The organism is Pseudarthrobacter cellobiosi (genome assembly GCF_023913755.1).
In the GTDB taxonomy this organism is placed as follows: domain Bacteria; phylum Actinomycetota; class Actinomycetes; order Actinomycetales; family Micrococcaceae; genus Arthrobacter; species Arthrobacter cellobiosi.
The window spans coordinates 227,349-283,667 of sequence record NZ_JAMXBJ010000049.1; the positions used below are offsets into that span (position 1 = coordinate 227,349).

A 56,319-nucleotide genomic window follows, 5' to 3' on the forward strand; every position below is an offset into this window, starting at 1 on the left:
GTCCTGTCGTCCACGCAGACCACCATCCTGCCTACGGCCCGCGGCACACTGTCGATGGGTGTGCACGGCGCGCTGCCGCCGAAGTTCGGCGAAGTCCATACCCGCAACCAGACCCCCGGATTCTCCACCCAGGTCATGGGCGCAGCGGCCGTGGTGTACTACGTGGCCATGAGCTTCCTCAGCGAAAACCTGCTCTCCGATTCCATCAGCGCCATCAGCCTGTTTATCGCGTTCTACTACGCGCTGACGGGCTTCGCGTGCTTCTGGTATTTCCGGGGCACTTTCAGGGAATCGGCCCGCAACCTCTGGTTCCGTGGCATCCTTCCGCTGCTCGGGGCACTGATTCTGACGGCGGCGTTCTTCATTTCCGCTGTCCAGATGTGGGATCCGGCGTACGGTGACACGCAGATCTTCGGTGTCGGCGGGGCGTTTGTCAGCGGCGTGGTACTCCTGGCCTTGGGCGTTGTCCTGGCCGTTGTCTGCCGGTTCCTGCCGTCAACGCGGGAGTACTTCACCGGGAAGCCGGCGTCGGGGGCTGCCACACCGACGTCGGCCTAAGATACTCAGATGAGCGACGCTGAAGTCACCGCCGAAGTGCCCCCTACACCGGACCCGTCCGACGTCCTGGCCCTTAATGCGCTGCTGAGCGCTGACGAGCGGGCACTCCAGCAGCGGATCCGAGACTTCACCGACCAGCGGATCAAACCAAACATCGCCCGCTGGTATGACGACGCCGTCTTTCCGCTGGAGCTCGCTCCCGAACTTGGCGAGCTGGGCGTCCTGGGGATGCACTTGGAAGGCTATGGCTGCCCCGGCCGCTCCGCCGTCGAATACGGTCTGGCCGCCATGGAACTTGAGGCCGGCGATTCCGGGATCCGGACCTTCGTCTCGGTGCAGGGGTCCCTGGCCATGACGGCGATCCACAAGTGGGGTTCGGAGGACCAGAAGCAGGAGTGGCTCCCCCGGATGGCCGCCGGTGAAGTGATCGGCTGCTTCGCCCTGACCGAACCCACAGCGGGCTCCGACCCGTCCTCCATGACCACTTTCGCCCGCCGGGACGGTTCCGGGGACAGCGCCGGCTGGGTCCTTGACGGTGCCAAGCGTTGGATCGGGCTGGCGTCCGTGGCTGGCGTGATGGTGGTGTGGGCCAAAACCGACGACGGCGTCCGCGGTTTCCTGGTGCCGGCCGGAACGCCGGGTGTGACCGCCACTCCCATTGCCCAGAAGCTGTCCATGCGCGCTTCCATCCAGTGCGATGTGGTGTTCGACGGCGTCCGGCTGGGACCGGAGGCCATGCTGCCAGCGGCGCTGGGCCTGCGCGGGCCGTTTACGTGCCTGAACGAGGCCCGCTACGGGATCGTCTGGGGTGCCATGGGCGCCGCGCGTGATTCCTACGAAGCGGCCCTGGCCTATTCCCAGGACCGGCTGCAGTTCGCCAAGCCGCTGGCCGGGTACCAGCTGACGCAGGAAAAGCTCGTGAACATGCTGCTGGAGATCCAGAAGGGCACCATGCTGGCCTTCTACCTGGGGCGCCTCAAAGACGAAAGGAAGCTGCGGCCCGAGCAGATCTCGCTTGGCAAGCTGAACAACGTGCGCGAGGCCATCAAGATCGCCCGGGAAGCCCGCTCCATCCTCGGCGGCAACGGCATCACGCTGGACTATTCGCCGCTCCGGCACGCAGCCAACCTGGAGTCAGTCCGCACCTACGAGGGCACCGATGAGGTCCACATGCTCGTCCTTGGTCAACACATCACCGGTCTCGGCGCGTTCCGGTAAGCCCGCCCGCCCCTCCCCAACTGAGTAGCAGTAAGTGTCGTTTTGAGGGCTCATAACGACAGTTAGTGCTACTCAGTTGGGGCTCGTTCGACCCGATGGAGCTGGCCGGGGGTCATATACGCGTTGGTTATTCGGGCAGGATGACCAGCTCAAGGTAGCCACGCAGGCACCCTGCCATATCGACGCTGTCGGGCGACAACAGCCACTGCGTCTGGATGCCGTCCCACAGGGCAATCAATGATGCCGCGGCGGCTTCCGGTTGCACACCGGGACGCAGCCGGCCTTCCTCGGCGAGCTGCGTGAACCGCCGGGTGTAGCTCCGCCGCAGCCGTTCAAATCGTTCCGTGAAGAATTCACGCCCCGGATGGCCGTCCGTGACGGATTCCGCGCACAGCACGGTGTACAACTCAATGACGCCCGGGATCTCTTCGTTGAAGCGTGCCTGGCGGATCACCGCGTCAACGAGCGCTTCCTCAGGATCGGGAGGTGTGGTGCCATCGCCGGTATTCGAGTCGCGCCAGTTGAGCACGGCCAGAAGCAGATCGCTTTTCGACGGGAAGTAATGCAAGAGGCTCGTCTGGCTCATTCCGACGAGGTCGGCGACATCCTGCAGGGAGCCCCCGCGGTACCCGCGGGCCGCAAACACGGCGTGCGCGGCACCAAGGATCGCGTGACGGCGTTCCGTCGACTTCGCGTATGGTCCCCGCCGGGACGGCCGGCCCGCCTCGTTTGTGGTCATGGCAAGCCAGTGTACAGGCGGATATGCGGGATAAATTCAAAACTCGAGTGACTACTCGAATTTTATGTTAGCCTTTCTCGTATCGGTCCCCCACGTGTCGGACCTCACAGTCTTGCCATGGTGGTCCTGCAGCGCTTCTGGCGCGGCGGGCTTACAGAAGGAGCAGTCAAGTAATGTCCCAGTCCACAGCATCCGGGCGCACCGCCGATGTTTCCTACATCATCGACCGCGGACCGGGTTCGGGCAGGCGGACAGCCGGCCGCTCCTGGCTGCACAGCAATGCTCCCACCCAGTCACTCAACGGCAATTGGCGCTTCAGGCTCCTGGCCGGCGCACCCGGGACCCCCGGGGGCCGCGGCGCCCTGCCCGCCGGTGAGGCTGTGGAAGGCATCGCCGAGGAGGCTTTCGATGACTCGGCATGGGACGAGATCGCCGTCCCGGCCCACTGGGTACTGGAAGGCGCCGGTCGCTATGGGCGGCCGATCTACACGAATGTCCGCTTTCCCTTCCCCACCGATGCCCCCAACGTCCCCGATGAGAATCCCACCGGCGACTACCGTCGCACGTTCGACGTCCCGGAGACATGGTCCGAAGCCGAGCGGATCCTGCTGCGGTTCGACGGCGTCGAATCGCGATACAAGGTATGGGTCAACGGGGTGCCGATCGGCGTCGGGGTCGGTAGCCGGCTGGCTCAGGAGTTCGACGTAACGGACGCGGTGCGTCCGGGATCGAACGTGCTGGCCGTGCGCGTGCACCAGTGGTCGGCATCGAGCTACCTTGAGGACCAGGACCAGTGGTGGCTGCCTGGCATCTTCCGCGACGTGACGCTGCAGGCACGGCCGGCGGGCGGCATCGACGACGTCTGGCTGCGCACCTCGTTCAGCGGCTCCGGTGATTCCGGCGCCGGCACCATTGACCCTGAAATCACGGCAGACGGTGACGCCTTTCCGGTGACGCTGTCCGTGCCGGAGCTGGGCGTGGACGTCACGTGGACCTCCGCGGCGGACGTTGCCCCGGTGGCGATCGACGCCGTCGAACCGTGGTCTGCCGAGATCCCGCGGCTGTATGACGCAACGGTGAGCAGCGCTGCCGAAACGCTCTCCCTTCGTCTCGGTTTCCGCACGGTGGAAATCGTGGGGGACCGCTTTCTGGTGAACGGCCGGCGGGTGGTGTTCCACGGCATGAACCGGCATGAGACCCATCCCGACCGGGGCCGCGTCTTCGACGAAGAATCTGCCCGCGCCGATCTGGCCCTTATGAAGCAGTTCAACGTCAATGCGATCCGCACCAGCCACTATCCGCCCCATCCCCGGTTGCTGGACCTGGCCGATGAAATGGGGTTCTGGGTGGTGCTTGAGTGCGACCTCGAAACGCACGGATTCCATGCCCAGCAATGGGCCGGCAATCCCAGCGACGATCCCGCCTGGCGCGAAGCCTTCGTGGACCGCATCGAGCGCACCATCGAGCGCGACAAGAACCACCCCTCCATTGTTATGTGGTCGCTCGGTAACGAGGCCGGCACGGGCGCCAACCTCGCCGCAATGGCCGCGTGGGCCCATGCCCGCGACACCGGACGCCCGGTCCACTATGAGGGCGACTACAGCGGCGCCTACACGGACGTGTATTCGCGGATGTACTCCTCCGTTCCCGAGACCGAGGCGATCGGACGGGACGACTCCGGCTCGCTGCTGCTCGGCTGTTCGGCCGCCGAGTCGGCACGCCAGCGGACCAAACCCTTCATCCTGTGCGAATACGTTCACGCGATGGGCAACGGCCCCGGCGCCATCGACCAGTATGAGGACCTCGTTGACCGCTACCCCCGACTGCACGGTGGGTTCGTCTGGGAATGGCGGGACCACGGCATCCGCACACGTACGGAGGACGGAACCGAATTCTTCGCCTACGGCGGCGATTTCAACGAGGTCATCCACGACGGCAACTTCGTGATGGACGGAATGGTCCTCTCCGATTCGACGCCGAGCCCGGGACTGTTCGAATACAAGCAGATCGTGGCGCCGATCCGTTTGCGCTTCGGCACCGAGGTGCCCGTGGGAACAACGTACGACGGCGGTGCCCGGCGGTTCATCACGGTCACCAATCTGCGGCACTCGGCGGACACGTCCGACGTTGTGTTCCAGTGGCGGACTGAAGTGGACGGCATCCGCAGCGACTCGGGCGAACTGGCAGTGGCCGGCACGTCGGGCAAGGCTCTTGCGGCAGGCGAATCGGCGCAGCTGGAGCTGCCCACGCTCGCCGTCCCCAGCAACGGAGAGCACTGGCTCACCGTTGAAGCTGTTCTTCGCAAAGACACCGATTGGGCTCCCGCCGGACACGTGATTTCAGCCGCCCAGCTGGATCTCACGCCGCCTGCGGCACCGGTTCAGGCGCCGCGCCCGCTGGCTTCAGTCGGCCGTTCCGGCTCCTTGGGGGCCGAGTCTGCGGGTGCCGAATCCTCGGGAACCGGAACGGTAACCCTCGGACCCGCGGTCTTCGAGGAGGGCCGGCTCGTGTCGCTGGGCGGCCTGTCCGTAGCCGGTCCCCGCTTGGAGCTCTGGCGCGCACCGACGGATAACGACGGCGGAGCGGGCCACGGCAGTTACGATCTGGGCGACCCCTGGCTGAACAACGGAAACGGTGAGCCCGCCCCGCCGTCGGCCGCGGTCTGGCGCAAAGCGGGCCTGGACCGCCTGACGGCCCGGGTGGAAATGATCTCGGCGAACGATTCAGGCGTGGCGGTCCGGACACGGTATGCGCCGGCCGATAGCGCAGACTCGGTGACGGTCGAAGAGCAGTGGCAGCTCGCGGACGGGGAGCTGTGGCTGCGCCTGGACATCGTCCCCAGCGCGGGCTGGAACATGATCTGGCCCCGCATCGGGGTCAGGTTCGATTTGCCCGGCTCCGTCGACGGCGCCTCCTGGTTCGGCGCCGGACCCCGGGAATCGTATCCGGACAGCATGCACGCGGCACTGATCGGGCGGTATTCGGCGGCCATCGAAGACCTCACGATGCCGTATGCGAAGCCCCAGGAGAGCGGGCACCGCAGTGCCGTACGTTCACTCGACCTGAACAATGCGGGTGCGCCCTGGCTGAAGATCGACACGGTGGCGGATGCCCGCGGGCGCCGGCCCGGTTTCACCTTGGCCCGTCACACCGCACAGGAGGTCAGCGCCGCGGCCCATCCCCACGAGTTGCCTCCGAGCGAGCACAGCTACCTCTACCTGGACGCTGCCCAGCATGGTTTGGGCTCACGGGCCTGCGGCCCGGACGTCTGGCCGGACTTCGCCCTTCGTCCGGAGGCCCGCACACTGACGCTACGCATCGGGACGGCCGGGTAGCCACCGAGAACGGGGAAAGGCAAGGGCCGGGCACGCACACTCTGCGAGCCCGGCCCTTGCATTTGCCTCACCGCGGCCCGGAAGTCGGGCGATCCGGCGGTCCAGCTCAAGCCGCCACGGCCACCGGCTCCTTCTGGCCTGCGTCCTTGCGGATGGTCGCGCTGATCACGGCGGCGATGGTGCACATGGCCGCCGCGCCGAACCAGGCGTAGGTGTACTGGCCGGTGGCGTCCCGGATGGCTCCGGCGCCGAGGGCAGCAGCGGCCGCGCCCAGTTGGTGCGCCGCGAACACCCAGCCGAACACCACGCTGCCGTCCGCGCCGAACGTTTTCCGGCAGATTGCCGCGGTGGGCGGTACAGTCGCCACCCAGTCGAGGCCGTAGATCACCACAAAAACGATCATGCTCGGCTGGACGGTGGCGCTCAGGAGCAGCGGCAGCACCAGCAGGCCGATCCCCCGGAACTGGTAATACACGGCCAGCAGGATTTTGGGGTTGTACCGGTCGGTCAGCCAGCCGGAAGCGATGGTGCCCAGGATGTCGAAGATCCCGACGACGGCGAGCAGCCCGGCCGCGGTGGTTTCGGGCATGCCGTGGTCGTGGGCGGAGGGGATGAAGTGGGTGCCGATCAGCCCGTTCGTGGTTGCCCCGCAGATCGCGAAGCCCGCCACTAGCGCCCAGAATGTCCGCACTTTGCTGGCCTGTTTGAGCACCTGGAGGGCGCGCACTGCGGCGTTGCTGCTCCGTCCGCTTTCGACGGGGTCCGCTGCCGCAGCAGGGGACCCAACCGTTCCCTCCTCAGGTGCCGTTTCACCGTAAGGCAAGGCGCCGACGTCGGCCGGTGAGTTCTTGAGGAACTTCAGCACCAGCGGAACCACCGCGAGGGCGCCGGCGGCGATCAGCAGCGATGCCTGCCGCCAGCCCGGGTCCTGGGCCAGCATGGCGATGAACGGCAGGAACACCAGTTGGCCCGCGGCGCTGCCGGCGGTCAGGATGCCGATCACCAGGCCCTGGCTCTTGGAGAACCAGGTGTTGGCGATGGTGGCGGCGAAGACGAGTGCCATGGAGCCCGTGCCGAGGCCGATGAGCAGGCCCCAGGTCAGGAGAATCTGCCAGGACTCGGTGACCAGAACCGTAAGCGCGCTGCCGGCGCCGATCATCACCAAGGCGGTGGCGGTTACGGCGCGAATCCCGAACCGTTCCATCAGGGCCGCGGCGAAGGGGGCGGTCAGGCCGAACAGCACCAGGTTGATGCTGACGGCTGCGGACAGAACGGTGGTGGACCAGCCGAACTCCTGCTGCAGCGGCACCATGAGGACACCCGGGGCAGCACGGAATCCGGCGGCTCCCACAAGGGCCAGGAAGGCGACAGCCGCGACGGTCCAGGCGGGGTGCAGGAGTCGGCGGCGGGTGGTTTCGGTGGCGCTCATGCGGCGGTGGCCAGTTGCACGGGCGCGTCCGTCCGGGTGAGGCTGTGCCAGCTGGTGTTCGCGGCCGTGAGCCGTTCCCCGCAGCCGGTGCACGTGTCCGCGGAGCTGGTCCGCTGGCCGCAGCCGGAATGGATCACGAACATGTGGGCCTGGTCAGAGGGTGCCGGGAGGTGCTTTTCCGCCCACATGACCACGGCGTTCAGCACCGGGAGGACGTCCTCACCCTTAGGAGTCAGGACGTACTCCTGGCGGGGGCGGCCGCCGTCGTCGTACGCCTTCTTCCCGAGCAGCCCGGACTCCACGAGACCCGCCAGACGCCTGGTGAGCACCGAGTCCGCGACAGCGAGCCGGGACTTCATGGCGTCGAAGCGCCCGTTGCCGAAAAAGACCTCGCGGAGCACCAGCATGCTCCAGGGGTCACCCAATATGTCGAGACCGCGTGCCATGCTGCAGTTGCGCTGGGACCAGTCGGAGCGGAGTACCATAAAGGCACCCTAGCTAACTTTCTTGAAGAAAGCCAGGGTGCCTCTGGTTGGCGAGCGCGGTGTTACTGGAGCGCGGCGCTACTTGAGGAAGGTGAAGGCCCGCTCCAGGTCGGCGATGAGGTCTTCCACGTCCTCGATGCCGCAGGAGAGCCGGATCAGGTTGACCGGAACAGCAAGTTCCGTGCCCTTGACCGATGCGTGGGTCATCTCGGACGGGTAGTTCATCAGCGATTCGATGCCGCCCAGGGACTCCGCCAGCGTGAACACCGACGTGTTTTCCGCGACCGTGCGGGCCGCCGCCTCGCCGCCCTTGAACTGGACGGACACCATGCCGCCGAACTTCTTCATCTGCTTCTTCGCCAGCTCATGGCCGGGATGGGAGGGCAGGCCGGGGTACAGGACGGCCTCCACCTCGGGGCGCTCAAGCAGCCATTCGGCCACGGCCTGGCCGTTGTCGCTGTGCCGGTCCATGCGCACGCCGAGGGTTTTCAGGCCGCGGGTGGTGAGGAACGCGTCCATGGGGCCGGACACCGCTCCCACCGCGAACTGGACAAAGCCGATCTTCTCGGCAAGCTCCGCGTCGTTGACCACGATGGCGCCGCCCACCACATCGGAGTGTCCGCCGATGTACTTGGTGGTGGAGTGAACCACGACGTCGGCACCCAAGGCGAGGGGGGTCTGCAGGTAGGGCGACGCGAAGGTGTTGTCCACCACGAGGAGGGCCCCGGCGTCGTGCGCTACCGCGGCGAGGGCCTCAATATCGGTGATCTTCATCAGCGGGTTGGAGGGCGTCTCCACCCAGACGAAGCGGGTTTTGTTCGCGGCCACGGCTTTGCGGACCGCGTCCAGGTCCGCCATGTCCACGGGGGTGTTGCCGATCCCCCAGTCGCCGAGCACGCGGTTGATCAGCCGGTACGTGCCGCCGTAGGCGTCGTTGCCGAGCACAATGTGGTCGCCGGGCCTAGTCAGCGCCCGGATCAGGGAGTCCTCCGCCGCGAGGCCGGAGCTGAAGGAGTACGCGTGGCTTCCGCCTTCGAGCGCCGCGAGCTGCTCCTGCAGGGCGTCACGGGTGGGGTTGGTGCCGCGGCCGTATTCGTAGCCGTCGCGGAGCCCACCGATACCGTCCTGGGCGTATGTGGAGCTGAAGTGCACCGGCGGGACCACAGCGCCGGTGCGTGGTTCGAAGGCCTGGCCGGCGTGGACGGCGCGCGTGTTGAAACCCTGGTTTTCAGAAACAGACATGGAGTTCCTTTAGCTAGTTGCTGAGGTAGGCGAGGAGGTCGTGGCGGGTGAGGATTCCCACCGGGGCGCCGACGAACGTCACCATCACGGTGTCCACGTCGGAGAGCAGCTCGCGGGCTGCGGAGATGGTTTCCAGCGAGCCGATGACCGGCAGCCTGGGGCCCATATGCTCGGAGATCTTGTCCGTCAGCTTGGCCTCGCCGCGGAACAGCTTGGAGGTCAGGGTGCGTTCGTCCACGGCGCCGAGGACCTCGCCCATCACCACCGGCGGTTCCTGCGAGAGGACCGGGATGTGGCTGACGCCGAACTCGTTCATGATGTTGATGACGTCGCGGACGGTCTCGTTGGGGTGGATGTGCACCAGGTCCGGCAGCTCGCCGGTCTTGGACTTGATGACCTCGCCCACGGACGCTTCCTCGCCGCCGGAGAGGAAACCGTAGGAACGCATCCACTGGTCGTTGAAGATCTTGGCCAGGTAGCCGCGGCCGGAGTCCGGGAGGATGACCACCACCACGGCGCTTTCCGGGAGGTCGCGGGCGGTCTGCAGCGCAGCCACCACCGCCATGCCGGACGAGCCGCCCACCAGCAGCCCTTCCTCGCGGGCCAGCCGCCGGGTCATGGCGAAGGAATCGGCGTCGGAGACGGCAATGACATCGTCCGGGACGGATTTGTCGTAGTTGGCCGGCCACATGTCCTCGCCCACGCCCTCGACGAAATACGGGCGCCCGGTACCCCCGGAGTAGACCGAACCTTCGGGGTCCGCCCCGATGATCCTGACCCGGCCGCCGTCGGCCTCCGCACGGTCCGCCGAGATCTCCTTGAGGAAACGGCCGGTGCCCGTGATGGTGCCGCCGGTGCCGGCGCCGATCACGCAGTGCGTGACCCGGCCGTCCGTGTCCTGCCAGATCTCCGGCCCCGTGGTCTCGTAGTGGCTGCCGGGGGCGGCCGGGTTGGAGAACTGGTCGGGCTTGTAGGCGCCCGGAACTTCCGTGACCAATCGATCCGAGACGCTGTAGTAGCTCTGCGGGCTGTCTGGGGCCACGGACGTGGGCGTGACCACGACTTCGGCGCCGTATGCCTGAAGCACGGCGCGCTTGTCCTCGCCCACCTTATCCGGCACCACGAAGATGCATTTGTAGCCCTTTTGCTGGGCGACGAGCGCCAGGCCCACGCCGGTGTTGCCCGACGTCGGCTCCACGATGGTCCCGCCGGGCAGGAGCTTGCCCGTCCGTTCGGCCTCTTCGATCATTTTCACCGCGATGCGGTCCTTGATGGAGCCGCCGGGATTGATGTATTCCAGCTTGACCAGGACAGTTGCTTTGAGGCCTTCCGTCACGTGGTTGAGCTTGATGAGCGGCGTGTTACCGATGAGGTCCAGGACGGACTGCGCGTACTTCATAGGTACAAAGTTACCGCCTGCCGCCGCAGGTCCTGCCCGGGGCTCAGCTCCCTGCCGAGGAATCTGTCTGCCAGAGGCCCATGGTGTTGCCTTCGGTGTCCTTGAAATAGGCGTAATAGCCCATTCCCGGAATGGCGTCCTTGGCCTGGGCGACAGTACCTCCAGCGGATTCGACCTGCGCCAGTGCGGCGTCCACGTCCTCCACATCGATGGTGATGACGGGGGTCTTGAGGTTGTCCGCGCGGGGGAACAGGGCCCCGTTGATGGCCCCTGGCGCGCTTGGCATGCCCGTCTGTTCGTCCGACGGCGTGGTGATGGCGATCGTGTAGTCCATCTCCTGCATGGGGGTCAGGGTCCAGCCAAACGCGCTTTGGTAAAAGGTGTTGGCGCGTTCCTTGTTATCGGCGGGGATTTCGAAGTGCACAACTCCAGCCACAGCATGCTCCTTTGAATGCGAGGGGAAGACGCGGAGTCCCCGCGCCACACGATGGAGTCTAGTCCTGGCAACTTCGGTCTGAAAGGGCTCCGGACGCTGCGTTGCCAGCCCGCCGTGGGACCATGAATACATGACCATCCTTGACGCTCCGGCCCGGCTTGCCGCCGCCGCGGATGCGTCCCTGCGCTGGCATCCGGACGGCCCGTACAGCCTGCAGCAGACGCTGGGAACGCTCCTGCGGGGTACCGGAGATCCGTCGTTTTCGTTCCGGCCTGACGGGTTATGGACTGCGTTTACGACGCCGGATGGCCCGGTCACGCTGCGCCTCACCGCTGCTGCGGATGGGGCTGTTGATGCCCTGGCCTGGGGTCCCGGTTCCGCCGCCGGACTCGCCGGGGTGCCCCGGCTGCTGGGCGCCGAGGACGACTGGTCGGCGTTTGACGAGCCGGCCTTCCAAGCCACGCTCCCCCGGCTGGTCCGTGACGCCCGACGCCGGAACCTCGCTCTAAGGCTGCCCTCCACCGGGCGGGTGGTTGATTGCCTCGTGCCCACTATCCTCGAGCAGAAGGTCACCGTTATTGAGGCCCGCCGCGGCTACCGGTACCTGATGTACCGGTTCGGCTCGCCGGCTCCGGCGGCCGGATGCGAGGCGCCGGAAGGGCTCCGCCTCCAGCCCACCCCTGAGCAGTGGCTGCGCATCCCCTCGTGGGAATGGCACCAGGCCGGCGTGGGACCCCAGCGTTCGGCGACCGTTATGCGGGCGCTGCGATCCGCCGTCGCGCTTGAACGGCTGGCCGCCCTTCCGTCCGCGGAGGCGGCAGCAAAGCTGCAGGTGATTCCCGGAATCGGGGTGTGGACCGCGGCCGAAGTAGTGCAGCGGACCCACGGCTGCCCGGACTCCATCGCGGTGGGCGACTACCACCTCGCCGCCTATGTGGGCGCCGCGCTCACCGGCCGCCGGACCGACGACGCCGGCATGCTGGCCTTGCTTGAGCCGTGGACCGGGCACCGGCAGCGGGTGGTCCGGATGATCGGCCTGAGCGGCTTCCGCAAACCGACGTTCGGGCCGCGGATGACCATCCAGGACCACCGCCGGCACTGACCGCCGGTGGGTTCTAGCGCTCAGGGCCGCAAGTGTCCGTTCACGCGGGACTTACGTCGTCCGTTTTCGTGGCTTTCTTACCGTGGACTCGGGCCGCGGATGGGTATAGCGTGGCGCCATGGAGCCCCCACCAGAGCCCCGGACTTCCGAATTCTCTGGAGTCACCCATGATCCACACTGACAAGCTGACCAAAACTTTCGTCGTCAAGAAGGAAACGGTAGAAGCCGTCAAGGGGGTCGACATCGATGTTGCCCCGGGCGAGCTCGTGGCATTCCTTGGGCCGAACGGCGCGGGCAAATCCACCACCCTCCGCATGCTCACCACGCTGCTCCGGCCCACTTCCGGCACGGCAATCGTCGCAGGCGTGGACGTTTCGGCAGACCCGGCCGGAGTGCGGGCGCGGATCGGCTACATCGGCCAGGGCAACGGCGGCGGCCACAGCTTCCGGGTCATCGACGAGCTGATCATGCAGGGCCGGTTCTACGGTATGAACTCCACGGATGCTGCCGCCCGGGCCCAGGAGCTGCTGAAATCCCTGGACCTGGCCGACCTCGCCAAACGCGCCGTCGTCAAGCTGTCCGGCGGGCAGCGGCGGCGGATGGACGTGGCCCTGGGCCTGATGCACTCGCCGCGGCTGCTGTTCCTGGATGAACCGTCCACCGGCATGGACCCGCAGAACCGGGCCAACCTGTGGGAGCACATCATGCGGATGCGCGCCGAGCACGGCACCACCATCGTCCTGACCACGCACTACATGGACGAGGCCGATTCGATGTCCAAGCGTGTGATCGTGATCGACCACGGCCAGATCATCGCCGATGACACTGCAGCCCGGCTGAAGGCCAACCTGGCCGGTGACCTGCTCGCCGTCGAGGTTGCGGCGGACTCCGCCGCGGGTGTGCGCGGGCTGCTGGGGCGCGCCGCCGCGGGCGGTGAGGTCAACGAAAACTCGTACGACGGCGTGGTCCGCTTCCGCCTGCGGCTCACCGAAGGCGCACGGCTGGCGCCGGTGCTGCTGCAACAAATGAACGACGCCGGCGCTCCCGCCCAGTCCCTGGAGCTGAAACCGCCAACCCTGGACGACGTGTTCCTGGAACTGACCGGCCGCAACCTGCGGGAAGGAGCAGACCGCTGATGGCTGTGCAAAGCAGCACCGAGATCCTGGAAAAGCCGGGCCTCCTCCAGATCCTGCATGACACCAAATACGTGTTCTGGCGTGAGATGCTGCTGCCCCTGCGGGACCCGTTCTCGCTGGTTTTCTCGCTGCTCCAGCCGCTCGTCTTCCTGGGCCTTTTCGGGCCGTTGCTCGGCGCGGCGTTGGGCGCACCGGCATTCAGCGGCCAGTCCACGCTCCAGTGGTTCCTGCCCGGCGTCGTGGTCATGATTGCCCTGTTCGGCACGTCCATGACTGGCTCCAACCTGCAGTACGAGCTGATGACCGGTTCGTATGAGCGAATCCTCGCCACGCCGTTGTCCCGCTCGTCGCTGATGATCGGGCGGGCGCTGAAGGAATGGGCGCCGCTGGTAGTGCAGGGACTGCTGATCGCCCTGGTCTGCATCCCGTTCGGCTTCGTCTTCTACCCGCTGCACGTGCTGTTCGGCCTGGTCATCCTGGGCATTTTCGGCATCGGGCTCGGCGCCCTCTCCTACGCGCTGGCCCTGGTATCGCAGAACAAGGAGTGGATCTTCTGGGGTGTGCAGCAGACATTGCTCTTCCCGCTGATGATCCTGTCCGGCATCATGCTGCCTATCGAAGCCGGCCCCGACTGGATGAAGACCGCCAGCCTCTTCAACCCCCTGACCTACCTGGTCAACGCCGAGCGGGAACTGTTCGCCGGCAGCGTCGGGACCGACACGCTCCTGGGCCTCTTCGCCGCAGCGGTGACGGCCGCCGTCGGGCTTGTAGTGGGTGTGCGGGCCATCAACCGCAACATCAATTAGAGCCCATGCGGGCAGCGTAAGCAGCGGCTTCAGCACGGTTGCGAAGGCCGAGCTTCTCCAGCACGCTGCTTACGTGGTGGGCCACCGTTTTGTGGCTGATGAACAGCTGCACCGCAATTTCAGGATTTGAATAGCCCTCCACCAGCAGCCCCAGGATTTCATGCTCTCGCCGGGTGAGAATGCCTGCCTCGCGGGGAACGGACCGGCCCCCGGCGCCCCACGATCGCAACAGTGCCGCTGCCGTATCGGCATCATGGGACGCCCCCAGCTTGTCCAGCACTGACAGTGCAGCGCGGGCTTCGGAGATGGCGAGCGTGGGCTGGCCTTGGGCTAAAAGACGCGCAAGTTCCAGTCGCGTGCGCGCGGCTTCCAGCGGAAGTTCCAAGTGGCCGAACCATTTGAGGGCGTCTTCAAAGTAACCCGTGGCAGGCTCCAGCCGGCCCTCGGCGGCAGCAACCCGGCCTCTGGCCAGGGCGGCATGCGCGGACACCAAGCGTATTCCTCCGGCGCTGGCGTCAAGGTCGCCAAGGTGCTCGGCGACCACTGCAGCAGCGGCAGGATTGCCTGCTGCCAACTGTGCCTCCACCAGCAGGCTGCGTGCGCTCGCTGTCTCCAGGGAGGTCCGGTGCCCGCCGGCGTGCGGTGGAGGAACGACGTCGCCGGTACCCTCAATTTCCGAACGAAGCCAGCGCTCTGCCAGGGCCACGGCCGCGGCCGGTTCGTTTCTTCCCAGGGCCAGTCCTGCCGCCACCAGGCTGGTCTCGACCGGAGCGCCGATCCTCTCAATCAAGGCCTTGGCCTCGTCGAAGTGACCTTGGCGCACACGGAGCTCGGCGAGGCTCGCGACGGCCCGGTGGTACATACCGGGGAAGACGTCCTTTGTACTCGCCACCGCATGCCGCAGCTCGTCCTCGGCTTCGGCCCAATGACCCGTCAGCAGGAGCACTCGCCCGTGGACCATGCGGCACTGAGCGTAAAGGTATGGACAGCCGTAGGCCCTCATGTAGTCATCTGCCGCCAGCGACCACTGGGTAGCTCGCCCGAGGTCGCTGAGCAGGTCGCAGACGGTCAGCATCGAGCAACTCGCCATGACCACTGTGTAGAACGTCGTTCCATCGCCACCCAGGGCGCTGGCCATGGCCTCGTCCACGCAGCGAAGCCCGGCCTGGACCTCCCCACCCTTGACCAGGACGACCCCGCGCTCCGCAAGCGCACAGACTGCCAAGTCGGGGTCGCCCAATTCATGCGACATGGCCAGCGCCCGCTCGATCAGGTCGCGACAGTGATGGGCATCCGTAGCCAGCAGCGCCGCACAGTAATCAACCCAGGCCCGGGACAGTCCGTCGTCGGGCCCGGCCATGCTCTCCGCCCGGGCAAGCCAGCCCCGCGCCGCAGCCTCGTTGCCGAGGGACATCCCGTAGACAAGGCACAGCCATACAGCGGAATCGATGGCTTCCGGAACATTGCCCGCACGGCGGCTGGCAGCGTAGGCGCGCTCACGGCAGCGGACGCTTTCACCAAGGTCGCCGAGAAAAAAGAGGGCGTCGCCCAAGCCTGCGAGCGCGCCCGGCGATCCGGTGCCCGAGAGGACCTCCTCAAACGCGGCGCGCGCATCCACCCACCGCCCCGCTTCCAGTGCCGCGTAGCCTCTCGCTGTCACTTCCTCCAGCGCCACGCTTCAATTAGAGCACTTGACACTGCCGTTCTCTAGGGACGGAACTACGGGCGCGGGCCGCCCCGGATCCGCCTGGTGAGCTCCGCCGGCATAGGCCACAAAATGGGTCAGTTGACCCATCCGCCTGGCCTTGGAGCCGGGCAGTCTGAAGTTGTCTCGAATAACGGACAACAGGACCAATAAAGGAGCAAACGATGAGTGCAGACGCAATTGCCAAGTCAGTAGACGCCATGAACTCTCATGATGCGAAGGCCTTCGCCGCAACCTATGCCGCGGACGCGGTTGTCCACGACCCGCTCTACCCGCAGCCGTTGAAGGGGCGGGACGCCGTTGAGCAGGACATGGTGGAACTCCTGCGGGCCTTCCCGGACGTCAGTCTCACCGTGGGGCCCCTGTTCCAGGACGGCGAGACGTTCGCAGCCGAGTACACCCTGCGCGGGACGCATCAGGGACCGTTGGCATCGCCCGGCGGCGAGATTGCCGCCACCGGAAAATCCTTCATCAATAACGCGGCTGTCTTCTCGACGTTCAATGCTGACGGGGAAGTCACGGAGGAACGCCGCTACTACGATGTAGCCGGCATCATGGCGCAGCTTGGGGTGACCCCGGCAACCTGAGCCGCGGAGCGGGGGCTTAACTGTCCGTTCGCGCTCAACGAGGGGGCTCAGACAGCGCGAACGGACACTTGCGGCCCCGATTGTGGGACGCCGCGCGTCAGAGCCCCAAGCGGGCCACTGCCTCCTCGCGCATCTCCACCTTGCGGATCTTCCCGGAAACGGTCATCGGGAAGCTTTCGCGGACGTCCACGTAGCGCGGGATCTTGTAGTGGGCCAGCTTCCCGCGGCAGAAGTCCGCAATTGAAGCAGCGTCCAGGGGCTCCGCGTCCGGCTTGAGGATAATGCAGGCCATGAGCTCCTCGCCGTACCTGGCATCGGGCACACCGATCACCTGCACATCCTGGATGGCCGGGTGGCTGTACAGGAACTCCTCGATCTCGCGCGGGTAGATGTTTTCGCCGCCGCGGATCACCAGGTCCTTGATCCGGCCTTCGATCACTACGTAGCCCTCGTCGTCCATCCGGGCGAGGTCGCCGGTGTGCATCCAGCGGTCGGCGTCGATGGCTTCCGTGGTCTTGTCCGGCTGGTCCCAGTACCCGGCCATGACGGCGTAGCCCCGGGTGCACAGCTCGCCGATCTCGCCGCGCTCCAGCACCTCGCCGGTGCCAGGGTCCACGATCTGGCTTTCCAGCCTCGGCATGGTGCGGCCCACGGTCTCGGTGCGATGCTGCAGCGTGTCACCGTTCCGGGTCATGGTGGACACCGGGGAGGTCTCGGTCATGCCGTAGCAGATGGCCACGTCCACCATGTGCATCTCCGAGATCACCCGGTTCATCACATCGATGGGGCACACCGATCCTGCCATGACGCCGGTGCGGAGAGTGGCAAGGTCGTAGGAGTCGAAGTCCGGCAGCGCCAGCTCGGCGATGAACATGGTGGGCACGCCGTACAGGGACGTCCCGCCGAAGTCCTGGACCGCTTCCAAGGCCGCCGCCGGCGTGAAACCGCGCCCGGGGATGATGGTGGCCGCACCGTGGCTGAGCGCGGCCAGGTTGCCGATCACCATCCCGAAGCAGTGGTAGAACGGCACCGGAATCACCACCCGGTCGTGCTCCGTGTAGCCCAGCAGCTCACCGATGGAGTAGCCGTTGTTCAGGATGTTGTGGTGCGTCAGCGTGGCGCCCTTGGGGAAGCCAGTGGTCCCGGAGGTGTACTGCAGGTTGATGGGATCGTGCGGGTCCAGTTCGGCCATCCGCGCCTTCAGGCCGGAATGGCCGACGGCGTCAGCCCGCTTCAGCAGTTCGGCGTACGTCAGCTCCCCGTCACTTTGGGGGTCACCGACGTCGAGCCCGTCCGTGCCGTAATCCGGCAGGAACACCAGTTCACGGAGGTCCGGACAGCCGGCGAGCGCCTGGCGCGCCATCCCCACGTAGTCGCTGTTCCGGTCCGACGGTGCCGTCACCAGCATCCGCATGCCGTTCTGCTTCACCACAAACTCCAGTTCGTGGCTCCGGTAGGCCGGGTTCACGTTCACCAGGATGGCACCGGCCTTGGCGGTGGCGTACTGCAGCAAGGTCCACTCGGCGCAGTTCGGGCTCCAGATGCCCACCCGGTCCCCCTTGGCCACCCCCGAGGCGAGGAGCGCACGCGCCAGGCGATCGACGTCGTCGTTCATTTTGGTGTAGCTCCAGCGGCGGGCGTCAGCGCCCGGCACCGGCGCGGCCTCGATCAGCGCGTCGTGGAAGGGGAACTGGGCCACCACCCTCTCAAAGTTCTGGCCGATGGTTTCCTCGAGGAGCGGGACGTCAGTGTCCCCGGCTGTGTAAGCGCGCATGCTGGCACGCTACCAACAGGAACGGGGCAAGAGAAGCGCAACAGGAGGGTGTCCGCGCGTAAACAGGGCGGGCCTGCATCCCGAGTCCCGGTATTGTGAAATCCATGAGTGCACCCATCGACCTGCAGGCAACGTTCATCCCCAACGACGGCGAGTTCTTCCGTGTGAAGCTCGCCCTGGAAATCGCCATCGACGAGGTGGTGAACGAACCAGGCTGCATCCGCTACGAGCTGACCGAAGCCACCGAAGAGAAGCTGGTCCTCACGGAACAGTGGGAATCCGAGGAACTGCTTGCGAAGCACTCCAAGGGCACCGCCGTCCAGGACCTGAACGAATCCCTGAGCGCGCTGCTGGCCGAGCCCGTGCAGCTGGACCGCCTCTAACCCTCGCTTTAACCATCGACTGCTCCGTAAGTGCCGTTTTGAACGTTCAAAAGGGCACTTACGGAGCAGTCGATGTTGTTAGACGGCACCAGGAGCGCTTAAGCCTCGGGGATCTGCGTGCCGTCCTGCGGACCCGAGCTCTTGCTGACGGCCGGGTTGCTGCCTGCGGCGGCTGCGGCTTCTGCCTGCGAGCGCGCCACATGGGCGTGAACCTCGTCCATATCCAGGGCCTTGACCGCATCAACAACCTGCTCCAGCTGCTGGGCGTTCAGGGCACCAGGCTGGGAGAAGACCAGAACTTTTTCACGGAAGGCCATCAGGGTGGGGATGGACGTGATGCCGGCCTCGGCGGCGAGCTGCTGCTGGGCTTCGGTGTCCACCTTCGTGAACAGGACGTCGGAGTGCTTCTCCGACACGGCGCTGTACGTGGGCCCGAACTGCTTGCACGGGCCGCACCATTCAGCCCAGAAGTCCACCAGGACAATGTCGTTGCCTTCGATGGTCGATGCGAACTGTTCACCTGTGATGTTTACGGTAGCCATGCCTTCAACGGTACGCGAGGCGCAGGCCGATGTCCCGGCGGGTGCGCCCTGTTCGCTCCCCGCGTCATCGGGAATACCCAGGCAGGACCGTGTACACCGGGCATTGCGAGGCCTACCCTTGGGGTCATCAGCCGCTGACTGCCGCACACAGGAGGGTTCATGGCCCAGGCTATCTCCACCCGGTCCCTGACCAAGAAATTCGGCAGGCGCGAGGTGCTCCACGGGGTGGATTTCAGCGTCGAGGCAGGCTCAGTGTTCGGCGTGATCGGCCCCAACGGCGCCGGCAAGACCACCACCATGCGCTGCCTGCTGGACATCATCCGCCCCACTTCCGGGGAGGTCCGGGTCCTCGGAAAGGACCCCCGGGCGGGCGGCCCGGAACTCCGCCGGCGGATCGGCTACCTTCCTGGCGAGCTGTTCCTCGAGGGCCGGGTCACGGGCCGGAAACTCCTGGCCCACTACCAGGCCATCAGCGGTCCGGTGCCCCCGGGCAGGATCGATGGCCTGGCCGAACGGCTTGGGCTGGACCTGGACCGCCACACGCGCAAGCTGTCCAAAGGCAACAAGCAGAAGCTGGGCCTCGTCCAGGCGTTTATGCACGATCCCGAGCTCCTGGTCCTCGATGAGCCCACCAGCGGCTTGGATCCGCTGGTCCAGCAGGAATTCCACGCGATGGTCCGCGAGGCGCAGCACAACGGCCAGACCATCTTCCTCAGCTCCCACGTCCTCAGCGAGGTCCAGCAAACGGCCGACACAGTGGCGATTCTCCGGGACGGCCGGATCATCGCCGTTGAGTCCGTGAGCGGGCTTCGGGAAGCTGCGGTGCGCCGGGTCCGGTTCACCGCGAACGGAATAACAGCGCACGACGCCGGCGCGCTGCTGGGTGGGGTGCCCGGCGTCGGGCATGTTGAGGTGCTGGAGTCCGGCGGCAGCATCACCCTTTCGGCGACCGTGGAGGGGGCCATCCAGCCGCTGGTCAGGGCCCTGGGCACCCTGGAGCTGGCCGACCTGGTGCTGGAGGAACCGGATCTTGAAGAGTCGGTGCTCAAGATGTACTCAAGTCCGGCAGGCACGGACCCGGCAGTGCCCGGCACGGCGAAGGCCGCGCGATGAGCACCTCGCTGCCACTGTTCCGCCGGGCCTTCTTTGATTCCTGGCGCTCCACCGTCGCATGGGCCGCTGGCCTGGCCGCCGCCACGTTCCTCTACTTGCCGCTGTACCCGTCGATCGGCGGGAGCGCGCAGATGCAGGACATGATCGATGCCCTCCCGGCCGAGATGACCAAGGCCCTGAACTACGACCAGATCGCCACCGGTCCCGGGTACACCCAGGCCACACTGTTCGGGCTGATCGGCTTCCTCCTGATGACCATCGCCTCCGTGGGATGGGGTGCGGCCGCGGTGGGCGGCGACGAGGAATCGGGGCAGCTGGAGCTGACCCTCGCGCATGGGGTGACCCGCGTCCAGGTGGTGCTGGAACGCGCGCTATCGCTGTTCCTGCGCGTGGTTCTGCTCGCGACCCTGGTCTTTGTGCTGGTCCGCCTGCTCAATGATTCGGCCCAGCTGGCCATCAGGCCGGAGAACCTCTTCGGCGCAGCAGTGCTGTTTGCCGGGCTGGCCCTGCTGAGCGGAACGGCCGCGCTCTGCGCCGGGGCCGTGTCCGGCAGGCGGACGTACGGGCTGGCCGCGGGCGCCGCCGTCGGCGTTCTTGGCTACGTCTTCAACGCCGTCGGCCGGCAGAGCGAGGACGTGGAGTGGCTGCTGGACCTGAGCCCCTACCACTGGGCTTACGGGAATTCCCCAGTGGCCAACGGTGCGGACTGGGCTGCGGCCGGGTGGCTCTGGGGAATTTCGGCGGCCCTGGTGGCAGTCGCCGCGGTGGCCGTGAACAGGCGCGACGTCGGCACGTAGCTTCCGGGTGACCGGCGCTCAGGCCTTGGGTTGCCGGGTAAGGCTGTCCCATACGTGGGGAGCCGGCGTCCGGCTGCCGGGCAGGGCGTTGGTCTCACGCCATTCGTGGATCCATTCGGGCAGCACCAGGTCCGCCGGGGGCTGGCCGAACTCGCGCAGGATCTCTTCCTGGCTGACGGGTTTGCCTTTGCTGACCAGGCGGGTGGCGATGTAGGCACGGGCGTAAATCTCGCCGTCGGCCACCATGCGCTGCTCAAAGTAGATGGCCTTGGCATCCAGGCCGATGATCTTTGTTTCGATGGTGTACTGCTGCCACAGCTGCAGCGACTTCCGGAAGGCGATAGTCTCCCCCGCCGCCACCGGGCTCCAGCCGCGCCGGCGCATTGTCTTCCATACGCCGCTGCGGACCATGAGGTCGAACCGGCCCAGGTCCATGAGGGAAAAGTACATGCCGTTGTTGACGTGCATGGCGACGTCGATGTCGGTGGGCAGGACCCGCAGCGGCAGGGACGACGCGTCCCAGATTGTCAGGGCGGAGCGGCGGGCGGACGTGAACAGCATCAGAAGGGTTCGCAGAAGCAGGTGCATCCTCCAATGTTACCCACCAGTAACTTGCTGGCAAGTCCGTAGGTCCGGCCCGCCACGTAGGATGTGGCGCATGACGCAACAACGCTACCGGGACCTCGCCGAGTGGCCCCTGATGGGGACTGCACTGGTTTTCCTGGCGGCGTATGCGTGGCAGGTGATTGGCCGCGTCGACGGCAGCGGCGCGGAATGGCTTGAGACGGTGATGTGGCTGACTTGGGGTATTTTCGCCCTTGATTACGCCACCAACCTGTGGCTGGCCACGGACCGCAGCCGCTGGTTTTTCTGGAACCTGCACGAACTCCTAATCGTGGCCCTGCCGTTCTTCCGCCCGCTGCGCCTGCTCCGGCTGGTTACGCTTCTTTCAGTGCTGCACCGAACTATCGGCGAGACCCTCAGGGGCCGGGTGGTCACGTATGTGGCCGGGTCTGCCGCGCTGCTGGTCTTTGTGGGTGCGCTGGCGGTGCTGGACGTGGAACAGTCCGCACCGGACGCCAAGATCCTGACGTTCGGCGATGCTCTCTGGTGGGCCATCACCACCATCACCACCGTGGGTTACGGCGACATGTACCCCGTGACGCCGATCGGCCGGCTGGTGGCCTCGGCGCTGATGATGAGCGGCATTGCCGTGCTGGGTGTGGTCACCGCGTCCATCGCCTCCTGGCTTGTCCAGCGTGTTGAGGAGTCCACGGAAGCTGCCGCGGAGTCCGTGGAGGAACCCTTGCGGGCAGAACTGGCCGGCCTGGTCACGGAGATCGCTGCGCTGCGGCGCGAAGTGGCCGCGCTCAAGGACCGCCCCTCGTTGTAGAAAAGTGCAGGGGTAGAAATCTGCAGCGGGCCGGGCGGCTGGACACCGAGTAGTCGCCGCCAGAACCGCGAGTAGATGCCGCCGCAGGGCCAAGTATTCGGCGGAAAAATTCAGGTAATGCCTACTGGTGCAGTGCCTGTCGCAGCTTCCTAGACTCGAAATTCCTAGGGCCAAACAAAGTTGCCGGCGCATCCTCCGAGCTGGGGTGGATGATGCCGCTTCATAGCGGAGCATCCGTATCTTCTGGGTATGCGGGCACTCCCATCATGCGCTTCCGTGCGCGGTTCCGTTCAAAGACCGGGACCGCGCAGCGCATCACACCTCGATCCGTCCTGCACGTGGAACTCGCGGCACCCGCTGCCGCCCTGTTGCCGGGCCGACCTGCGATGGGCCACCCATGTACCAGTTGACCGCAAAAACTTCCGAACCACCCCGCCGAAATTTCGAAACCGACGTCCCGCGCGTCGAACTCATGGCACCGGGGCGCAGGCCGATCAGCAACAAGCTGTGGGCAGGCATGGCCGCCGCCGCCGTGATTTCCGCCTTCGGCGTTGGCGCATTGGCCGGTCCCGTCCCCATGGCAGAGATATCCGCGCCGGCGGAGGCCATCACGACGGCGGCGGCGCCAGTTGTCCGCGTTGCCCGGCCTTTGGCCGCGGTGCCGTTGGATGCGCCCTATGTTGGATCCGTTGAGTTTGGCAGTGCGGGAGCTGGCACTGCGCAGCCGGAAGTCGCAGAAGCTGCGGTGCCTGCCGACGCTCCCCCACCACCGCCAGCGCCCGAACCTGCTCCGGCACCCGCGGGCGACCCCAACCTCTACACGGTTGTCCCCGGCGATACGGTGGGTGGGATCGCAGCCAGGTACGGCGTTGACACAAACGCGATGCTGGCCGCCAACGGGCTGGGCCTCTACAGCATCATCGTCCCGGGCCAGACGCTGAAGCTGACGGGACCCGCCGTCGAAGTTTCCGCTCCGGCCGCGGCTGCACCCGTTGCGGCTTCACCGGCCTACATCCCCGCCCCGGCGCCGGTCCAGGCCGCGCCCGCTGTCCGCACCATTTACGTGGCGGGCGCTGGCGGACAGGCCATGGTGGACGCCTGCATCGGGCCCATCCACTACACACCCAACGACGGCTACTCGCTGTTCATCACGGAGCATGACTTCTGCGGCGGGTGGGCGCGTTTCTCCGGCATCGGAGTGGGCGAGACCGTCAGCATTCCGGGCTACGGGACGTACACGGCGACAGCCAGGGGCCAGGTCCCCAACCCGGGAACCACCAACGATGTCATCGCGGTGTTCGGAGGGTTCCCCCGGGCCATCCTGCAGACCTGCATCCCCGGCACCAACCAGATGCTCCTGATCGCCCTGAACTAGGCACCGGTGCGGCCGGGTTTCGCGGTCCAGCATTTCCGAAGCTTGTTCGCGGTTCCGAACCTTCAAGGCAAGGAGCCGCGAACAAGGCCATGCGGGAGTTTGTCTGACTATGCAGACATCGGGTGGCGTTCCGAAATGTGCTCCACCAGTTCGCCCACGCGCTCCTCGGAGTAGTTGCGCGCAATGTCGCCCTGGCTGATGATGCCAACCATCTTGTGGTCGACAATGACCGGGAGCCGCCGGATCTGGTGCCGCTCCATGATTTCGATGGCGGCGTCCACACTGGCATCCGCGTCAACCCAGTAGGGCTTGCCGGTGGCCAGTTCGCCGGCCAGCATCTCGCGGGGATCACGGCCGGCAGCAACGCACCTAAGCACGATGTCGCGGTCGGTGATCATGCCCTTCAACTTGCCGTCATCGCCGCAGATCGGCAGCGATCCACAATCCAGATCCAACATCATCCGAGCGGCATCTACGAGGGACTGATGCTCCTTAATACACTGTGCATCCGTGGTCATAAATTCACGTACAACGCTCATGGTTCTCCTTCATCGATTGATGTATCGACGCAGGGCATCGGGGTCACATGCGCCGATGGTGCCAGCCTACGCCGGGGCCAACGCTGATGTCGACGACGGATTCTTGGCAGACTTCCGACGCTGCTTTTCCCCGCTCCGTGGTCAAATCCCCCTGCTACGCGGGGAACAGACCATAAGGCGGGGAAACTTGGAGCCCGCCAGGAGCTGCGGACGAGCCAGGCTGCAGGGCCCCTGGCCTCCGGGCCTGCCTCCGGGCACAAAAAAGCCTCCGGAACCTAATGGTTCCGGAGGCTTTTCCTTGGGTGGCAGATGAGGGATTCGAACCCCCGTAGGCGTTGCCAGCTGATTTACAGTCAGCCCCCTTTGGCCGCTCGGGTAATCTGCCGAACTTCAAAAGAAGATCACCCCCGGCTGCAGTGTTCAGAGCGTCCGTTTCCGGGCCGTTCCGCTTCCAGTAACCGCGGGCAAGACAACTTTACAGAACTTCTGCCGAAACATCGAATCGAGGCGGCAGCCCCCTGGAAATGCCGCCAGAAGCCCCGCAATTCCCCGGAAAATGCGGGGACTCAGGCGTCGCCGAGAATCCGTCCGGCCAGCCTTGCCTCGAACTTCACGGCCTGCTCCTCGGTGATCTGGTTCAGCTGGACCGCCCGCAGCAGGTCCTCGCTCACACCCTCTATGCGGGCCGAGGCATCCGGGACCGGGCTGAAGATGATGGAACCTGCCAGGGCTGCAGCGGCGACTGACGTGGCAGCAGTGGCGACAGCGCCCGCAGCTGCGGCGGTGGTTCGGGTGACATAACGGACGGCCTTGTGTCGCATAACTTCCCTTTCGATCTTCTTCCAACTCGTTCAACTCTCGCCTGCCCGGCTTCGTTCCCGCCGTGCGTCCGCTATGAGGGAACTGTGAATCGGGAACAGCGCCGAATCCACAACAGCGCCGCACCCCCACCAGCGCCACAGCCGGGCGATCCGTATTAGGCTGGAATGCAGAGATCCACGCCCTGCAGAGCCAATGTCAGGGCAACCACCGGCACAAGGAGAATCATGGCAGGCGAGTCAACGTTCGACGTCGTAAGCAAAGTGGACAAGCAGGAAGTGGCCAACGCGCTGAACCAGGCACAGAAGGAACTGGTCCAACGCTACGACTTCAAGGGCGTTGGCGCCGATGTCGACTTCAGCGGCGAGAAGATCCTGATGAAGGCGAACTCGGAAGAACGCGTCCTGGCTGTGCTGGACGTCCTCCAGTCAAAGCTGATCCGCCGCGGCATCTCCCTGAAGTCCCTGGACACCGGCGAGCCGTACCCATCCGGTAAGGAATTCCGCCTGGAAGCCTCCATCAAGGAAGGCATCGAGCAGGACCTGGCCAAGAAGATCAACAAGCTGATCCGCGACGAGGGTCCCAAAGGCGTCAAGTCCCAGATCCAGGGCGACGAACTCCGCGTCTCGTCCAAGTCCCGCGACGACCTGCAGTCTGTCATGGCGCTGCTGAAGGACTTCGACGAGGCGGACCTGCAGTTCGTCAACTTCCGCAGCTAGCCACCAGGCCTTCGTTTTCGCGGCGCAAAAATTCTATCGCTGGCAAAAGACGCCGCCGCTACCTGAATGCGGGTAGCGGCGGCGTTTTTGCGTGCCACGGTTGATTTTCAGTGTCGCCAAAGTGTCGCCAAATAAGGAAGTACGACGGCGGCGCCCGGGTTGGTCAGGTTGCCTCAGTTCGGTTGGACTCAGTTCAGCGGCCGGCCGGCAATCCGTTCCAGTCGGGCGATCCGCTCCTTCATCGGCGGGTGCGTGGCGAACAGCTTGGTCATCGCCCCGCCGCGGAACGGGTTGGCGATCATCAGGTGCGAGGTGTTGACCAGCTTCTGCTCCTGCGGCAGCGGCGCGATCCTGACCCCCTGCTCAATCTTGCGCAGGGCTGAGGCGAGCGCCAGCGGATCGCCCGTGAGCTGCGAACCGTCCTCGTCGGCGTCGTACTCCCTGGTCCTGGAGATGGCCAGCTGGATGAGCGAGGCGGCAAACGGCGCCAAAAGCGCCATCGCCAGCATGGCCAGCGGGTTGGAGTTGCGCCGGTCTCCGCCGAAGAAAAGCAGCATCTGGCCCACGGATGTGATGACGCCGGCCACTGCGGCTGCCACCGAGGACGTGAGGATGTCCCGGTTGTACACGTGCATCAGCTCGTGCCCCAGGACCCCGCGCAGCTCGCGGGCGTCCAGCAGCTGCAGGATCCCTTCGGTGCAGCACACGGCGGCGTTTTTGGGATTCCGGCCGGTGGCGAACGCGTTCGGGTTCATGGTGGGTGAGAGGTAGATGCGGGGCATCGGCTGGTTGGCCCGGACGGAGAGCTCCCGGACAATCTGGTAGAGCTGTGGCGCCTGGGCCTCCGTGACGGGGTAGGCCTGCATGGAACGGATGGCGATCTTGTCGCTGTTCCAGTAGCCGTACGCGGTGGTGGCCACGCCGATCAGGGCCATGATCCAGATGGGCGCTGAGCTCCGGGTATTGATCCCGATCAGTCCGCCCAGGCCCAGGAGCACCGCCCACAGGACGCCGAAGAGCGCCGCAGTTTTCAGGCCGTTGTAATGCTTGTGCACGTCCACTCCTCCACGTCGCCCTGGCAAAGTTGCCAAACAAGGCATTGACCCAACAAGACATGGCCCTATGGCACCGGGTCGCGGGCATCGTACTTCCGGAAGCCCGGCTGCAGCTGTGCCGCCAGCCAGGCCACCGCGATGCACAAAACCCCGCCCAGAAGCAGGACCCAGCCCTCACTCAGAATCTTAGTCCCGCCGCCTGCCAGCAGGTCACCCACGCGCGGGCCGCCGGCCACCACCACAATGAAGACGCCCTGGAGCCGTCCCCGGAGGTGGTCCGGCGCGGCGGCCTGCAGGATGGTGTTACGGAAGACGGCACTGATGGAGTCTGCGATTCCTGCCAGGGCACAGCACACAGCCGCCGGGACCAGCCAAACTGTGGCCCCGCCGTCGTCCGTCCGTCCTGCCAGGAGCACCACCGCGCCGAAGCCGGCAATGGAGGCGCCCCAGCCCATCACCGACCACACCACGGCACTCCCCTGCCACCGGACATGGCCCAGCGGCCCCGAAAACAGGCCGGCCAAGAATGCGCCCACCGCGCTGGAGGCCAGCAGGATGCCCACCGTGGTTTCGCCGCCGCCGATCATCAGCGCACCGATGGCGGGCATCAGCGCGCGCGGCTGGGCGAGGATCATGGCCACGAGGTCGATGATGAAGGTCATCCGCAGGTTGGGCCGGTTGCCCAGGAACCGGAACCCTTCGATGACAGACCGGATTCCGGCCCGCCCGGCGCTTCCTGAGGGAGGCATGGATGGGAGCCTGAAGACTGCCCAGAGCACAAAGGCGAAGCTGATGAAGTCGATGGTGTAGGTCCAGCCGAAGCCCACCCACGCCACCAGCAGGCCCGCCAGCAGGGGTCCCACGGTCATGGCCAGACCGAACGACATCATGCTGAGTGCGTTGGCCGCGGGAAGCAGTTCCTTGCGGATGAGCGTGGGAATGATGGCACTGCGTGCCGGCTGGTTGATGGCCTGGGCGCCGCTTTGCAGCGCCACCAGAAGGTAAAGGACCCAGACGTTTCCCAGCTGCAGCCAGGACTGCAGCGCGATCAGGCCGGTGGTCAGCCACAGGACAGAGGTTGCCAGGAGCGCCACCGTGCGGCGGTTGTGGGAGTCGGCGATGGACCCGCCCAGCAGGCCGCCGAACACCAGCGGCACCAGGGCGAACACACCCAGCAGGCCCACATAGAAACTGTCCTGCGTGAGCCGGTACACCTCCAGGCTCACGGCCACCAGCGTGAGCTGGCTCCCCACGGCCGAAACGGCGGAACCCAGCCAGAGCCGGCGGAAGGCCGGGCTCTCCCTGAGCGGTGTGATGTCGGCCAGCAGTTTCCCCACCCTGCAACCCTAATGGCGCAGCAGTGTCCTGTTCTGTCACACGATTGGTATCCTCAGGCGGGGGAAAGGAGTTGGCGTATGAATGTGTCCAGGCGGCTGCTTTTTGCCTCGGCTTGCTGGGAGATTGCCCGGCCCCGGACTGCCCTGAACGCCGGCCATCTCCTGATCCGGCTCACGAACCCGGCCATCGCGTTCGATCTCCGCTCGGCCACGGACTGGCTGCACTGCCACAACATTGCGCGGCAGGCCCTCGCCGATGTTCTGGGCGCCAGCCGCTGCACGGTGGTGTTTGCGCACCAGTGGCACCCCATCGGGGCAGCCATCGGCGAGCCGGAGGCTGAGTCCTCCACCCCCACGTTCCATGTGTTCGGGCGCTGGGACGCCGAGCCGGTCACGCCCGGCGAACAGCTGCGCCTTCCCGTTCAGCGCCGCGTGCCGGCCGCAGCGGACGAGCTCAAAGAGTACGACGGCGGCCTCCGCTCCGCCCTGCGCCGGCTGGCTGTTGAGCGCCCGGCGGAGCCCGTCCCGCCGGTGGACGACACCCTCCCGGAACTCACTGCCAGTGCCCCGAAATTCAAGGCCGGTGCGCACCACACGGTGCTCGCGCCGGTGCTTCCGCCGGCGCCGGGCGACGGCCTGACACCCGGCCACCTGCTGGCGCTGGCCGCCGCCGTCGACGGCCTGACAGCCCGCCCCGGCGTGACCGGGCTGAGCTGTGTGGTGCCGGAGCCCGGACCAGGCGGCCAGGAAGTCCATGCCATGGGCCGCTCGGCAGGAGAATCCCTCAACCCCATGCAGGAATTCCTGGATCTGCCGAAGGTAAGCCAAGCCTTATTGTGATCGACTCATAATAAGTGCTTCAATAGAGGCATGACGGAACACTCTGGCGGCCACGATGCATGGGCTGCCGCCCTGCGTGCCCACGGCCGCCGGGTGACCAAACAGCGGCTCGCCGTGCTGACCGCCGTCGAACATCACCCGCACTCCGCCGCGGAGAGCATCCTCGCCGCCGCGCGCACCGAACTTCCGGAGCTGACCGCGCAATCGGTATACGTGGTCCTCGGCGACCTGACCGATCTGCACATGCTGCGCCGCTTCGAGCCGCCGCATTCTCCCGCCCTGTACGAGACCCGCGTCGGTGACAACCACCACCACGCCATCTGCATCAGCTGCGGCCGCGTGGAGGACGTCGAATGCGCCGTCGGGCACGCGCCCTGCCTCACGCCGCACTGGGATGCGAACTCCAAGCCGATGACCATCCAGATCGCCGACGTGATGTACCAGGGCATCTGCCAGGACTGCCAAGAGTCCCAAAAACTTCCTTCTGAACGTCCCAAATAATCGAGAAATAGGAGAAAAATGACTGCGAACATCTCTACAACCCAGTCCGGCGCGCCCGTCACCTCTGACGCGCACGCACAGTCCGTCGGCGCCGACGGCGCCATCATCCTCACGGACCACTACCTGATCGAAAAGCTCGCCCAGTTCAACCGCGAGCGCGTGCCGGAGCGCGTAGTGCACGCCAAGGGCGGCGGCGCGTTCGGTACTTTCAAGGCCACCTCGGACATCTCCAAGTACACCAAGGCCGCGTTCCTGCAGCCGGGCGTCGAGACCGAGATGCTGATCCGTTTCTCCTCCGTCGCCGGTGAAGCAGGCTCCCCGGACACCTGGCGCGACCCCCGCGGTTTCGCCGTCAAGTTCTACACCTCCGAGGGCAACTACGACCTCGTGGGCAACAACACCCCCGTCTTCTTCATCCGCGACGGCATCAAGTTCCCGGACTTCATCCACTCCCAGAAGCGCCTCCCGGGCACCCACCTGCGCGACGCCGACATGCAGTGGGACTTCTGGACCCTGTCCCCCGAGTCCGCACACCAGGTCACCTGGCTCATGGGCGACCGTGGCCTGCCGGCCTCCTGGCGTGAAATGCAGGGCTACGGCTCGCACACCTACCAGTGGATCAACGCCGCGGGCGAGCGCTTCTGGGTCAAGTACCACTTCAAGTCCAACCAGGGCGTCAAGACCATCTCCGGCGACCAGGCCGAAGAGCTGGCCGGCTCGGACGCGGACTTCTACATCCGCGACCTGCAGGACAACATCGCCGAGGGCAACTTCCCGTCCTGGGAACTGCACGTCCAGGTCATGCCGTACGAAGACGCCAAGGGCTACCGCTTCAACCCGTTCGACCTCACCAAGGTGTGGCCGCACTCGGACTACCCGCTGATCCACGTGGGCACCATGGAGCTGAACAAGAACCCGGAGAACTACTTCGCGCAGATCGAGCAGGCCACCTTCGCGCCGTCGAACTTCGTGCCGGGCATCGCCGCCTCCCCGGACAAGATGCTGCAGGCCCGTATCTTCTCCTACGCCGACGCACACCGCTACCGCGTGGGCACCAACCATGCGCAGATCCCGGTGAACCAGCCGAAGAACCAGGTCAACAACTACAGCCAGGACGGCGCCGGGCGTTACCACTTCAACGCCCCGTCCGTACCGGTTTACGCCCCCAACTCCTTCAACGGCCCTGCAGCCGTTGAGCCGGCTTCCCCGGCCGGCGGCTGGGAGAACGACGGCGAGCTCACGCTCTCCGCACACTCCCTCCACGCCGAGGACGGCGACTTCGGCCAGGCCGGCACCCTGTACCGCGAGGTGTTCGACGACGGCGCCAAGGCCCGTCTGCTGGACACCATCACCGGTGCGGTGGGCGGCGTGAAGAACGCCGAAATCAAGGAACGCGCCATCCAGTACTGGACCAACGTGGATGCCGAACTCGGCGCCAAGCTGCGAGCCAACCTCGGTGCGGGCTCCACTGACTCCGCTGCCGAGGCTGCCAACAAGATCGGCTGATTCGCCACCTGCGGCCCTTGGGCCACAACACGAACACCCCGCCACGGATTTTCCGTGGCGGGGTGTTTCTGTTGTTGCCGTCAGGGCTACGCGACGTCCGGGCGGCCCGCCGGCGCCGAGCCTGCCGCCGCGGGCCGGTGGCCCTTCTTGGCGAGCTGGATCTGCTCGTACACGTGGTGGCGGAGATCGGTGAAGCGCGGCAGTGCCCTGGTATTGAGCTGGTCCCGGTCGTCGGGGAGGTCGATCACGATGTCCTCTTGGATGACTGTCGGAGAGGACGACAGGATGATGACGCGTTCGCCGAGGTAGATGGATTCGTCGATGTCGTGGGTGACGAAGAGCACGGTCACACCGAGCTTCTTCCAGACCACCCGGATCAAGTCCTCCAGGTCCGCCCGGGTCTGTGCGTCTACGGCGGCGAACGGCTCGTCCATCAGCAGCACCTCGGGCTGATAGGCGATGGCGCGCGCGATCGCCACGCGCTGCTGCATGCCGCCAGAGAGCTGCCAGGGGTAGGACCGCGGAACATGGGACAGGCCCACGGCCTCGAGGGCCTCGTCCACGAGCCTGTCGCGTTCCGCCTTGGACACGCCCTGGTTCTTCAGCGGCAGATCCACGTTTTCCCGGACCCGCATCCAGGGGAACAGCGACCTGCCGTATTCCTGGAACACCACGGCCATCTTCTTCGGCGGCCCGGACACGCGTTTGCCGTCAAGGAGAACCTCGCCCTCGGTGGGGGCCATCAACCCGGAGATGCACTTCAGGAGTGTCGTCTTGCCGGAGCCGGAGGGGCCCACGAGGCAGGCCAGCTCGCCAGCCCGCAGATCGAAGGTGAGGTTACGCACCGCTTCGATGTCGCCGCCGTCGGTCTGGTACACCTTCTTCAGGCTGCGGACGGAGAGCATCGCCTCCGTGGCCGGGCGGGTGGAGTCAGGCTGCATTTTCTACCTCTTTCTGGCCGTGGTACCAGCGCAGGATGTTCCGCTCGGCCCACTGGAAGATGAACGACATGGCCACGCCCAGCAGACCGAGCACCACGATGCCGGACCACATTTCCGGGATGGCGAAGGAGCGCTGGAACTGGACGATGGTGAAGCCAAGCCCCGAGGACGAGGCGAACATTTCGGAGATGACCATCAGAATCAGCCCGAGGGACAGTGACTGGCGCACGCCAGCCATGATCTGCGGACTGGCCGAAGGCAGCACCAGATACCTGATCCGGGCCCAGCCGTTGATGCCGTAGGTGTGAGCCGAATCCGAGAGCACCCCGTCGACGGCGCGGACCCCTTCGATGGTGTTCAGCAGGACCGGCCAGACACAGCCGGAAATGATGACCGCCACCTTCATGGAGTCCGTGATCCCCATCAGCAGGATCAGGACCGGGACCAGGACTGGCGGTGGGATGGCGCGGAAGAACTCCAGTGTCGGTTCCAGCAGGGCACGGAGCCATCTGACCGAGCCGATCAGGACCCCGCCTACGACGCCGATCACGATCGCCGCGGTGACGCCGACCAGGAGCCGGCCGATGCTGGGCAGCACATCGGAGAAGAAGCGTGGGCCGAACCAGACCTCGCCGAATTTCGCCACGAGGGCGGCTGGGGTGGGGACAAAGAAGTTGACCGTCCCGAGGGTTGAGGCCCACCAGAGCAGGACCAGCAGGATGGGCAGCGCCAGCACGTAGCCGAGGGTCTTCAGGGCTTTCATACGATCACCTCAGAACGGACGGAGGAGTGCCAGGCCAGCGTCTTCTTCTCGATGAAGCGCATCAGGACGTTGATCAGCACGCCGATCAGTCCGGTGGCCAGCACGAGGGCATACATGCCGGAGATGGCACCGCCGGACTGGGCGAGGGCGATTTCACGGCCCAGGCCCGGCGAGCCGATCACCAGTTCCGCCGTGATGGCCAGGACCAGCGCCACCGTTGCGGCAAGCCGGACGCCGGTCATCAGGTAGGGCAGGGCGGTGGGGAAAACGACGTAGCGGATCCGCGCCATCCGGCCCAGGCCGTAGGTCTTTGCGGTGTTGTTGGCCACCATGTCGACATCGGCCACCCCGTAGAGGACCTGGATCAGCACCTGCCAAAAGGCTGCGTAGGTGATCAGCATTAGGGACGATTCAATCTTCACGCCGAAGAGCAGCACCGCCAGTGGGATCAGGGCCACTGACGGGATGGGCCGCAGGAACTCCACCGTGGAGTTGGTCGCCTTCCGCAGGAAGTCGCTGGAGCCAATGACGAAGCCCAGCAGCACCGCCAGAGCGACGGCGATGAGGAGGCCCAGGAACCAGGCCGTCATGGTTTCGCCGACCGAGATCCAGAATGCGGTCAGGCCGAAGTCCCGAACCAGCGCCACAATGACCTCGCTGGCCGGAGGGAGGAAACGTTCGTCAATGATGCCCAGGCGGGGAATGAGCTCCCACGTGGCCAGGAATCCCGCGATTCCGGCCAGGCCGAGCAACTGTTTTACCGGCAGCTTGCGGACCGACCTGCGGTCCCGTCCCACACGTGGGGCGGGACCGGTGGAAGCTGAAGCGTGGGAACTCACGGGAGGAGGTCACCGGCGTTCGGTGCCTTGGCCAGCGTGCCGTACTTGGCGGCGGCGTCTCCGAGGGTCTTGAAGGCGTCCTGGTTGAATTCGACGCGGTAGCGCGGCAGGATCATCTTGGCCCGGGTGGCCTCGTCGATCTTGGTGTAGGTGCCCACGATTTCGCGGACCTCCTGCGGGTTCGCCTGGGCGTACTCAAGGGACTTGTTCATGGCGCGGGTGAACTTCTCCGTCAGCTCGGCCTTGCCCTTGATGGTGTCCACCTTGGTGAAATAGCCGGCGATGTCCAGTTCCGGGCTCATCTCGACGAAGTTCGAGGAGACTATCGTGCCGCCTTCGGCCACAGCCACCGAGAGGAAGGGTTCCAGGATCCATGCTGCGTCCACCTGCTTGTTGGCCAGGGCCGCCGGGGCGTCCGGGAAGGCCACCTCAACAAACTTCACGCCGTTGGGATCGCCGCCGTCCTTTTCGATGACCGACTTGATGGTGGTGTCGCCGATATTGGCGAGGTTGTTCACCGAGACGGTCTTGCCGGCGAGGTCTTTCGCGGACTGGATACCCGACCCGGCCGGGACGACGACGCCGCCGATGTCGTTCCCCTCCTCACCGGTGGTGGACGCTCCATTGGCGACAAACTTCAGGTCGAGACCCTTGTCCTTGGCAACCATGACCGAAATCAGGTTGGAGAACGCGAAGTCGAAGCTGCCGCTGACCACGCCCGGGACGATTGCTGCGCCGCCGGTGGCTGTCTGGATGTCCAACTCCAGGCCCTCATCCTTGAAGAACCCCTGCTTGCTGCCCAGGTAGATCGGTGCGCAGTCCACGATCGGGATAACCCCCACACTGACCTTGGTCAGCTCTCCGCTCCCGGCTCCACCGGCGGGGGCGGTTCCATTGCCGGTAGAACTCGGCGAACCGGACCCACAGGCTGACAAGCCCAGGACCGATGCTGCGGCAAGCACAGCGATTACACAACGACGCTTCATGTTCACTCCTTTGTGAAGTGGCATGGGAGTGCGAGGCCCCCACGCCCAGCTTGTTCGGTTTCCGAACAAACTTTCGAATTAAGTCTGGTTCAGAGGACGCCTGTGGTCAACCGGATCTGGCCATCGTTATCCTCCCGGTACGCGCGTGCCGGATGGTAGAACGACGCGCGGCGCCGCGCCATGGGGAGGCTGCTGTCCACGCTTTCCACATAGGCGCCTGCCGCTCTGGCCGGGGCTTCCGGCGGCCCCTAGGATCACTGCATGAGTACATTCCAGGGCATCCCAGCAGGGGCATTCGCGTTCTATGCCGAACTTGAGGACAACAACAACCGTGAGTGGTGGCTGGAGCACAAGGACAGCTACAACACCCTGGTGCGGGATCCGGTCACGGCCCTGCTGGCTGAACTGGAGCCGCGGTTCGGGCCGGGCAAGATCTTCCGGCCCAACCGGGACATCAGGTTCGCCCAAGACAAATCGCCCTACAAGACTGCCCAGGGAGCGTTCGCGTCGTCCCAGGAAGGCGTGGGATATTACGTCCAGGTGAGCGCCGACGGGCTGCTGGTGGGCGGCGGCTGCCACACCAGTACGCCGGCCCAGCTGGCCCGCTTCCGGAACTCCGTGGATGCCTCCGGGACCGGCGAATCGCTGCGGCACATCGTGGATGCCGTGGCTGCCGCGGGCTTTGCGGTGGAGGGCGAAACGCTCAAGACAGTGCCGCGCGGTTTCGACAAGGACCATCCCCGGGCGGAGTTGCTGAAGCACAAGTCGCTGTCCGCCGGCATCGAGCTGGGCCAGCCGGAGTGGCTGGATTCGCCGGCGGCGGCGCAGGAAATCGCGGCGCTGTGGGACCAGCTGCGGCCGTTGGTGGACTGGGTGGGCCGGCATGCGGCGCCCTGATGCCAGACTTCCTGTAGATGGGATCGCTCCCTATACGTGGGATAATTAAGGGCATGGAAGCTAATCCCGCAGGGGCCCGCACGCTGGAGCGCGGACTCAGCCTGCTCGACCACGTCGCTGCGGGCGCCCACCGGCTCGAAGACATCACTCAGGCCTCGGGTCTCAGCCGATCGGCGACCCACCGCATGCTGACCACTCTCGTGGCAGGCCGGTACCTCAGCCAGCAGCCGGACCACAGTTACCACCTGGGCATCAAACTGCTGGAGCTCGGCACCAAGGCGGAGGCAAAGATCAGCCTCCCGGACACCGTGCAGACCATCCTCGCCGGGATCGCCAAGACCACGCAGGACACCACGCACCTGGGCATCCTCAGCGGCGACGATGTCCTGTACCTGGCCAAGGCCCGCGGCCATCGCGGCATTGAAATGGCGTCCCGTCCCGGGGCACGGTTGCGGGCGCAGAACACCGCCATGGGCAAAGCCCTGCTGGCAGCCCAGTATGGAAATGACGAGGCCGTCCGCGCCTTCGATACCGCGGCAATCGCCACACCCCGCTCCATCCAGGATGTTGACGCTTTCCGGACCGTGTTGGATCAAGCCAGGGCGGACGGCTACGCGCTGGATGACCAGGAGAACGAACTCGGCATCACCTGTGTTGCCATCGCCATCCCGGACCTGCTCGGCAGGGTCGCGGCCGCTGCCTCCATCTCAGCCCCCAGCGTTCACATGACGCCGGAACGGATTCAATCACTCGTGGCACTGCTCCAGGACGTGCAGCCTGAGCTCAGCCGCTGCCTGCCGCCAGGATTTGAAAGGGCTTGGATCTAGCGCCCTCGCGCCGATCCAGGCCCTTTCCGCCGGCCCCTTTACGGGACCAGTTCCGGCTGCGGCTTTCAGCTTGGGCTAGGGTTCAACCCCGGCTCAGCGTGCCACCGGTTCCGTGGCGTCCAGCATGGCCAGCTCGTGCCGGCGCGGCATGCCTTCCCAGTCGCCGGGCACCAGGCAGGCAAAGGCTCCCGTGCGGACCGCGGTCAGCAGCCGCTCCTGCACCGAGGCACCGGCCAGCAGGTCCGAGATGTAGCCGGCCACAAAGGCGTCGCCGGCCCCCACGGTGTCGATGGCGTTGACGCGGACGGCGTCCTGCACGTATTCCACTCCGTCGATCACGGCGGCACAGCCTGCGGCTCCCCGCTTGATGACCGCCTGGCTCGGCCCGAGGGCGGCGACCCGGCGGGCAAGCTCCAGGGAGTCATCGGACTTTCCTACCGCGATGGCGGCTTCGTCGTCCCCGGCGAACACGATGTCCGCCTGGGCAATGAAGTTCCGGAAAACGTCAACGGCTTCGTCGGCGGACCACAGCGCGGCGCGGTAGTTGAGGTCGAACGAGACCAGGACGCCGGCCTCGCGGGCAACGTCCAGCGCATGTTGCGCCGCCCGGGCTGCCTCCGGCGAAAGGGCGGGCGTGATGCCCGTGAGGTGCAGCAGCCGGGCGTTGGCAATCCGCTCGGCCGGGATGTCCTCCGGGGACAGCCGGGAGCCCGCGCTGCCGGCCCGGTAGTACCAGACCTTGAGCTGGTCCATGGTGCGCCGCTCCTTGATCATGAGGCCGGTGGGCGCCGACTCATCGCGCAGCGGGTCAACCACGATCCCCTCGGCGGCGAGCTCACGCAGGACGAGTTCACCGAGGCTGTCGTTGCCGACGCGCCCAACCCATGTCACCGAGGTGCCCAGGCGCCGCAGCGCGATGGCAAAGTTGCTCTCGGAGCCGCCCATGCCCAGGCTGAGCGAGGACACCTGGGCCAGCGGGCCGGGCGTCTCGGCCTTCATCAGGCCCATCGTTTCGCCGAGGGTCACGACGTCGGTGAAGGTCACCGGGCACCCCTCGCCTGGACGGCGTCCGCCACCAGGGAACTGAGCTGCCGGGCGCGGTCGGTGAGGGCGGCGAGGTCGCCGCCGGAGAACGCATCACGGAGCAGCGGTCCGCCCAGGCTGACGGCAAGCGCCCCTGCGGCGATCCAGTCCGCGGCGTCATCGATGCCGATGCCGCCGGACGGAATGACCCGCATGTCCGGGAAGGGCCCGCGAAGCTGCCCAATGTAGCCGGGGCCGACGGTGGAGGCGGGGAACAGCTTCACGGCCGTTGCCCCCGCCTGCATGCCGGTCAGCAGTTCGGTGGGCGTCAGCCCGCCGGGGAACACCGGAACGCCGGCCGCAACCGCAGCGCGGATCACGTCCGTCACCATGGCGGGCGTCACCAGGTAGTCCGCGCCGCCGTCGAGCGCCTGCGTAGCCTGGTCACCGGAGGTGACGGTGCCGACGCCGATTTCCGCGTCGGCGCCGAACTGCCGTTTGATGTCCGGCAGGAAGTCGAACACGCCGTCGGTGCTGAGGGTCAGTTCGATGGACCTGACGCCGCCCCTGACCAGGGCGTCGATGACCGGGGCGTATTCCGGGCATGCCGGGCGCGGAGGACTGCCACCACAGGGTTCTCCTGCAGGATGGCGGAAACGGGAGGGCTCTGGAGATCGCTCATCGGGCCAGCCACCCGCCGTCGACCGGCAGTAGGACGCCGTGGATGTAGTCCGCAGCTGGGGAGGCCAGGAACACCACGGCGCCGGCCAGGTCACCGCCGGTGCCCCAGCGTGCCGCCGGGATCCGGACTGAAATCTGTTCATGGCGCTGGGCGTCTGCCAGCAGCGCCTCGTTCATGTCAGTGGCGATATAGCCCGGCGCAACCGCATTGACGTTCACGCCGCGGGGTGCCCATTCGTTGCACAACGCCTTGGTCAGCTGCGCCACGGCACCCTTCGACGCGGCGTGGGCCAGAACCCGCAGGCCGCCCTGGAACGTGAGGAGGGAGGCCATGTTGATGATCTTCCCGCCACCGCGTTCCACCATCGGGGTGCCGAACCCCTGGCACAGCTGGAAGACGGCGCGGGTGTTGATGGCCATAACGCGGTCAAAGTCGGACAGCGGGAACTCGGTCGCGTCGTGCCGGATCTGGGTTCCTGCGTTGTTGACCAGGATGTCGATCTGGTGTCCCGCGAGGGTTTCCGCTGTGGCGGCGGCGACGGACTCTTCGCTGGCCAGGTCCACGTGGACCGCGGCGGCGCTGACGCCTGCCTTTTCCGCAGCGGCTGCCAGTTCGGGGGCCAAGGGGCCGCGCTGGGGTGCCACAACGCTGGCGCCGGCGTTGACCAGCCCGAGGGCAATGCCCAGGCCGATCCCGCGGGAGGCGCCGGTCACGGCTGCGGTTTTGCCGCTGAGGTCAAACGACGATTTCTCTGCTGTGTGGTTCATGAACTTTCCTGGGTTTTCGCGGCGGGCGCCGCGGCTGGACTGACAAAGACTTTGAGGACGCGTCCGGACGCCATCGCCTGGTCAAAGGCCTGGCGGGTGTCCTCCAGGGCGAACACCTGGGTGGGAATGCGGTCCAGCCCCAGTTCACGGCTTTCGATGAGTTCCACCGCGCGCTCCACGGCCGCCCTGGTGTAGACCCGGACGCCTACCACGGTGTTCTCGGCGAACGTCAGGGCTTGGAGGTCCAGTTCGACGGGCTTTTTGTAGACGCCTAGGAGGACGATGGTGCCGCGCACACGGACAGCCCGGGGCAGCATCGCGGCGACCGAGGGGTGGGCGGCCGAGTCGAAGACGATGTCCGCGCCGTCCCCGCCGGTGGCGGCAAGATTGGCCTTCGGGGTCCAGGACCGCCGACTTACTGCGAACAACATCGTTCTCAGCCACAGTTCACCATTTCTCTTTGGCGCCAAAGAGAAATTTCCTATTATCGGGACAATATCCCAAAAACTCCAAGCACGACTATATAGGCCTTATCGGCCAGATCACAAAGGCGGGTTAAACAGCAGAGGCACCCTGCCACCAAAGGGGTGGACGGGTGCCTCTGCCTTGTTTACAGGCCTGGTGGCCGCTGGCTTACGTGCGGGTGAGTGCCTCGTCGTCGACTGCTGCATCGCTGCCGGAAAGGCGGGCGTCCGCGCCGGATTCCGTGGCGGATTGCGTGTCGTCCACGGCGGACTTGGCCTCGGCGAACTTTTCGTTCAGGCGGGAGTGCCGCTGGCCGTAGGCGAAGTAGATCACAACGCCGATGACCAGCCAGCCGGCGAAGAAGATCCACGTCTCCACGGCGAGGTTCGTCATCAGGTACAGGCACAGGACGGCGGAAACCACTGGGAGGACTTTGCCGAACGGGACGCGGAAGGACGGCTTCAGGTCCGGGCGCTTTTTACGCAGCACCAGGATGCCCAGGCTCACCACAACAAACGCCGACAGCGTGCCGATGTTAATCATTTCTTCCAGAAGGTCAACGTTGGTCAGGCCGGCCACAAGTGCTACGGCGGCGCCGCAGATGATCTGGAGGCGGACCGGCGTCGAACGCTTTTCGCTGGTCTTGGACAGCGCGCGGGGCAGCAGTCCGTCGCGGCTCATGGCCAGCACCACGCGGGACAGCCCCATGAGCAGCACCATGATGACCGTGGTGAGGCCGATCAGGGATCCGAAGGCGATGACCTTGGCCGCGGTGGTGTTGCCTACGGCCTCGAACGCGGTGGTGAGGGTGGGGGTCTCGGCCGCCGCGAGGTCCGTGTAGGACACCATGCCGGTGAGCGCGAGGGACACCAGGATGTAGAGCAGCGTCACCACGGCCAGGCCGCCGAAGATGCCGCGCGGCAGGGTCTTCTGCGGGTTCTTGACTTCCTCCGCGGACGTGGCCACGACGTCAAAGCCGATGAAGGCGAAGAACACCAGGGCCGCGCCGGCGAAGATGCCCAGGGTGCCGTACTGGGCGGGCGCGGCGCCGGTGAGGAAGCCGAAGAACGACTGCTTCAGGACGTCCGCGCTACCACCGGCAGTGGGTTCCGCGGCGGGCACGAACGGCGTGTAGTTTTCGAACTTCACGTACGTGAAGCCCACGACGATCACAAACAGCACCACGGCGATCTTGATCATGGTGAAGACGTTGCCCACGCGGGCGGAGAGCTTGGTGCCGAGCACCAGGAGCACGGTGAAGACGGCAACGATCAGGAAGGCGCCCCAGTAGAGGTCCACGCCGCCGAGCGACAGCGCCGGCGGTACGTCGGCCCCCATCAGCGCAAACACCTTGCTGAGGTAGATGCCCCAGTACTTGGCGATCACGGCCGCGGCGGTGAACAGTTCCAGGATCAGGTTCCAGCCGATGATCCATGCCAGCAGTTCGCCCATGGTGGCGTACGTAAAGACGTAAGCTGATCCGGCGACCGGGATGGCGGTGGCGAACTCGGCGTAGCACATGATGGCCAGGGCACACGTCACGGCGGCAATGGCGAAGGACAACGTCACGGCGGGGCCGGAGAAGTTGGCCGCGGCCTTGGCGCCCACCGAGAAGATGCCGGCGCCGACAGCGACGGCGACACCCATGATCATCAGGTCCCAGCTGCTGAGCGACCGCGTGAGCTTGCGTCCGGGTTCATCGGCGTCGGCAATGGACTGCTCGATGGATTTGGTCCGGAGAAGGTTCATAAGGAGATCCACAATCCTGATAGGGGATGGAAACAGACTTATCAACTTTACTGTCCATCCACAGGACGGTTCCAGCCGTCCCGCATCGTGAGACGCCCCAGATGCCGAAGTTAATTGCGGAAAACACCTTGGGGCCCTCCTTCTGGAGGGCCCCAAGGCTAAAGCATCGAACCGACTAGACGGGCCAGTCCATCAGCTTTGACCGGATCAGGAACCGCTTGCCTTCCGGCGCCTCAACCGAGAACCCACTCCCCCGGCCCTGGACCACGTCCACGGTCAGATGGGTGTGGCTCCAGTAGTTGAACTGCTCCTTCGACATCCAGAACTCGACGGGCTGCGGCTCCAGGCCGTCGGCGATGTCGAACAGCCCTAGGAGGACGTCCGCTTCCGCGGTGATGAATTCCCCGGCCGGGTAACACATAGGCGAGGACCCGTCGCAGCAGCCGCCGGACTGGTGGAACATGAGGGGCCCGTGCTGGCCCCACAGCTTCCTGAGCAGTCCCAGGGCCTCGGCCGTGAGCGCCACGCGGGAGATGTCCTCCCCGGGCAGCGTCACCGCCGCGTCAAGCCTCGCCTCCATCATCAGTACCTGATGACGACGCGGCCGTCGATCTTGGCGTGTTTCATCTCGTCAAGAACGGCGTTGACCTCGGAGAGCTCCCGGGTGGACACCGTGGGATGGATCTTGCCCTCGGCGTAGAACTCGAGTGCTTCCTCCAGGTCCTGCCGGGTCCCCACGATCGAGCCGCGGACGGTCAGGCCCTTGAGCACAATCTCGAAGATCGGTGCCGGGAAGTCGCCCGGCGGCAAGCCGTTGAACACAATCGTCCCGCCCCTGCGTGCCATGCCGATCGCCTGGCCAAAAGCAGACGGGTGTACTGCGGTGACAAGCACTCCATGGCAACCTCCGGTTTCGCGTTGGATAACTTCGACGGGATCCTCGTGCAGCGCGTTGACGGTAAGCTCCGCACCGTGCTTCTTGGCCAGGGCGAGTTTGTCGTCCGCGATATCCACCGCGGCTACCCGCAGGCCCATGGCCACGGCGTACTGGACGGCAATGTGCCCGAGTCCGCCGATGCCGGAAATGGTGACCCACTGTCCGGGCTTGGCTTCGGTCATCTTCAGGCCCTTGTAGACCGTGACGCCGGCGCAAAGCACCGGGGCGATTTCAACGGGGTCCGAGCCCGCCGGGATGCGTGCGGCAAAGCGGGTGTCCACGAGCATGTACTCCCCGAAGGAACCGTCCACGCTGTAGCCGGCGTTCTTCTGTACTTCGCACAGTGTCTCCCAGCCGGTGCGGCAGTACTGGCAGTCGCCGCAGGCGGACCAGAGCCAGGCGTTGCCGACGAGGTCGCCGACAGCAAGGTCGGTTACACCTTCACCCAAGGCAACAACTTCGCCCACGCCTTCGTGGCCGGGGATGAACGGCGGTGTCGGCTTGACGGGCCAGTCGCCCTCCGCCGCGTGGAGGTCTGTGTGGCAGACGCCGGTGGTGATGACCTTGACCAGCGCCTCGCCCCGGCCCGGGGTGGGAATGGGGAGGGTCTGGATCTGAAGATCCTTGCCGAATTCGGTTACTACTGCTGCTTGCATTGTCGTCGTCATTGGCGAAATCCTTGCGTAGATAAAGCGGTGGTGCGGTGAAGGTGGCGCTGCCTTCCTGAGGGGTGGCCAGGATGGTGCAGGCAGGGACGGATCAGTGCTGACCCGCCCCCGCCCGGGCTAAAGGCGGAGTGGGGCGCGAGGGCCCCGTCGTGGCGACGGAGTCGACACCACGGGAGCGCCCCAATCCCTTAGAAGAAGCCGAGCTTGTTCTCGTTATAGCTGACCAGCAGGTTCTTGGTCTGCTGGTAGTGGTCCAGCATCATGGAGTGGTTTTCACGTCCGATGCCGGAGGACTTGTACCCGCCGAACGCGGCGCCGGCCGGGTAGGCGTGGTAGTTGTTGACCCAGACGCGGCCGGCCTGGATCTCGCGGCCCGCACGGTAAGCGACGTTGCCGTTACGCGACCAGACGCCGGCGCCAAGCCCGTAGAGGGTGTCGTTGGCGATTTCCATCGCGTCGTTGTAGTCGCTGAACCGGGCGACAGACACAACAGGTCCGAAGATCTCCTCCTGGAAGATCCGCATCTTGTTGTGGCCTTCGAAGACGGTGGGCTGGACGTAGTAGCCGCCGGCCAGGTCGCCTTCCAGCTCGGCGCGGGCGCCGCCGGTAAGCACCTTGGCGCCTTCCTGCTTGCCGATGTCGATGTAGGAAAGGATCTTTTCCAGCTGGTCGTTGGAGGCCTGGGCGCCGAGCTGGGTTTCGGTGTCCAGCGGGTTGCCCTGGATGATTTTCTCCACCCGGGCCACCGCGTCAGCCATGAAGGAATCGTAGATGTCTTCCTGGACCAGGGCGCGTGACGGGCAGGTGCAGACCTCGCCCTGGTTGAAGGCGAAGAGCGCGAAGCCCTCCTGCGCCTTGTCATAGAACGCGTCGTCGGACTCGGCAACATCGTTGAAGAAGATGTTCGGGCTCTTGCCGCCGAGCTCCAGGGTGACCGGAATCAGGTTCTGGCTGGCGTACTGGCTGATGAGGCGCCCGGTGGACGTCTCGCCGGTGAAGGCGATCTTGCGGATCCGCGGGCTGGACGCAAGCGGCTTGCCTGCCTCGACGCCAAAGCCGTTGACCACGTTGAGGACACCGGCGGGCAGCAGGTCACCGATGAGTTCCATCAGGACCAGAATGGACGACGGCGTCTGCTCGGCGGGCTTGAGGACCACGGCGTTGCCGGCGGCCAGGGCCGGGGCGAGCTTCCAGACGGCCATCAGGATGGGGAAGTTCCACGGGATGATCTGGCCCACGACGCCGAGGGGCTCGTGGTAGTGGTAGGCCGTGGTGTCGTCGTCGAGCTGGGAAAGCCGGCCTTCCTGGGCGCGGACGGCCGAGGCGAAGTAGCGGAAGTGGTCTGCGGCGAGCGGAATGTCCGCGTTCAGGGTCTCCCGGATGGGCTTGCCGTTGTCCCAGGATTCGGCGACGGCGAGCATCTCGAGGTTCTCGTCGATGCGGTCGGCGATCTTGTTCAGGACCGCGGCACGTTCCGCGACGGAGGTCTTGCCCCAGGACGGTGCGATCTTGTGGGCGGCGTCCAGTGCCAGCTCAATGTCCTCGGCGGTGCCGCGGGCCACTTCGCAGAAGACTTTGCCGGTGACGGGTGTGATGTTCTCGAAGTACTGGCCCTTGACGGGGGCAACCCACTCGCCGCCGATCCAGTTCTCGTAGCGGTCCTTGAACGTGACCTTTGAACCCTCGGTACCGGGCTGTGCGTAAACAGTCATTGCTAGCTCCTTTGCTGTGCATGAAAGGTGGCGCCTGATGATGGCGTCCGCCGTTGGTCCCAGCGTAGGAGTGTGAAGGTTGCAGTCAGGTTGCGCGGGTGTGAGCCAGGTCACGGCTGGTCTCATCAGAGGGCGGGGTCAGGCGCTGAGTTCAGCTTCCAGCCGCTCAAGGTCCGCGACGACGGCGGCCCGCTTGGGTGAGCGCGGCGGCAGCAGCTTCAGGGCGGCAGTCCGGACGTCGCCGTCGTCCTTTGCCTCCGGGAGGGCGGCGTACTTGAGCAGCGTCTCGGCACTGCCGTCCGTCAGGACCGCTTCGCGCATGAGCGAGGAGACCCTGTCGCGGAGGTCGATGATGCCCGGCGCTTCGGAGCGCGGCAGCACCGCCCCACGGTAGATTTCCAGGGCAATGCGGTGGGCGCCGCGCTGCAGGCAGTTCAGCACCTGTCCGCTGTCCGGGACCAGGTCCATGGTGAGTTTGTACGGCCGGGATTCGGGCACGGCGGCCGGGTTGAGCTGCTGCAGGATCTTGCGCAGCCGGACCATTTCCGCACGGAGCGTCATGGTGGGGCCGTCGCCCGGGTAGAGCAGGACACTGAGCTCCTCGGCGCTCAGCCCGTCCGAGTGGGTGCTGAGCAGGGCGAGAATTTCACTGTGCCGGGCGGACAGCGCCACCGTTTTGCCTTCGATGCTGAGCAACGCCTGGTCACGGCCCAGAAGCTGCAGGCTGTTGCGGTACAGGCTGCCTTCCTTCGCGCCGCCGGCTCCCCCGGCCCGCGCGGAATCCGACCTGGCCGCCGAAGTGGCGTTCCGCCGTCGGGCCGGCCGGCTGGCAAGGGTCGCCGCCAGCTGCAGCCGCTCAACACGAAGCTGCGCCTGGGCGGCAGCGACGGTCGCCTCGACGAGCGACAGGGTGTGGGGCGCCACCGCGGTGGCCTTGCCCGTGATGTCCACAACGCCCAGCAGCGCGCCGGAATCCGGATCATGGAACGGGACGGCCGTGCAGCTCCATGCGTGCACGGACCGCTGGTAATGCTCCGCCCCGGAAATCTGGATGCCGCGGCCCAAGGCCAGGGCAGTTCCCGGCGCGCTGGTCCCCACTGTGGCCTCTGACCAGTCGGCACCGGGCACGAACATCATGCCTTCGGCACGGCGCTGCAGGGCGGGATCCCCTTCCACCCAGAGCAGCCGGCCCACCTCATCACCCACGGCAACGAGCAGGCCGCTGTCGTGGCTGGGCTGAACCAGGAGCTTGTGGATCACGGGCATGATGCTGGCCAGCGGGTGCTGCCGCCGGTATTCCTCGAGCTCGTCAGTGTCCAGGGCGAGGGGCGCTTCGGGGTTGTCAGGGTTGGCCTTCAATTTGGCGGACCGCTGCCAGGATTCCCGAATCAGCCGGCGCAGCCCGGGGATTTCCTGGGTGCCCGGAAACGCTTGGGCGTCGAGCTGCTCGTGGGCTGCCAGGGCATGACGCTGTGCCAGCGCAGTCGCTTCGCCGCCGGACGCCGGCGGCAGGATCAGGTTCCTCATCGAACTCCCCTCGGTCCTGCAAGTCTAATGGCCGCCGGCGCGAACCCTCCAGCGCCAGCCCTCGCGAACGGACACTTGAGGCCCCTCTGGCGGGGGCCTCAAGTGTCCGTTCGCGCTGTTTTGGCGGGTGACGCCGGGTCAGGCGCGGGAGATGCTGATCATTTCCTCGCGCGGGACTACTTTGATCCGTTCACGCACGACGGCGGCGGTCCCGTCGGCGCCTGTCCCGCCTTCTGTCCACGCGGCGCCGAGGGCTGCTTCGTGCGCGTCCAGCTTGATCCAGCCCTCCCAAGTGGTGAACTGGATGCCGCGTTCCTGCAGGAGGTCGATGATGGCCTGCGGGTCCGGGTTCTGGGCGGGCGGCAGGGTGAGCCGGTCCTCCAGCAGGAAGCCGATGGTCTCCAGGGCATCGCCCTTGGTGTGCCCGATCAGGCCGACCGGCCCGCGCTTGATCCAGCCGGTGGCGTAGATTCCTGGGACGGGGTTGCCGTCGGAGTCGAGCACGCGGCCGCCCTCGTTCGGGATCACTCCGCGTTTGGCGTTGTATTCCAGCTCGTCCAGTGGCGAGCCGTGGTAGCCGATGGCGCGGTACACGGCCTGGACGGGGTAGTCCACAAACTCGCCCGTGCCTTTGACGTTGCCGGTGCCATCCAGCTCCATCCGCTCAAACTTTAGGCCGGCCACCCGGCCGGACCCGCCGTCGTCGGGGTCCTGGTAGATCTCCACCGGGCTGTGCAGGAAGTGCAGGTGCAGGCGGCGGGAGGACGGCTCTTCCGCTTCGGCGTGCTCCTCCACGAGCCAGTTGGTCAGCGTGTTCACCATGGTCTTGATCTGGTTGTTGCTGCGGATGGCGTCATCGGAGGCTTCGTCGAACTCGAAGTCCTCCGGGTACAGGACAATGTCCACGTCCTTCATGTGGCTCAGCTCGCGCAGCTCCAGCGGCGTGAACTTGACCTGTGCCGGGCCTCGGCGGCCGAAGACGTGGACGTCAGTGACCGGGGAGTTCTTCAGGCCCTGGTAGACGTTGTCCGGGATTTCAGTGGTGAGGAGTTCGTCAGCGTGTTTGACGAGCATCCGGGCCACGTCCAGCGCCACGTTGCCGTTGCCTATCACGGCGATTTCCTTGGCATCCAGCGGCCAGTCGCGGGGCACGTCCGGGTGGCCGTCATACCAGGACACAAAGTCGGCGCCGCCGAACGAACCGCCGAGATCAATGCCAGGGATGGCCAGGTCCGCGTCCTTGATGGCGCCGGTGGAGAAGATCACGGCGTCGTAGAAGGCGCGGAAGTCATGCAGGGTGAGATCGCGGCCGTACGTGACGTTGCCCAGGAAGCGGATGTCGCCCCGGTCCAGGACCTTGTGCAGTGCGTTCACGATCCCCTTGATGCGCGGGTGGTCCGGGGCCACGCCGTAGCGGATCAGGCCGTACGGGGCGGGGTAGGCCTCAAAAAGGTCGATGCTGACCTCGAAATCGCCGTCCTTGACGCCGTTGGACTTGGTCAGGATATCCGCCGCGTAAACACCTGCCGGTCCCGCACCCACAATGGCGACGCGGAGTGGACGTTTGGAGGTGGTTTCGCCTGGGTTGGACACCGGGAGCCCTTCTGGAACGAGGAGATTACGACGGAGGCGCACAGTGCAGTTGCGCACAATGTCCCATTCTAAATGTGCCCACCGCGGGACGCGGCATCGTGTGATGCCAGACGTTCAGCTGCCTGTCGCTCTTCCTTTACCCGCGCCACCCCCGCTGGCAACCATCCGGCTTGAGCCTTATCACGACCGCATGGGCGGCGTCCAGTCACAGGATCCCTGGGGAGCCATCATTTCCAATGAACGCATTTCCTTCACCTCTCTTGTTAGTCAGGCCCTTCCTGCGGCGACCCGCTGGAAGGAGCGCGAACTCGCCGTCTTCAGCGCTGGCGTTCAGCACGGCCATGTTTCCGCGCTGCCATCACTTAACGTGCGGCAACGGTTGACCAATCCCGTTGAACAGCCAACCGAAGTCCTGGCACAGCCAGTCCGCCTGCCGGCCATCCACCAACTGGTGCGCCGGATGGATCACTTCAACCAGCCACTGGTCGTCTGGCGCCTGATCTCGGGCAACCACAGGGAACTCGGCCGGGGGGTTGGCCTCTTCCCGAGCTATGCGGTGGCGGCCGCGAATGCGACGGCCGCTCAGAAGGCCGCCCAGGACCTGACCATTACCTTCGTCCAGAACCAGCAGGCCCGGGACTACGGATGGTACGTCAGCCTGCGCGGACGCCCCGTGTTGATGGCCAGCGCCTGGTACCCCACCATCCGGGACCGGGACCGCAGCGCCCTGGCGGCACTGGACCTGCTTGGCGGCGCACGCCTGCTGGAAACAGTGATCCGCCACGGACACCGGCATCTTCCGGTTGAGTTCCCGCCCGAGCTCCTGCGTGCAGGAGCTCCCGGCGTGGAACGGCTGCCCGAAGCCCCCTTGCCGGTGCTTTCACCAAACGTTCACCTGATCGCAGGTTCTTCTTAGCCAAGCAATTCGAAATGCCGGGCAGCGCCGCCGCAGACTCATAGCGGCCGGCACTGTCCTGACTACTCCGGCAGCCGCAGACCGCAGCGGCAGTGCCCGCACTGCGCCGTGGCCCACCTGCACCAGCTAATCCACTCGGTACCTAAGATGGGGAATCTTGACATGAAATTGAAGTCCTTCCAGGCTGTCGGCGCTATCTGCGTCACCGCCTTGGCACTCGGCCTGATCAGCTCAGCAAGCGCGTCTGCGGAGCCCACGACGCCGGACCGCCCGCTGGCGGCCGTTGGTTCCGACACCATCCAGGACGTCTGGAACGCCCTGACCAACACAGGCCCCATCAGGACTGTGGCTTCCTACGACGCCTTTGGCCTGCCCTCGGCGATCGTGACCAAAACGGGTGTCACCGCGTTTACGCGTCCCAACGGTTCCGGTGCCGGCGTCAAGGCCCTGAGCGCCAGCCTGAACCCGCTGAACCATGTTTACAAGGACTCGGCCAACAACACCTTCACGCTGAAAAGGAACGACGTCGACATCGCCCGGTCCTCTTCCTCACCCAGCGTGGCAGGCACTGACCTGACGTTCCTGCCGTTCGCACGCGACGCGATGACCGTGGCAGTCAAGGACTCCACCAACACGCCGGTGAACCTGACCACCCAGCAGATCGCCAACATCTTCAGCTGCACGGCCGGCGACGGCGTCACCATTGACGGCACCACAGGCAAGCCCGCCATCGGAACCATGACCTTTACTCCCAAGCTGCCCCAGGCCGCTTCGGGCACCCGCGCCTTCTTCGTGAAGGCCATCGGCGTCACCCCGAACAGCACCTGCATCCCCGACATCGAGCAGAACTATCCCGAAAATAACGGTGCGGCCCTCATCAACGACGGCGACATCATCGCTTTCTCCGCCGCCCAGTGGATCGCGCAGAAGAACGGCGCCATGGCCAACACCACGGCTGCCGGTCAGGTGCTGGCGAACATCGACGGCCTGAAGGCGATCGACCCGGCCACCACGGCTCCGGCACTGGCCCCCGGAGACCTCTACGGTAACGCAGCCGTGGCACCCGCGAGCGGCAAGGGCACCTTCGCCCGGGACACCTACAACGTGGTGGCCAGCTCCACCCAGACCAGCAAGCTCATTTACAGCCTGGTCCTGAGCAATGCCGTGACCACCAACCTGAAGACGATTGGCAGCAAGGTCATCATCAACAAGTTTGGTTTCAAGACGCTCTCCTACGTGGGCGACTGGACGATGGGCAAAAAGTCGGGTTACACCAACTAACAATTCCTCCGGCCGGGTCCTGAATTCCGTTCATAAAGAATTTACTTTCAGTACCGTCTTGCTTTACTTTGCCACGCCCGCAGAATTCGACTGATGACCCAGACTGATCGGTAATTCTTCGCAGCGATTTTCGCTGGTTGGCCGGTGGATTTAATTTCCCGGCGCCGGGCAACACCGCAGCAGTAGACACGTTTATCTGAGAAAGAAGAAATGATTATGGCTAACGCCACGACAATGAAATCCCGCTGGGGCCTGAACGCCACGGCCGCCGTTGCCGGCACCGCCCTCCTGCTGGGCGGTGGAATCGCTGTTGCCAACGCGGACCTCCCGGCCGGCTCGGCAGGAACCGTCACGGCCAACCCGACGAGCGGCAACTGGAGCGCCCTGAGCCTGTCCGTGCTGAAGCTGCACAGCGACATGGCCTGCCCCACCACTGGCAACATCCTCGAGGGCGCGCTGATCTTTATGTCCGAGCCCGGGCAGGAAATCCAGCCGGCGCTGAGCAGCACCGTGGAAGCGCAGACGGTCTACCCCCTGACGCAGGATCCCCAGTACGCGATGTCCCTGAATGCCAACGGCACGATTGCCGACGACAACACGCTGGAATCCGGTTTTGTGAACAGCAGCAAGACCCCCATTGCTGACATGTCCGCCGTTGTACAGGCCAACCACACCTACAGCATTGGTTACGTCTGCACCGTCTCGAACGAGAGCGTCACCACCGCCAAGATCAACCCGGTCGCGGGCAAGTCCGTAGCCTCCTGGGCCACGCTCACCACCGACGCGTCCAAGAACTGGACCATCAGCCAGCCGGTGGTGACCACCCCGACGGCGACCGCCACGCCGACGGCCACCGAAACGGCCACTCCGTCACCGAGCGCCACGCCCACCGAAACGGAAACGGCCACCCCGACGCCGACCGCCACGGAGACCCCGTCGGCCACACCGACCGGAACCGCGACGCCCAGCAGCACGTCAGTCCCGCTGGCCACCACGGGATCCGTCAAGGAACTGACCGCCGGCGCCGAACTGGTCAGCGGCCAGAAGTTCGTGGTCAACGCTCCCGCCAGCACCTTCGTCGCTGGCGAAACGGTCACCGGCGAGATCCACTCCGAGCCGGTTGTCCTGGCCGAAACCGCCGTGGCCAACGCTGACGGTTCGGTCAGCTACACCTTCACCGTTCCGGCCGACCTGCCTGCCGGAACGCACACCCTGGTCCTCAAGGGTGCAGCCGGCGCAACGTTCGAGGTCACCGGCCTGACCGTGACCGCCGGGTCCAACGCTCCCTTCCTCGCGGACACCAACTGGTTCGGCGCTGCCGCCGCCAACCCGGCAAGCACTGCGGGACTGGCTGCCATGGTCATTGGCGGACTGACGCTCATGGGTGTGGGCGGCGGGATCTACATTTCCCGGCGCCGCAAGGCCACCCGAGCCTGATTCACCAGGAATTGCCCGGATCCCGCTGGGGTCCGGGCAATTCCGCTTTCAACGCCAATTACTTTTGTTCACCTCCCGGAAATCCGTTCTTTATCAAAGCACAGCGGACCCGGGACGATTTACCGAAATAATAGTCCAGCAGCTTCCGCTGCCAACCGGCTGGACCTTCCACTGACAGGTCTGAACAATCGGCCCGCAGGTTTGATGACCGACCCGGAATAATGAAAAGAAAGAATTCATGCCGCTTCCATGGAATACCCGACAGGCCGGCGCCAGGCCCCGTCAGCAACCCGGCGCGCGGTGGGCTTCCCCTTTGGCCGCTGCGGCCGCTGTGGGCGCCCTCCTGCTGGTCTCGCTTCCGCCGAGTTCGGCAGATCCGGTCCTTCCGGGCACCGACTGGGGGCCGCGCGGCTCCATGGTCAGCGACACCTCGGCGACCGTCACGTGGGACAACACTGACAATGCCCCCGAGAGCACGGTTCACCGCGAAAACCAGCAGCAGCTGCCGCACACTGCCGGGAAGACGTACGACGACGTCGATCAGCGGCTGCGCGATTCAGCGACCCGTGCCTTCGGCCCGGGCAACGGGCTGGGCGGCCTGTCCGTGAGCGTCTCCCAGACCAGGAACCTGCAGAACCAGTCAGTGGCCGTCAGCTTCACCGGCGCGGATCCCGCCACCGGCAGCAATGGTGCCAGCACGTCCTATCTGCAGGTGTTCCAGTGCTGGGGCAAACCGGGCACGGACAACAAGCCTGACCCCGCGGCCACCGAGCCCGACCCCTCCACCTGCCAGTTCGGCGCGACCGGACTTGACGGCGATATTTCCAGCACGGCCCACCAGCGTTCACTGCTGAACGATCCCCTGGTCCGCGGCGGGGACTGGGAAGCCCCGGATCCGTCATCCCCCACCATGAACCTTCCGGCCCCCTTCCTGGCTGTCACCGGCGAAGAAACGCGTATCACGGACGGCTTCAACCTCAGCGAATACCGCAACCCCTTCTTCAGCCGGACCAGCACGAACGAGTTCTCCCGCTTTATGTCCTCCGAACAGGGCGCAGGCTCGCGCACCTTCGAGGTTCAGAGCGGCGCAGAAGCCTCCGGAATGGGCTGCGGCTACCGCCCGGATGCACCCAGCGTGGCCAAATGCTGGCTGGTAGCCGTACCGCGGACAGCCGCGATGGACGCCATTCTGCCGGCCGGACCCCTCTCCCCCAGCCTGTGGGCGATGCGCCTGCAGGTCCCGCTCCACTTCCAGGACGTCGCGGCAGTTTGCCCCACCGATCAGTCGGCTACCCTCAGCGTGGGTTCCGAAGCCCTCAGTACGGCGATGAAGTCCTGGATTCCCGCCGTGTGCGACACGAAGAAGTTCACGCTCGGCTTCTCACCGCTGGCTGACCTGCAGGCCCGCACCCAGCTGCAGCAGCCCGACACCCTCGCTTTCATCACCCGCCCCGCCGCCGGTGACCTCAACGCCCTTTATGTGCCGACAGCGCTGGCCGGGGTGGTGGTCGCCATGACCATTGACAATGCCTGCACGGCAGCGTTCACGCAATTCACGCTGGCCGACTGCGGTTATCAGGACAAGGCAGAGTGGGAGGCCGACAAGGCACGCAGCTCGGGTCTGGTGCGTGACCTGAAACTCAATGCCAGGCTGCTGGCCAAGCTGCTCACGCAGAGCTACGTGCAACACACTGCCCCGGCTTCCGCCATTGAGGCCCCCTTCACGAAGCCCGGCACCACGGCCTATGGCCAGCCGATGACGTATTCCATCCAGAATGATCCGGAGTTCAGGGCCCTGAACCCGAAGGGCCTGGGTTCCTCCGGCAACCTCAGCCCACCCGTGGTGGAAGGCCTGCGCTCCGATGCCGCGTCAGCCGTCTGGGACTGGCTGCTCAACGACAAGGATTCCCGGGCCTTCCTGAACGGTTGCCCGGATCCGTCCGGCATGACCATCAACCCGTTCTATTCGACGCGGACCTACAGCGAATGCCAGGAAAAGGCCACCGAACTGGACCAGCAGGCCGCCCGGAAGGTCGCCGAGACCAAAACTCCTGACGGGTTCACGTACGCCCGCCAGTCCTACCCCTCCGAAGGGGCCGCGTACCCGCAGGTCTACTGGGCCCAGAAGCAGGCCGTCATGGCCGGCGATGGTTCCATCGCCGAGCCGGCCCTGACCGTAGGCGACCAGTACGCCCGCGTCCAGGACATGGCCGCGGCGGCCCAGAACACCGTGCGCGCCCAGCCGGCATCCACCACGTCCTGGTGCGCCGACTGCAGCCCGCCGGCCTACAAATCCGTGGCGCGCCAGGGCTACGGCAGCCGCAGCGTCCTGTCCATTACGGACGCGGCCTCGGCCTCGAAGTTCCAGCTGCCCACCGCGCAGCTGTGCAACGTCAGCGGCTCACAGTGCATTGGCGCCACGGCCAGCAGCCTGCAGGCAGCAGCCAGCCAGTTCGAACCCACCGGTACCCCCGGCGCCATGCGGCCGGCCAGTGTCCCGGACTACACCTCCGCGTATCCGCTGACCCTGCCGATCTACGGCGTGGTGAACCTTGCCTCGGTCAGCCAGACCCAGGCCGCAACGTTCGCGCAGCTTTTCTCGTACATCAGCACCGAAGGCCAGAAGACCGGCTTCAGGAGCGGGATGCTGCCACCTGGCTACGCGCCACTCACACCGGCGCTGCTGCAGTTGGCCGCCGCCGGCATCCAGACCCTGCAGGGAATCCAAGGGCCCCAGCAAGCCGCGGCCGCCACCACCGACCTGATGCCGATGGAGTCCGTGTCCGGCGCGAACGTGGTGCCCGCAGTCCTGGCACCGGCCGCACCGGCCGCTGCCGCAGCAGAAGTCGTCCCGGCGGCAGCACCTGCGGCTGCCCCCGCGGCCGCCGCTGCGGTGCCAAGCCGGACCGCGGCCACCAGCAGCGCCTGGCCCCAGTACACGCTGGTGATCGGACTCGTGGCAGCATTGGCAAGCGCTGCCGCCGCGCCGCTGCTGGCACGGGGACGGCGTCGATGAGCACGGTCCTGCCCCGTTCCCGCGCCGATGAAGCGCAGGATACTCCCCGCACCCTGCACCAGCAGCTGGAACAACAGGACTACCTGTTCCGGACCGTCACCCGGATCGGCGGCGGAATCGTCCTGGCCATTATGGTCCTGGTGGGCCTCTTCCTGGCCGGCAACGGCGTCGGCGCCATCAGCGAGGTGGGGCTGGGCAAATTCCTGACCACCCAGAACTGGGCGCCGGAAACCAATGACTTCGGCATCGCCGCTGTTCTGTGGGGCACGGTGCAGATCGCCACGGTTGCCTTAGCCATCGCCATGCCGCTGGCCCTGGGGACGGCACTGTTCATTACCGAAGTCGCCACCGGCTGGATGCAGAAGGCACTGACCAGCCTGATTGACCTCCTGGCCGCCGTGCCGTCGGTGGTCTTCGGCCTGTGGGGCGCCTACATGCTGCAACCCAATGTGGTGGACTTCAGCAAGTGGCTGTCCACGTGGTTCGGCTGGATACCGTTCCTGCAGGTGGACGGCGTTGATCCGGGCAGTCCGCTGCGGGACACCGTGCCGTTCACGGCCTCCGCCTTCATCGCCGGGCTGGTGGTGGCCATGATGATCGTCCCGATCCAGACCTCCATCATGACGGAGTCCTTTCGGCGCGCACCAACGGGTGAGCGAGAGGGCGCCTACGCCCTGGGCGCCACGCGGCTGGGCATGATCCGCACCGTGGTGCTGCCCTTCGGCCGCGGCGGCATCATCGGCGGCACCATGCTCGGGCTGGGACGGGCGCTCGGCGAAACCATCGCCATCTACCTGATCATTAGCCCGGTCTATGCCATCAATTTCCATGTCCTGGAAAAGGGCGCCAACTCGATCGCCGCCATGATTGCCCTGAAGTACTCCGAATCCAACGAATCTGCGATGAGCGCGCTGATGGCCGCAGGACTGACGCTGTTCGTGATCACCATGCTGGTCAACATCACGGCCTCAGCCATCATGGCGAGGTCCCGGTCCGGCGCAGAAAGCGAGGGCTGACCATGACGACCACCGACGACGGACCCGCCACCTTCGAGGTGACCGATCTGCCTGCCGATCCCGGGCCACGCCGCCCAGCTACTGAGCTGCCGCAGCTGTCCAATTCTGCCGGCGCCCCGGACGAAGTCCGGGTACGGCTTGGCGTTGGCCGCAACCACGTCCTGTCGCTGGCCGGCGCGGCCGCCGGCGGGCTGGCCATGGGCCTCCTGCTGACCGTGGCCCTGGGACTGATCCCCCTGGGCTGGCTGTTCATCGTTTCCTACCTATGGTTCCTGCTGCTGTATACCGCCCTGATACACCTGCGGCAGCCGGCTCCGGCAGTCCGCAACGGACTGGTGACGGTCCTGCTCAGCTCGGCGGGCGCCGCCGTCGCCGGCACTCTTGGCCTGGTGGTGATGTTCACGTTCGCCCGCGGCCAGGAAGCGCTGTTCCACGTCAACTTCTTCACCACTGACATGACCGGCGCCGGGCCCCTGTCCGGCCTGGACCAGGGCGGCGTGCTGCATGCCCTGGTGGGAACGCTGGAACAGATCGGCATCGCCCTGGCCATCACCATTCCGCTGGGAATGACGACGGCGGTATTCCTCAACGAAGTGGGCGGGCGCCTGGCCCGCATCGTGCGCACAGTCGTGGAAGCAATGACGGCGTTGCCGTCCGTTGTGGCGGGCCTGTTCATCTACGCGGCGGTGGTTATGGCCATCACGCACCAGACCAATGGTTTTGCCGCTTCGCTGGCCATCACCGTCCTGATGCTGCCGATCATGATCCGCTCGGCCGACGTCGTCCTCCGGCTGGTGCCCGGGAACCTGCGCGAGGCAGGCCTGGCCCTGGGCGCGGGCCAATGGCGGGTGGTGTGGCACATTGTGCTGCCCACCGTCCGCTCCGGCCTGACCACCGGCGTCATCCTGGCCACCGCCCACGGCATCGGCGAGACCGCGCCGGTCCTGCTGACGTCCGGCTTTACCGGCGTGATGAATGCCAATCCGTTCTCCGGTCCGCAGACACCGCTTCCGCTGGCTGCCCTGGACTACGTCCGCTCCCCCGTGCCGGAGATGGTGGCTCGCGGCTTCGCCACCGCGGCGTTCCTGCTGTTCGTGGTCCTGGTGTTGTTCATCATCGCCCGCATCATCGGCGGCCAGGACGCCGGCAAGCAGACACAGGCCCAGGCACGGCGCGCGGCCGCCAGGTCCCGGCGCGACCTGCCCCGCATTGAACGCAACCACGCCCAACTGCTGGCGAGCCTGGGCGCAGCACCTACCGACAACATGCAGGAGAAACCATGATCCGCCCCCTTTCCAAGCGACGGACCGTTCCGGCGGTCCTGGGAATCCTGCTGTCACTCGGTATGGTGCTGACTGGCCTGGCGCCTGCCCAGGCAGCCAACTACCTGCGCATCGGCGGCTCCGG

Annotated in this window: 53 protein-coding genes and 1 tRNA gene (2 of these 54 running past the window's edge); 25 read left to right on the forward strand and 29 right to left on the reverse strand. The window is 65.9% G+C overall.

The features are described from left to right. Nucleotides 1-558, forward strand: partial view of an APC family permease gene (locus NG696_RS17010; RefSeq protein ID WP_252576215.1) — the end only. It extends 969 nt beyond the left edge of the window; only the last 558 of its 1,527 coding nucleotides appear in the window; its start codon lies beyond the left edge, outside the window; its stop codon occupies nt 556-558. 9 nt (nt 559-567) lie between these two features. Next, nucleotides 568-1,776 (forward strand): acyl-CoA dehydrogenase family protein, encoded by a 1,209-nt coding sequence (locus NG696_RS17015; RefSeq protein ID WP_252576216.1) that lies wholly within the window; start codon nt 568-570, stop codon nt 1,774-1,776. A gap of 127 nt (nt 1,777-1,903) precedes the next feature. Here the strand turns inward: NG696_RS17015 and NG696_RS17020 are convergent, their stop codons facing one another. Continuing rightward, nucleotides 1,904-2,515, reverse strand: coding sequence for a TetR/AcrR family transcriptional regulator (locus NG696_RS17020; RefSeq protein ID WP_252576217.1), 612 nt, complete (start codon nt 2,513-2,515; stop codon nt 1,904-1,906). 173 nt (nt 2,516-2,688) lie between these two features. Here NG696_RS17020 and NG696_RS17025 point away from each other — a divergent pair, with 173 nt between their 5' ends. Further along, entirely contained in the window at nt 2,689-5,850 is a 3,162-nt protein-coding gene (locus tag NG696_RS17025; RefSeq protein ID WP_252576218.1) for a glycoside hydrolase family 2 TIM barrel-domain containing protein, read from the forward strand. A 106-nt stretch (nt 5,851-5,956) separates the two neighbouring features. Here the strand turns inward: NG696_RS17025 and NG696_RS17030 are convergent, their stop codons facing one another. The 5 genes from NG696_RS17030 to NG696_RS17050 form a co-directional block, all read right to left on the reverse strand. After that, nucleotides 5,957-7,279, reverse strand: a complete 1,323-nt coding sequence (locus NG696_RS17030; RefSeq protein ID WP_252576219.1) for an MFS transporter — start codon at nt 7,277-7,279, stop codon at nt 5,957-5,959. Then, on the reverse strand, nt 7,276-7,764 hold the full coding sequence (locus NG696_RS17035) for a winged helix-turn-helix transcriptional regulator (protein ID WP_252569689.1): 489 nt from the start codon (nt 7,762-7,764) through the stop codon (nt 7,276-7,278). The genes NG696_RS17030 and NG696_RS17035 overlap by 4 nt, the downstream gene beginning before the upstream one ends. A gap of 78 nt (nt 7,765-7,842) precedes the next feature. Continuing rightward, nucleotides 7,843-9,006: a cystathionine gamma-synthase gene (locus NG696_RS17040; protein ID WP_252576220.1), complete on the reverse strand. Its 1,164-nt coding sequence runs from the start codon at nt 9,004-9,006 to the stop codon at nt 7,843-7,845. A gap of 13 nt (nt 9,007-9,019) precedes the next feature. Continuing rightward, nucleotides 9,020-10,405: a cystathionine beta-synthase gene (locus tag NG696_RS17045; protein ID WP_252569692.1), complete on the reverse strand. Its 1,386-nt coding sequence runs from the start codon at nt 10,403-10,405 to the stop codon at nt 9,020-9,022. A gap of 43 nt (nt 10,406-10,448) precedes the next feature. Further along, nucleotides 10,449-10,841 carry a VOC family protein gene (locus tag NG696_RS17050; RefSeq protein ID WP_252576221.1) on the reverse strand — a complete coding sequence of 131 codons (393 nt, stop codon included), beginning with the start codon at nt 10,839-10,841 and terminating at the stop codon, nt 10,449-10,451. Nucleotides 10,842-10,971: 130 nt separating this feature from the next. On the opposite strand from NG696_RS17050, the gene NG696_RS17055 reads away from it, so the two are divergent. The 3 genes from NG696_RS17055 (at nt 10,972) to NG696_RS17065 (ending at nt 13,885) form a co-directional block, all read left to right on the forward strand. Further along, a complete protein-coding gene (locus NG696_RS17055; RefSeq protein ID WP_252576222.1) occupies nt 10,972-11,943 on the forward strand; it encodes a DNA-3-methyladenine glycosylase family protein in 972 nt (323 codons plus the stop codon). 167 nt (nt 11,944-12,110) lie between these two features. Continuing rightward, the gene (locus tag NG696_RS17060; protein WP_252576223.1) at nt 12,111-13,079 is read left to right on the forward strand and encodes an ABC transporter ATP-binding protein; all 969 of its coding nucleotides are present in this window, start codon (nt 12,111-12,113) and stop codon (nt 13,077-13,079) included. Next, entirely contained in the window at nt 13,079-13,885 is an 807-nt protein-coding gene (locus NG696_RS17065) for an ABC transporter permease (protein WP_252576224.1), read from the forward strand. The genes NG696_RS17060 and NG696_RS17065 overlap by 1 nt, the downstream gene beginning before the upstream one ends. Here NG696_RS17065 and NG696_RS17070 read toward each other — a convergent pair. After that, nucleotides 13,878-15,560, reverse strand: a complete 1,683-nt coding sequence (locus NG696_RS17070; protein ID WP_252569705.1) for a LuxR family transcriptional regulator — start codon at nt 15,558-15,560, stop codon at nt 13,878-13,880. The genes NG696_RS17065 and NG696_RS17070 overlap by 8 nt on opposite strands. 194 nt (nt 15,561-15,754) lie before the next feature. Between NG696_RS17070 and NG696_RS17075 the strand changes: the two genes are divergently transcribed. After that, nucleotides 15,755-16,177, forward strand: a complete 423-nt coding sequence (locus NG696_RS17075; RefSeq protein WP_252569708.1) for an ester cyclase — start codon at nt 15,755-15,757, stop codon at nt 16,175-16,177. A gap of 97 nt (nt 16,178-16,274) precedes the next feature. Here NG696_RS17075 and NG696_RS17080 read toward each other — a convergent pair whose 3' ends face one another. Next, nucleotides 16,275-17,951, reverse strand: coding sequence for an AMP-binding protein (locus NG696_RS17080; RefSeq protein WP_252576225.1), 1,677 nt, complete (start codon nt 17,949-17,951; stop codon nt 16,275-16,277). A gap of 104 nt (nt 17,952-18,055) precedes the next feature. Between NG696_RS17080 and NG696_RS17085 the strand changes: the two genes are divergently transcribed. Further along, a complete protein-coding gene (locus NG696_RS17085) occupies nt 18,056-18,334 on the forward strand; it encodes a putative quinol monooxygenase (RefSeq protein ID WP_058931640.1) in 279 nt (92 codons plus the stop codon). Between the two features lie 98 nt (nt 18,335-18,432). Here NG696_RS17085 and NG696_RS17090 read toward each other — a convergent pair whose 3' ends face one another. Further along, nucleotides 18,433-18,876 (reverse strand): thioredoxin family protein, encoded by a 444-nt coding sequence (locus NG696_RS17090; RefSeq protein WP_252576226.1) that lies wholly within the window; start codon nt 18,874-18,876, stop codon nt 18,433-18,435. Nucleotides 18,877-19,035: 159 nt separating this feature from the next. On the opposite strand from NG696_RS17090, the gene NG696_RS17095 reads away from it, so the two are divergent. Beyond that, the gene (locus NG696_RS17095; RefSeq protein ID WP_252569716.1) at nt 19,036-19,989 is read left to right on the forward strand and encodes an ABC transporter ATP-binding protein; all 954 of its coding nucleotides are present in this window, start codon (nt 19,036-19,038) and stop codon (nt 19,987-19,989) included. Further along, complete coding sequence (locus NG696_RS17100; RefSeq protein ID WP_252576227.1) at nt 19,986-20,786, forward strand: ABC transporter permease subunit; 801 nt, start codon at nt 19,986-19,988, stop codon at nt 20,784-20,786. The genes NG696_RS17095 and NG696_RS17100 overlap by 4 nt, the downstream gene beginning before the upstream one ends. An 18-nt stretch (nt 20,787-20,804) precedes the next feature. Here the strand turns inward: NG696_RS17100 and NG696_RS17105 are convergent, their stop codons facing one another. After that, on the reverse strand, nt 20,805-21,374 hold the full coding sequence (locus NG696_RS17105) for an acyl-CoA thioesterase (protein ID WP_252569721.1): 570 nt from the start codon (nt 21,372-21,374) through the stop codon (nt 20,805-20,807). Between the two features lie 70 nt (nt 21,375-21,444). Here NG696_RS17105 and NG696_RS17110 point away from each other — a divergent pair, with 70 nt between their 5' ends. Together NG696_RS17110 and NG696_RS17115 are read left to right on the forward strand one after the other, a co-directional pair. Continuing rightward, nucleotides 21,445-22,179: a potassium channel family protein gene (locus tag NG696_RS17110; protein ID WP_252576228.1), complete on the forward strand. Its 735-nt coding sequence runs from the start codon at nt 21,445-21,447 to the stop codon at nt 22,177-22,179. Between the two features lie 397 nt (nt 22,180-22,576). Further along, a complete protein-coding gene (locus NG696_RS17115; RefSeq protein WP_252576229.1) occupies nt 22,577-23,554 on the forward strand; it encodes a LysM peptidoglycan-binding domain-containing protein in 978 nt (325 codons plus the stop codon). Nucleotides 23,555-23,661: 107 nt separating this feature from the next. On the opposite strand, the gene NG696_RS17120 is transcribed toward NG696_RS17115, so the two are convergent. The 3 genes from NG696_RS17120 to NG696_RS17130 all read right to left on the reverse strand — a co-directional run bounded on the left by NG696_RS17120 (nt 23,662) and on the right by NG696_RS17130 (nt 24,914). Further along, on the reverse strand, nt 23,662-24,093 hold the full coding sequence (locus NG696_RS17120; RefSeq protein ID WP_252569727.1) for a CBS domain-containing protein: 432 nt from the start codon (nt 24,091-24,093) through the stop codon (nt 23,662-23,664). Between the two features lie 303 nt (nt 24,094-24,396). Continuing rightward, nucleotides 24,397-24,478: transfer RNA gene (locus NG696_RS17125), tRNA-Tyr, on the reverse strand. A 181-nt stretch (nt 24,479-24,659) separates the two neighbouring features. Next, a complete protein-coding gene (locus tag NG696_RS17130) occupies nt 24,660-24,914 on the reverse strand; it encodes a hypothetical protein (RefSeq protein WP_252569729.1) in 255 nt (84 codons plus the stop codon). A 225-nt stretch (nt 24,915-25,139) separates the two neighbouring features. On the opposite strand from NG696_RS17130, the gene NG696_RS17135 reads away from it, so the two are divergent. Next, on the forward strand, nt 25,140-25,631 hold the full coding sequence (locus tag NG696_RS17135; RefSeq protein WP_252569731.1) for a YajQ family cyclic di-GMP-binding protein: 492 nt from the start codon (nt 25,140-25,142) through the stop codon (nt 25,629-25,631). A 188-nt stretch (nt 25,632-25,819) separates the two neighbouring features. Here the strand turns inward: NG696_RS17135 and htpX are convergent, their stop codons facing one another. Both htpX and NG696_RS17145 read right to left on the reverse strand, forming a co-directional pair. Then, on the reverse strand, nt 25,820-26,686 hold the full coding sequence (htpX, locus tag NG696_RS17140; protein ID WP_058931627.1) for a zinc metalloprotease HtpX: 867 nt from the start codon (nt 26,684-26,686) through the stop codon (nt 25,820-25,822). A 65-nt stretch (nt 26,687-26,751) separates the two neighbouring features. After that, the gene (locus NG696_RS17145) at nt 26,752-28,023 is read right to left on the reverse strand and encodes an MFS transporter (protein WP_252576230.1); all 1,272 of its coding nucleotides are present in this window, start codon (nt 28,021-28,023) and stop codon (nt 26,752-26,754) included. 78 nt (nt 28,024-28,101) lie between these two features. Here NG696_RS17145 and NG696_RS17150 point away from each other — a divergent pair, with 78 nt between their 5' ends. From NG696_RS17150 to NG696_RS17160, 3 genes are read left to right on the forward strand one after another with little or no spacing between them, the layout of a single operon-like run. Beyond that, nucleotides 28,102-28,863 (forward strand): hypothetical protein, encoded by a 762-nt coding sequence (locus tag NG696_RS17150; protein WP_252569733.1) that lies wholly within the window; start codon nt 28,102-28,104, stop codon nt 28,861-28,863. Between the two features lie 30 nt (nt 28,864-28,893). Next, nucleotides 28,894-29,364 carry a Fur family transcriptional regulator gene (locus NG696_RS17155; RefSeq protein WP_252569736.1) on the forward strand — a complete coding sequence of 157 codons (471 nt, stop codon included), beginning with the start codon at nt 28,894-28,896 and terminating at the stop codon, nt 29,362-29,364. 18 nt (nt 29,365-29,382) lie between these two features. Next, a complete protein-coding gene (locus tag NG696_RS17160) occupies nt 29,383-30,870 on the forward strand; it encodes a catalase (protein ID WP_252569738.1) in 1,488 nt (495 codons plus the stop codon). An 86-nt stretch (nt 30,871-30,956) separates the two neighbouring features. On the opposite strand, the gene NG696_RS17165 is transcribed toward NG696_RS17160, so the two are convergent. The 4 genes from NG696_RS17165 to NG696_RS17180 are packed head-to-tail and all read right to left on the reverse strand — an operon-like array spanning nt 30,957 to nt 34,399. After that, on the reverse strand, nt 30,957-31,811 hold the full coding sequence (locus tag NG696_RS17165) for an ABC transporter ATP-binding protein (protein ID WP_252576231.1): 855 nt from the start codon (nt 31,809-31,811) through the stop codon (nt 30,957-30,959). Next, a complete protein-coding gene (locus NG696_RS17170) occupies nt 31,801-32,574 on the reverse strand; it encodes an ABC transporter permease (RefSeq protein WP_252569743.1) in 774 nt (257 codons plus the stop codon). The genes NG696_RS17165 and NG696_RS17170 overlap by 11 nt, the downstream gene beginning before the upstream one ends. Further along, nucleotides 32,571-33,413, reverse strand: a complete 843-nt coding sequence (locus tag NG696_RS17175; protein ID WP_252576232.1) for an ABC transporter permease — start codon at nt 33,411-33,413, stop codon at nt 32,571-32,573. Before NG696_RS17175 ends, NG696_RS17170 begins: the two co-directional genes overlap by 4 nt. After that, nucleotides 33,410-34,399, reverse strand: coding sequence for an ABC transporter substrate-binding protein (locus NG696_RS17180; RefSeq protein WP_252569749.1), 990 nt, complete (start codon nt 34,397-34,399; stop codon nt 33,410-33,412). The genes NG696_RS17175 and NG696_RS17180 overlap by 4 nt, the downstream gene beginning before the upstream one ends. A 261-nt stretch (nt 34,400-34,660) precedes the next feature. Here NG696_RS17180 and NG696_RS17185 point away from each other — a divergent pair, with 261 nt between their 5' ends. Both NG696_RS17185 and NG696_RS17190 read left to right on the forward strand, forming a co-directional pair. Next, entirely contained in the window at nt 34,661-35,296 is a 636-nt protein-coding gene (locus NG696_RS17185; protein WP_252576233.1) for a DUF2461 domain-containing protein, read from the forward strand. Between the two features lie 53 nt (nt 35,297-35,349). Beyond that, complete coding sequence (locus tag NG696_RS17190; protein ID WP_252576234.1) at nt 35,350-36,123, forward strand: IclR family transcriptional regulator; 774 nt, start codon at nt 35,350-35,352, stop codon at nt 36,121-36,123. 93 nt (nt 36,124-36,216) lie between these two features. Here NG696_RS17190 and NG696_RS17195 read toward each other — a convergent pair whose 3' ends face one another. The 10 genes from NG696_RS17195 to NG696_RS17240 all read right to left on the reverse strand — a co-directional run bounded on the left by NG696_RS17195 (nt 36,217) and on the right by NG696_RS17240 (nt 47,246). Then, entirely contained in the window at nt 36,217-37,167 is a 951-nt protein-coding gene (locus NG696_RS17195) for a sugar kinase (protein ID WP_252576235.1), read from the reverse strand. Beyond that, nucleotides 37,164-37,922: a bifunctional 4-hydroxy-2-oxoglutarate aldolase/2-dehydro-3-deoxy-phosphogluconate aldolase gene (locus NG696_RS17200; RefSeq protein WP_252576262.1), complete on the reverse strand. Its 759-nt coding sequence runs from the start codon at nt 37,920-37,922 to the stop codon at nt 37,164-37,166. Before NG696_RS17200 ends, NG696_RS17195 begins: the two co-directional genes overlap by 4 nt. Further along, nucleotides 37,825-38,595, reverse strand: a complete 771-nt coding sequence (locus NG696_RS17205) for an SDR family oxidoreductase (RefSeq protein WP_252576236.1) — start codon at nt 38,593-38,595, stop codon at nt 37,825-37,827. The genes NG696_RS17200 and NG696_RS17205 overlap by 98 nt, the downstream gene beginning before the upstream one ends. Next, entirely contained in the window at nt 38,592-39,026 is a 435-nt protein-coding gene (locus tag NG696_RS17210; RefSeq protein ID WP_252576237.1) for a zinc-binding dehydrogenase, read from the reverse strand. Before NG696_RS17210 ends, NG696_RS17205 begins: the two co-directional genes overlap by 4 nt. 202 nt (nt 39,027-39,228) lie before the next feature. Beyond that, complete coding sequence (locus NG696_RS17215) at nt 39,229-40,809, reverse strand: APC family permease (RefSeq protein WP_252569770.1); 1,581 nt, start codon at nt 40,807-40,809, stop codon at nt 39,229-39,231. Between the two features lie 175 nt (nt 40,810-40,984). After that, nucleotides 40,985-41,392 (reverse strand): DUF779 domain-containing protein, encoded by a 408-nt coding sequence (locus NG696_RS17220; RefSeq protein WP_252569772.1) that lies wholly within the window; start codon nt 41,390-41,392, stop codon nt 40,985-40,987. Next, nucleotides 41,392-42,414, reverse strand: a complete 1,023-nt coding sequence (gene adhP / locus NG696_RS17225; RefSeq protein ID WP_252576238.1) for an alcohol dehydrogenase AdhP — start codon at nt 42,412-42,414, stop codon at nt 41,392-41,394. The genes NG696_RS17220 and adhP overlap by 1 nt, the downstream gene beginning before the upstream one ends. A 188-nt stretch (nt 42,415-42,602) precedes the next feature. Further along, entirely contained in the window at nt 42,603-44,126 is a 1,524-nt protein-coding gene (gene exaC / locus NG696_RS17230; RefSeq protein WP_252569778.1) for an acetaldehyde dehydrogenase ExaC, read from the reverse strand. A 138-nt stretch (nt 44,127-44,264) separates the two neighbouring features. Continuing rightward, nucleotides 44,265-45,653: a GAF domain-containing protein gene (locus tag NG696_RS17235; RefSeq protein WP_252576239.1), complete on the reverse strand. Its 1,389-nt coding sequence runs from the start codon at nt 45,651-45,653 to the stop codon at nt 44,265-44,267. 138 nt (nt 45,654-45,791) lie between these two features. Then, a complete protein-coding gene (locus NG696_RS17240; protein ID WP_252576240.1) occupies nt 45,792-47,246 on the reverse strand; it encodes an FAD-dependent oxidoreductase in 1,455 nt (484 codons plus the stop codon). A 190-nt stretch (nt 47,247-47,436) separates the two neighbouring features. On the opposite strand from NG696_RS17240, the gene NG696_RS17245 reads away from it, so the two are divergent. The 7 genes from NG696_RS17245 to NG696_RS17275 form a co-directional block, all read left to right on the forward strand. Further along, nucleotides 47,437-48,162: a hypothetical protein gene (locus NG696_RS17245; protein WP_252576241.1), complete on the forward strand. Its 726-nt coding sequence runs from the start codon at nt 47,437-47,439 to the stop codon at nt 48,160-48,162. A gap of 162 nt (nt 48,163-48,324) precedes the next feature. Beyond that, entirely contained in the window at nt 48,325-49,443 is a 1,119-nt protein-coding gene (locus NG696_RS17250) for a hypothetical protein (RefSeq protein ID WP_252576242.1), read from the forward strand. Nucleotides 49,444-49,659: 216 nt separating this feature from the next. Further along, nucleotides 49,660-50,880, forward strand: coding sequence for a hypothetical protein (locus NG696_RS17255; protein WP_252576243.1), 1,221 nt, complete (start codon nt 49,660-49,662; stop codon nt 50,878-50,880). A 238-nt stretch (nt 50,881-51,118) separates the two neighbouring features. After that, nucleotides 51,119-53,896, forward strand: coding sequence for a hypothetical protein (locus NG696_RS17260; RefSeq protein WP_252576244.1), 2,778 nt, complete (start codon nt 51,119-51,121; stop codon nt 53,894-53,896). Beyond that, entirely contained in the window at nt 53,893-54,912 is a 1,020-nt protein-coding gene (gene pstC / locus NG696_RS17265) for a phosphate ABC transporter permease subunit PstC (protein WP_104061816.1), read from the forward strand. The genes NG696_RS17260 and pstC overlap by 4 nt, the downstream gene beginning before the upstream one ends. A 2-nt stretch (nt 54,913-54,914) precedes the next feature. Then, nucleotides 54,915-56,195: a PstA family ABC transporter permease gene (locus tag NG696_RS17270; RefSeq protein WP_219816411.1), complete on the forward strand. Its 1,281-nt coding sequence runs from the start codon at nt 54,915-54,917 to the stop codon at nt 56,193-56,195. Beyond that, nucleotides 56,192-56,319, forward strand: partial view of a substrate-binding domain-containing protein gene (locus NG696_RS17275; RefSeq protein ID WP_252576245.1) — the start only. The gene runs 1,561 nt beyond the window's last position; the window shows 128 of its 1,689 coding nt (coding positions 1-128); the start codon lies at nt 56,192-56,194; the stop codon falls past the right edge of the window. The genes NG696_RS17270 and NG696_RS17275 overlap by 4 nt, the downstream gene beginning before the upstream one ends.

Coding starts and splice junctions, on each gene's coding strand:
- NG696_RS17250 (WP_252576242.1), top strand. CDS start 48,325: ATGAAATTGAAGTCCTTCCAGGCTGTCGGCGCTATCTGCGTCACCGCC.
- NG696_RS17055 (WP_252576222.1), top strand. CDS start 10,972: ATGACCATCCTTGACGCTCCGGCCCGGCTTGCCGCCGCCGCGGATGCG.
- NG696_RS17060 (WP_252576223.1), top strand. CDS start 12,111: ATGATCCACACTGACAAGCTGACCAAAACTTTCGTCGTCAAGAAGGAA.
- NG696_RS17095 (WP_252569716.1), top strand. CDS start 19,036: ATGGCCCAGGCTATCTCCACCCGGTCCCTGACCAAGAAATTCGGCAGG.
- NG696_RS17090 (WP_252576226.1), bottom strand. CDS start 18,876: ATGGCTACCGTAAACATCACAGGTGAACAGTTCGCATCGACCATCGAA.
- NG696_RS17245 (WP_252576241.1), top strand. CDS start 47,437: ATGGGCGGCGTCCAGTCACAGGATCCCTGGGGAGCCATCATTTCCAAT.
- NG696_RS17165 (WP_252576231.1), bottom strand. CDS start 31,811: ATGCAGCCTGACTCCACCCGCCCGGCCACGGAGGCGATGCTCTCCGTC.
- exaC (WP_252569778.1), bottom strand. CDS start 44,126: ATGACTGTTTACGCACAGCCCGGTACCGAGGGTTCAAAGGTCACGTTC.
- NG696_RS17110 (WP_252576228.1), top strand. CDS start 21,445: ATGACGCAACAACGCTACCGGGACCTCGCCGAGTGGCCCCTGATGGGG.
- NG696_RS17130 (WP_252569729.1), bottom strand. CDS start 24,914: ATGCGACACAAGGCCGTCCGTTATGTCACCCGAACCACCGCCGCAGCT.
- NG696_RS17080 (WP_252576225.1), bottom strand. CDS start 17,951: ATGCGCGCTTACACAGCCGGGGACACTGACGTCCCGCTCCTCGAGGAA.
- NG696_RS17105 (WP_252569721.1), bottom strand. CDS start 21,374: ATGCACCTGCTTCTGCGAACCCTTCTGATGCTGTTCACGTCCGCCCGC.
- NG696_RS17170 (WP_252569743.1), bottom strand. CDS start 32,574: ATGAAAGCCCTGAAGACCCTCGGCTACGTGCTGGCGCTGCCCATCCTG.
- NG696_RS17150 (WP_252569733.1), top strand. CDS start 28,102: ATGAATGTGTCCAGGCGGCTGCTTTTTGCCTCGGCTTGCTGGGAGATT.
- pstC (WP_104061816.1), top strand. CDS start 53,893: ATGAGCACGGTCCTGCCCCGTTCCCGCGCCGATGAAGCGCAGGATACT.
- NG696_RS17215 (WP_252569770.1), bottom strand. CDS start 40,809: ATGAACCTTCTCCGGACCAAATCCATCGAGCAGTCCATTGCCGACGCC.
- NG696_RS17040 (WP_252576220.1), bottom strand. CDS start 9,006: ATGTCTGTTTCTGAAAACCAGGGTTTCAACACGCGCGCCGTCCACGCC.
- NG696_RS17260 (WP_252576244.1), top strand. CDS start 51,119: ATGCCGCTTCCATGGAATACCCGACAGGCCGGCGCCAGGCCCCGTCAG.
- NG696_RS17190 (WP_252576234.1), top strand. CDS start 35,350: ATGGAAGCTAATCCCGCAGGGGCCCGCACGCTGGAGCGCGGACTCAGC.
- NG696_RS17135 (WP_252569731.1), top strand. CDS start 25,140: ATGGCAGGCGAGTCAACGTTCGACGTCGTAAGCAAAGTGGACAAGCAG.
- NG696_RS17210 (WP_252576237.1), bottom strand. CDS start 39,026: ATGTTGTTCGCAGTAAGTCGGCGGTCCTGGACCCCGAAGGCCAATCTT.
- NG696_RS17160 (WP_252569738.1), top strand. CDS start 29,383: ATGACTGCGAACATCTCTACAACCCAGTCCGGCGCGCCCGTCACCTCT.
- NG696_RS17155 (WP_252569736.1), top strand. CDS start 28,894: ATGACGGAACACTCTGGCGGCCACGATGCATGGGCTGCCGCCCTGCGT.
- NG696_RS17045 (WP_252569692.1), bottom strand. CDS start 10,405: ATGAAGTACGCGCAGTCCGTCCTGGACCTCATCGGTAACACGCCGCTC.
- adhP (WP_252576238.1), bottom strand. CDS start 42,414: ATGACGACGACAATGCAAGCAGCAGTAGTAACCGAATTCGGCAAGGAT.
- NG696_RS17085 (WP_058931640.1), top strand. CDS start 18,056: ATGAGTGCACCCATCGACCTGCAGGCAACGTTCATCCCCAACGACGGC.
- NG696_RS17255 (WP_252576243.1), top strand. CDS start 49,660: ATGGCTAACGCCACGACAATGAAATCCCGCTGGGGCCTGAACGCCACG.
- NG696_RS17075 (WP_252569708.1), top strand. CDS start 15,755: ATGAGTGCAGACGCAATTGCCAAGTCAGTAGACGCCATGAACTCTCAT.
- NG696_RS17065 (WP_252576224.1), top strand. CDS start 13,079: ATGGCTGTGCAAAGCAGCACCGAGATCCTGGAAAAGCCGGGCCTCCTC.
- NG696_RS17270 (WP_219816411.1), top strand. CDS start 54,915: ATGACGACCACCGACGACGGACCCGCCACCTTCGAGGTGACCGATCTG.
- NG696_RS17185 (WP_252576233.1), top strand. CDS start 34,661: ATGAGTACATTCCAGGGCATCCCAGCAGGGGCATTCGCGTTCTATGCC.
- NG696_RS17020 (WP_252576217.1), bottom strand. CDS start 2,515: ATGACCACAAACGAGGCGGGCCGGCCGTCCCGGCGGGGACCATACGCG.
- NG696_RS17220 (WP_252569772.1), bottom strand. CDS start 41,392: ATGATGGAGGCGAGGCTTGACGCGGCGGTGACGCTGCCCGGGGAGGAC.
- NG696_RS17235 (WP_252576239.1), bottom strand. CDS start 45,653: ATGAGGAACCTGATCCTGCCGCCGGCGTCCGGCGGCGAAGCGACTGCG.
- NG696_RS17120 (WP_252569727.1), bottom strand. CDS start 24,093: ATGAGCGTTGTACGTGAATTTATGACCACGGATGCACAGTGTATTAAG.
- NG696_RS17025 (WP_252576218.1), top strand. CDS start 2,689: ATGTCCCAGTCCACAGCATCCGGGCGCACCGCCGATGTTTCCTACATC.
- NG696_RS17015 (WP_252576216.1), top strand. CDS start 568: ATGAGCGACGCTGAAGTCACCGCCGAAGTGCCCCCTACACCGGACCCG.
- NG696_RS17035 (WP_252569689.1), bottom strand. CDS start 7,764: ATGGTACTCCGCTCCGACTGGTCCCAGCGCAACTGCAGCATGGCACGC.
- NG696_RS17115 (WP_252576229.1), top strand. CDS start 22,577: ATGTACCAGTTGACCGCAAAAACTTCCGAACCACCCCGCCGAAATTTC.
- NG696_RS17180 (WP_252569749.1), bottom strand. CDS start 34,399: ATGAAGCGTCGTTGTGTAATCGCTGTGCTTGCCGCAGCATCGGTCCTG.
- NG696_RS17030 (WP_252576219.1), bottom strand. CDS start 7,279: ATGAGCGCCACCGAAACCACCCGCCGCCGACTCCTGCACCCCGCCTGG.
- NG696_RS17100 (WP_252576227.1), top strand. CDS start 19,986: ATGAGCACCTCGCTGCCACTGTTCCGCCGGGCCTTCTTTGATTCCTGG.
- NG696_RS17205 (WP_252576236.1), bottom strand. CDS start 38,595: ATGAACCACACAGCAGAGAAATCGTCGTTTGACCTCAGCGGCAAAACC.